The 57333-nt window shown below is 64.9% G+C and carries 50 protein-coding genes, 1 tRNA gene and 2 pseudogenes (2 of these 53 only partly in view); 25 read left to right on the top strand and 28 right to left on the bottom strand.

Features of this window, described 5'->3' with window-relative positions; genetic code table 11:
* From GGR17_RS09180 to GGR17_RS09135, 10 genes are all read right to left on the bottom strand, one after another.
* A protein-coding gene (locus tag GGR17_RS09180; RefSeq protein WP_054538737.1) for a DNA-packaging protein crosses the window boundary here: on the bottom strand, window positions 1-625 show its 5' portion. It extends 719 nt beyond the left edge of the window; the window shows 625 of its 1344 coding nt (coding positions 1-625); the start codon lies at window positions 623-625; its stop codon lies off the left edge, out of view.
* Window positions 552-899, bottom strand: a complete 348-nt coding sequence (locus tag GGR17_RS09175; RefSeq protein WP_037205298.1) for a hypothetical protein — start codon at window positions 897-899, stop codon at window positions 552-554. The genes GGR17_RS09180 and GGR17_RS09175 overlap by 74 nt, the downstream gene beginning before the upstream one ends.
* Window positions 900-1199: 300 nt before the next feature.
* The gene (mltG, locus tag GGR17_RS09170) at window positions 1200-2354 is read right to left on the bottom strand and encodes an endolytic transglycosylase MltG (RefSeq protein ID WP_054538736.1); all 1155 of its coding nucleotides are present in this window, start codon (window positions 2352-2354) and stop codon (window positions 1200-1202) included.
* Window positions 2355-2357: 3 nt separating this feature from the next.
* Complete coding sequence (fabF, locus tag GGR17_RS09165) at window positions 2358-3614, bottom strand: beta-ketoacyl-ACP synthase II (RefSeq protein WP_054538735.1); 1257 nt, start codon at window positions 3612-3614, stop codon at window positions 2358-2360.
* A gap of 244 nt (window positions 3615-3858) precedes the next feature.
* On the bottom strand, window positions 3859-4092 hold the full coding sequence (locus GGR17_RS09160; RefSeq protein ID WP_037205293.1) for an acyl carrier protein: 234 nt from the start codon (window positions 4090-4092) through the stop codon (window positions 3859-3861).
* 161 nt (window positions 4093-4253) lie between these two features.
* Complete coding sequence (fabG, locus tag GGR17_RS09155; RefSeq protein WP_054538734.1) at window positions 4254-4991, bottom strand: 3-oxoacyl-[acyl-carrier-protein] reductase; 738 nt, start codon at window positions 4989-4991, stop codon at window positions 4254-4256.
* Window positions 4992-5000: 9 nt separating this feature from the next.
* Complete coding sequence (gene fabD, locus GGR17_RS09150) at window positions 5001-5945, bottom strand: ACP S-malonyltransferase (RefSeq protein WP_054538733.1); 945 nt, start codon at window positions 5943-5945, stop codon at window positions 5001-5003.
* Window positions 5946-6051: 106 nt separating this feature from the next.
* Window positions 6052-6690 (bottom strand): hypothetical protein, encoded by a 639-nt coding sequence (locus GGR17_RS09145; RefSeq protein ID WP_157445552.1) that lies wholly within the window; start codon window positions 6688-6690, stop codon window positions 6052-6054.
* A 231-nt stretch (window positions 6691-6921) separates the two neighbouring features.
* Window positions 6922-7836: a glycosyltransferase family 2 protein gene (locus GGR17_RS09140; protein WP_054538731.1), complete on the bottom strand. Its 915-nt coding sequence runs from the start codon at window positions 7834-7836 to the stop codon at window positions 6922-6924.
* Between the two features lie 70 nt (window positions 7837-7906).
* Complete coding sequence (locus tag GGR17_RS09135; RefSeq protein WP_054538730.1) at window positions 7907-8533, bottom strand: hypothetical protein; 627 nt, start codon at window positions 8531-8533, stop codon at window positions 7907-7909.
* 272 nt (window positions 8534-8805) lie between these two features.
* Here GGR17_RS09135 and rpsF point away from each other — a divergent pair, with 272 nt between their 5' ends.
* From rpsF to rplI, 3 genes are read left to right on the top strand one after another with little or no spacing between them, the layout of a single operon-like run.
* Window positions 8806-9159, top strand: a complete 354-nt coding sequence (gene rpsF / locus GGR17_RS09130) for a 30S ribosomal protein S6 (RefSeq protein ID WP_054538729.1) — start codon at window positions 8806-8808, stop codon at window positions 9157-9159.
* A gap of 29 nt (window positions 9160-9188) precedes the next feature.
* Complete coding sequence (rpsR, locus tag GGR17_RS09125) at window positions 9189-9416, top strand: 30S ribosomal protein S18 (RefSeq protein ID WP_037205280.1); 228 nt, start codon at window positions 9189-9191, stop codon at window positions 9414-9416.
* Window positions 9417-9428: 12 nt separating this feature from the next.
* The gene (rplI, locus tag GGR17_RS09120) at window positions 9429-10037 is read left to right on the top strand and encodes a 50S ribosomal protein L9 (protein ID WP_054538728.1); all 609 of its coding nucleotides are present in this window, start codon (window positions 9429-9431) and stop codon (window positions 10035-10037) included.
* A gap of 161 nt (window positions 10038-10198) precedes the next feature.
* On the opposite strand, the gene tig is transcribed toward rplI, so the two are convergent.
* Together tig and GGR17_RS09110 are read right to left on the bottom strand one after the other, a co-directional pair.
* Window positions 10199-11530, bottom strand: coding sequence for a trigger factor (gene tig / locus GGR17_RS09115; RefSeq protein ID WP_054540374.1), 1332 nt, complete (start codon window positions 11528-11530; stop codon window positions 10199-10201).
* A 24-nt stretch (window positions 11531-11554) separates the two neighbouring features.
* A tRNA-Leu gene (locus tag GGR17_RS09110) sits at window positions 11555-11639 on the bottom strand.
* A gap of 176 nt (window positions 11640-11815) precedes the next feature.
* Here GGR17_RS09110 and GGR17_RS09105 point away from each other — a divergent pair.
* The gene (locus GGR17_RS09105; protein WP_082386578.1) at window positions 11816-12307 is read left to right on the top strand and encodes a Hint domain-containing protein; all 492 of its coding nucleotides are present in this window, start codon (window positions 11816-11818) and stop codon (window positions 12305-12307) included.
* A gap of 15 nt (window positions 12308-12322) precedes the next feature.
* On the opposite strand, the pseudogene GGR17_RS09100 reads toward GGR17_RS09105, so the two are convergent.
* A pseudogene (locus GGR17_RS09100) lies at window positions 12323-13870 on the bottom strand (NAD(P)H-hydrate dehydratase).
* Between the two features lie 178 nt (window positions 13871-14048).
* Between GGR17_RS09100 and GGR17_RS09095 the strand changes: the two are divergent.
* The 3 genes from GGR17_RS09095 (at window position 14049) to GGR17_RS09085 (ending at window position 17041) form a co-directional block, all read left to right on the top strand.
* A complete protein-coding gene (locus GGR17_RS09095) occupies window positions 14049-14387 on the top strand; it encodes a P-II family nitrogen regulator (RefSeq protein ID WP_037210016.1) in 339 nt (112 codons plus the stop codon).
* Between the two features lie 73 nt (window positions 14388-14460).
* Complete coding sequence (gene glnA / locus GGR17_RS09090; RefSeq protein WP_054538727.1) at window positions 14461-15867, top strand: type I glutamate--ammonia ligase; 1407 nt, start codon at window positions 14461-14463, stop codon at window positions 15865-15867.
* Window positions 15868-16051: 184 nt separating this feature from the next.
* Window positions 16052-17041, top strand: coding sequence for a hypothetical protein (locus GGR17_RS09085; RefSeq protein ID WP_054538726.1), 990 nt, complete (start codon window positions 16052-16054; stop codon window positions 17039-17041).
* Between the two features lie 50 nt (window positions 17042-17091).
* On the opposite strand, the gene GGR17_RS09080 is transcribed toward GGR17_RS09085, so the two are convergent.
* From GGR17_RS09080 to GGR17_RS09070, 3 genes are all read right to left on the bottom strand, one after another.
* Window positions 17092-18297 carry a class I SAM-dependent methyltransferase gene (locus GGR17_RS09080; protein WP_054538725.1) on the bottom strand — a complete coding sequence of 402 codons (1206 nt, stop codon included), beginning with the start codon at window positions 18295-18297 and terminating at the stop codon, window positions 17092-17094.
* Window positions 18294-19082, bottom strand: coding sequence for a heme-dependent oxidative N-demethylase family protein (locus tag GGR17_RS09075; protein WP_054538724.1), 789 nt, complete (start codon window positions 19080-19082; stop codon window positions 18294-18296). The genes GGR17_RS09080 and GGR17_RS09075 overlap by 4 nt, the downstream gene beginning before the upstream one ends.
* Window positions 19083-19163: 81 nt before the next feature.
* On the bottom strand, window positions 19164-20054 hold the full coding sequence (locus tag GGR17_RS09070) for an endonuclease/exonuclease/phosphatase family protein (protein ID WP_082386577.1): 891 nt from the start codon (window positions 20052-20054) through the stop codon (window positions 19164-19166).
* 95 nt (window positions 20055-20149) lie between these two features.
* On the opposite strand from GGR17_RS09070, the gene GGR17_RS09065 reads away from it, so the two are divergent.
* A complete protein-coding gene (locus GGR17_RS09065; RefSeq protein ID WP_054538722.1) occupies window positions 20150-21364 on the top strand; it encodes a bifunctional alpha/beta hydrolase/OsmC family protein in 1215 nt (404 codons plus the stop codon).
* Window positions 21365-21504: 140 nt separating this feature from the next.
* Here the strand turns inward: GGR17_RS09065 and GGR17_RS09060 are convergent, their stop codons facing one another.
* Together GGR17_RS09060 and GGR17_RS09055 are read right to left on the bottom strand one after the other, a co-directional pair.
* Window positions 21505-22104 (bottom strand): biotin transporter BioY, encoded by a 600-nt coding sequence (locus tag GGR17_RS09060; RefSeq protein ID WP_037210023.1) that lies wholly within the window; start codon window positions 22102-22104, stop codon window positions 21505-21507.
* Between the two features lie 64 nt (window positions 22105-22168).
* Entirely contained in the window at window positions 22169-22585 is a 417-nt protein-coding gene (locus GGR17_RS09055; RefSeq protein WP_054538721.1) for a DUF6314 family protein, read from the bottom strand.
* A gap of 75 nt (window positions 22586-22660) precedes the next feature.
* Here GGR17_RS09055 and purB point away from each other — a divergent pair, with 75 nt between their 5' ends.
* From purB to GGR17_RS09035, 4 genes are all read left to right on the top strand, one after another.
* Window positions 22661-23968, top strand: a complete 1308-nt coding sequence (gene purB / locus GGR17_RS09050; RefSeq protein ID WP_054538720.1) for an adenylosuccinate lyase — start codon at window positions 22661-22663, stop codon at window positions 23966-23968.
* Window positions 23969-24055: 87 nt separating this feature from the next.
* The gene (locus GGR17_RS09045) at window positions 24056-24217 is read left to right on the top strand and encodes a chitin-binding domain-containing protein (RefSeq protein WP_173585960.1); all 162 of its coding nucleotides are present in this window, start codon (window positions 24056-24058) and stop codon (window positions 24215-24217) included.
* A gap of 93 nt (window positions 24218-24310) precedes the next feature.
* Window positions 24311-25354 (top strand): FliG C-terminal domain-containing protein, encoded by a 1044-nt coding sequence (locus tag GGR17_RS09040; RefSeq protein WP_255353414.1) that lies wholly within the window; start codon window positions 24311-24313, stop codon window positions 25352-25354.
* Between the two features lie 113 nt (window positions 25355-25467).
* Entirely contained in the window at window positions 25468-26397 is a 930-nt protein-coding gene (locus GGR17_RS09035; protein WP_054538719.1) for a lysophospholipid acyltransferase family protein, read from the top strand.
* A 4-nt stretch (window positions 26398-26401) separates the two neighbouring features.
* Here GGR17_RS09035 and GGR17_RS09030 read toward each other — a convergent pair whose 3' ends face one another.
* Window positions 26402-27109: a DUF1223 domain-containing protein gene (locus GGR17_RS09030; protein WP_054538718.1), complete on the bottom strand. Its 708-nt coding sequence runs from the start codon at window positions 27107-27109 to the stop codon at window positions 26402-26404.
* 235 nt (window positions 27110-27344) lie between these two features.
* Here GGR17_RS09030 and acnA point away from each other — a divergent pair, with 235 nt between their 5' ends.
* Entirely contained in the window at window positions 27345-30098 is a 2754-nt protein-coding gene (gene acnA / locus GGR17_RS09025) for an aconitate hydratase AcnA (RefSeq protein WP_054538717.1), read from the top strand.
* Between the two features lie 887 nt (window positions 30099-30985).
* A pseudogene (locus GGR17_RS09020) lies at window positions 30986-31182 on the top strand (integrase core domain-containing protein); the annotation flags it as partial.
* Between the two features lie 70 nt (window positions 31183-31252).
* On the opposite strand, the gene GGR17_RS09015 reads toward GGR17_RS09020, so the two are convergent.
* The 7 genes from GGR17_RS09015 to GGR17_RS08985 form a co-directional block, all read right to left on the bottom strand.
* Window positions 31253-35857, bottom strand: a complete 4605-nt coding sequence (locus GGR17_RS09015) for a VCBS domain-containing protein (RefSeq protein ID WP_054538716.1) — start codon at window positions 35855-35857, stop codon at window positions 31253-31255.
* Window positions 35858-36074: 217 nt separating this feature from the next.
* Window positions 36075-36992: an N-carbamoyl-D-amino-acid hydrolase gene (locus tag GGR17_RS09010; protein ID WP_054538715.1), complete on the bottom strand. Its 918-nt coding sequence runs from the start codon at window positions 36990-36992 to the stop codon at window positions 36075-36077.
* A complete protein-coding gene (locus tag GGR17_RS09005) occupies window positions 36989-38218 on the bottom strand; it encodes a M20 family metallo-hydrolase (RefSeq protein WP_054538714.1) in 1230 nt (409 codons plus the stop codon). The genes GGR17_RS09010 and GGR17_RS09005 overlap by 4 nt, the downstream gene beginning before the upstream one ends.
* A complete protein-coding gene (locus GGR17_RS09000; RefSeq protein ID WP_054538713.1) occupies window positions 38215-39456 on the bottom strand; it encodes a diaminopropionate ammonia-lyase in 1242 nt (413 codons plus the stop codon). Before GGR17_RS09000 ends, GGR17_RS09005 begins: the two co-directional genes overlap by 4 nt.
* A gap of 72 nt (window positions 39457-39528) precedes the next feature.
* The gene (locus GGR17_RS08995; protein ID WP_054538712.1) at window positions 39529-40566 is read right to left on the bottom strand and encodes a DctP family TRAP transporter solute-binding subunit; all 1038 of its coding nucleotides are present in this window, start codon (window positions 40564-40566) and stop codon (window positions 39529-39531) included.
* Between the two features lie 35 nt (window positions 40567-40601).
* Window positions 40602-41885 carry a TRAP transporter large permease gene (locus tag GGR17_RS08990; RefSeq protein ID WP_235974469.1) on the bottom strand — a complete coding sequence of 428 codons (1284 nt, stop codon included), beginning with the start codon at window positions 41883-41885 and terminating at the stop codon, window positions 40602-40604.
* The gene (locus GGR17_RS08985) at window positions 41885-42388 is read right to left on the bottom strand and encodes a TRAP transporter small permease (RefSeq protein ID WP_235974468.1); all 504 of its coding nucleotides are present in this window, start codon (window positions 42386-42388) and stop codon (window positions 41885-41887) included. The genes GGR17_RS08990 and GGR17_RS08985 overlap by 1 nt, the downstream gene beginning before the upstream one ends.
* A 132-nt stretch (window positions 42389-42520) precedes the next feature.
* Between GGR17_RS08985 and GGR17_RS08980 the strand changes: the two genes are divergently transcribed.
* From GGR17_RS08980 to GGR17_RS08955, 6 genes are all read left to right on the top strand, one after another.
* Window positions 42521-43381 (top strand): MurR/RpiR family transcriptional regulator, encoded by an 861-nt coding sequence (locus GGR17_RS08980; RefSeq protein WP_054538710.1) that lies wholly within the window; start codon window positions 42521-42523, stop codon window positions 43379-43381.
* Between the two features lie 328 nt (window positions 43382-43709).
* Window positions 43710-45323: a peptide ABC transporter substrate-binding protein gene (locus GGR17_RS08975; protein ID WP_054538709.1), complete on the top strand. Its 1614-nt coding sequence runs from the start codon at window positions 43710-43712 to the stop codon at window positions 45321-45323.
* 66 nt (window positions 45324-45389) lie between these two features.
* On the top strand, window positions 45390-46313 hold the full coding sequence (gene oppB, locus GGR17_RS08970; RefSeq protein ID WP_054538708.1) for an oligopeptide ABC transporter permease OppB: 924 nt from the start codon (window positions 45390-45392) through the stop codon (window positions 46311-46313).
* A gap of 3 nt (window positions 46314-46316) precedes the next feature.
* Complete coding sequence (locus tag GGR17_RS08965; protein ID WP_369817381.1) at window positions 46317-47243, top strand: ABC transporter permease subunit; 927 nt, start codon at window positions 46317-46319, stop codon at window positions 47241-47243.
* 1 nt (window position 47244) lies between these two features.
* Complete coding sequence (locus tag GGR17_RS08960; RefSeq protein WP_054538707.1) at window positions 47245-48213, top strand: oligopeptide/dipeptide ABC transporter ATP-binding protein; 969 nt, start codon at window positions 47245-47247, stop codon at window positions 48211-48213.
* The gene (locus GGR17_RS08955) at window positions 48210-49196 is read left to right on the top strand and encodes an oligopeptide/dipeptide ABC transporter ATP-binding protein (RefSeq protein ID WP_054538706.1); all 987 of its coding nucleotides are present in this window, start codon (window positions 48210-48212) and stop codon (window positions 49194-49196) included. Before GGR17_RS08960 ends, GGR17_RS08955 begins: the two co-directional genes overlap by 4 nt.
* A 10-nt stretch (window positions 49197-49206) precedes the next feature.
* Here GGR17_RS08955 and GGR17_RS08950 read toward each other — a convergent pair whose 3' ends face one another.
* Window positions 49207-49881, bottom strand: coding sequence for a CerR family C-terminal domain-containing protein (locus GGR17_RS08950; protein WP_162231818.1), 675 nt, complete (start codon window positions 49879-49881; stop codon window positions 49207-49209).
* Between the two features lie 160 nt (window positions 49882-50041).
* On the opposite strand from GGR17_RS08950, the gene GGR17_RS08945 reads away from it, so the two are divergent.
* Genes GGR17_RS08945 through GGR17_RS08925 form a run of 5 tightly spaced genes read left to right on the top strand, consistent with a single transcriptional unit; the run spans window position 50042 to window position 56849 of the window.
* A complete protein-coding gene (locus tag GGR17_RS08945; RefSeq protein WP_054538704.1) occupies window positions 50042-51157 on the top strand; it encodes an efflux RND transporter periplasmic adaptor subunit in 1116 nt (371 codons plus the stop codon).
* Entirely contained in the window at window positions 51154-52212 is a 1059-nt protein-coding gene (locus GGR17_RS08940; RefSeq protein ID WP_054538703.1) for an efflux RND transporter periplasmic adaptor subunit, read from the top strand. The genes GGR17_RS08945 and GGR17_RS08940 overlap by 4 nt, the downstream gene beginning before the upstream one ends.
* On the top strand, window positions 52212-55259 hold the full coding sequence (locus tag GGR17_RS08935) for an efflux RND transporter permease subunit (RefSeq protein WP_054540369.1): 3048 nt from the start codon (window positions 52212-52214) through the stop codon (window positions 55257-55259). Before GGR17_RS08940 ends, GGR17_RS08935 begins: the two co-directional genes overlap by 1 nt.
* A gap of 54 nt (window positions 55260-55313) precedes the next feature.
* Window positions 55314-56213, top strand: a complete 900-nt coding sequence (locus GGR17_RS08930) for a patatin-like phospholipase family protein (protein ID WP_054538702.1) — start codon at window positions 55314-55316, stop codon at window positions 56211-56213.
* Window positions 56214-56255: 42 nt separating this feature from the next.
* Window positions 56256-56849: a hypothetical protein gene (locus tag GGR17_RS08925; protein ID WP_054538701.1), complete on the top strand. Its 594-nt coding sequence runs from the start codon at window positions 56256-56258 to the stop codon at window positions 56847-56849.
* A gap of 27 nt (window positions 56850-56876) precedes the next feature.
* Here the strand turns inward: GGR17_RS08925 and GGR17_RS08920 are convergent, their stop codons facing one another.
* Window positions 56877-57333: the 3' portion of a CheR family methyltransferase gene (locus GGR17_RS08920; protein WP_054538700.1), read on the bottom strand. 389 nt of this gene lie beyond the right edge of the window; the window shows 457 of its 846 coding nt (coding positions 390-846); its start codon lies beyond the right edge, outside the window — the gene reads right to left on this strand; its stop codon occupies window positions 56877-56879.

Genomic DNA, 57333 nt, shown 5'->3' with positions numbered 1-57333 from the left:
GCACTGTCGATGGGTTGGCCAGTATGGTCTTCAGCACCGGCACGTTCCTCGGCGTCGTCGTCACACATTGACGCGGCGCGGGGCCAAGCCGCAACCCGAACTGCAACATGTCCCAGGCCTCTTCGGCCCTCTTCCACTTGGCAAGCTCGTCCACCCAGGCCGCGTCGAATTGCGGGCCGCGCAGGCTTTCGGGCTCATGCGCCGAAAACACCTGCGCGACGGCACCGTTGGGCCAGACCAGCCGCTTGCGTGTGGCCTCCCATTTGGGCCGCCTGTCGGGGGGCGAACAGGCCAGGATGCCGCTCTCGCCGAACACCATCACCTCGCGCACCTGCTCGATGGTTTCGCCCACCAGCGCCACCCGCCGCGAGCGGCCGATATCCAGCGGCCGCGAGCCCTCTACCTCGGCGCGCACCCATTCGGCCCCGGCGCGGGTCTTGCCCGCGCCGCGCCCGCCCAGGATCACCCAGGTCCGCCATTCCCCTTCGGGTGGCAGCTGATGCGGCAGCGCCCAGAACTCGAACAGATAGGGCAGCGCCAGCAACGCCCCCTCACTCAGCCCGTTCAGGAACGCATCCTGTTCCGGCGGCGTCGCGCAGGCAAGCCAGTCTGCGCCCGATCTCATCTCGCGCGCTGGCGAAGTCGAGGGCATAGTCATGGGCAACGCCCGCTTCTGATCTGATGCGTTTCGCAACTCTGGACCTTTCGTCAAACGCCGTCTGGGCGGCGCGGCCAAGATCGCTCAGCGCCCCCTTCAGCTCTTTCGCACGGGCCGAACGGCCCGCGGTCACATCCTCGATGATCTCGTTGAGCGCCTGTACCGTACGCTCGTAATGCTGCTCCGCCGCCTCAAGCACCGCCTGAGCCGCGTCCACCCCGATTGGAGTAATCAAAGTCATATGATCTGCGCCTGCCTCTCATGCCGCTCCGCACGAGCGAAATGAAAAAGCGGCGCCGGGGTTGCCCCCGTGCCGCTTGCCCACTTCTTCCAGCTTGCCCAAAGGTATACTTCGGAGCGTTCGGAAAGTCAAGAAGTTTATTGTTAACAATAAGTTAACGAACGGAAACCACCAAAAGCCCGGCTCAGGCCTTCATCTTTCCAAGAAATATCCCCGCCGGAGGCAAACCCGCGCACCCGCCAGGGTGCGCGGTAAAGGCAATGGCCCGCAGGGCCGCAATCGAAAACAGCCGGCGCCGCCCTACTGCTTGGCCCGCTCCGCCTCGATCGCCCGCCAGCGCGCGACATTCTCGTTGTGCTCGGCCAGCGTTTCGGCAAAGGCATGCCCGCCGGTGCCATCCGCCACGAAATAAAGATAATCCGTCGCATCGGGGTTCAGCGCCGCCTCGATCGACGCGCGGCCCGGGTTGGCGATGGGCGTGGGCGGCAGCCCGTCGATGACATAGGTGTTATAGGGCGTCTCGCGACGCAGCTCGCTCTGCCGCAAACCGCGCCCCAGCGCGCCCTGCCCGTTCGTCACCCCATAGATCACCGTCGGATCCGTCTGCAGCCTGATCCCGCGCTCCAGGCGGTTGACGAAAACACTCGCCACCTGCCGGCGCTCCTCGGGCACGCCCGTTTCTTTCTCGACGATAGAGGCCAGAACCATCGCTTCTTCCGGCGTGTCAAACGGCAGCCCCTCGGCGCGCGCCTGCCACAGCTCGGCCAGTATCTGTGCCTGGCTCTCTTCCATGCGGCCGATCAGCACCGCACGCTCCAGCCCGCGGGCAACCTCATAGCTGTCGGGCGCCAAAGCGCCCTCGGCCGGCAGCGCGGCCACCTCTCCGCTCAGAAACTCCGCCTGTTTCAGCTCCTCGACCACCTGCCAGCTGGTCACACCCTCGGCCAGGGTCACGCGATAGCGCACATCGGGCTGGCCGGTGATCTCGGTATATTCCGCCGGAACCTCACCCTCGCCGGGGTCGAAGGCCACGATCTCGACATAGCGGTTGGTGGCCGGGTCCAGCTCGCGCACCTGCATCTCGGCGCTCAGAATGCCGATGCGGAAATTCACCTCGGTGCCGCAGGTGGAGCGGCCCCCACGGGTGATCTGATCCACGATATCGGCCATCGGCGCATACGGCTGTACCAGAAAGCTGCCGGCCTTCAGCTGATCGGCCTTGTCGGAGTAATCGGCACCCGCGCGAAAGATCGCGGCGCTGGAAATCGCGCCCTGCGCCGCCAGATCCTCGGACACGCGGCGCATGTTCGATCCGCTTTCGACGCGCAGGCAGATCGCCTCTTCCAGCGGACCGGGGCCGGTGTATTGCCCCTTGCCCCAGATCACCAGACCACCGGCGAGAAGCAGCAGCGCGATGAACAGCGTCAGCGCGTTCGAGGCCAGGTTGCGCCACATGGTTCAGACCTTGCCGAGCACGAGCGACGCGTTGGTGCCGCCGAACCCGAAGGAATTGCTGAGCGCCACACTGATCTCGCGCGGCTGCGCCTCGTGCGCGGCCAGGTTCAGCTTCGGCTCGACATCCGGATTGTCCAGGTTGATCGTCGGCGGCGCCACCTGATCGCGGATCGCCAGGATCGAGAATATCGCCTCGACCGCGCCCGCGGCCCCCAGCAGATGCCCGATCGAGGATTTGGTGGACGACATCGTGGCCTTGGCCGCGGCATTGCCCATCAACCGTTCCACCGCGCCCAGTTCGATCGTGTCGGCCATGGTCGAGGTGCCATGGGCGTTGATGTAATCCACATCCCCCGGCGCCAGCCCCGCGCGCTTCAGCGCCGCGCGCATCGACCGCTCACCGCCCTCGCCATCCTCGCTCGGGGCGGTGATGTGATAGGCATCGCCCGACAGGCCATAGCCCAGAATCTCGGCGTAGATCCGGGCGCCCCGCGCCTTGGCGTGCTCATATTCCTCGAGCACGACAACGCCGGCCCCTTCGCCCATCACAAAGCCGTCGCGATCGGCGTCATAGGGGCGGCTGGCCCGGGTCGGATCGTCCCCGCGCTTGGTCGACAGCGCCTTGCAGGCGTTGAACCCGGCGATCCCGATCTCGGAAATCGGGCTTTCCGCGCCCCCGGCCACCATCACATCGGCATCATCCCACTGGATCAGCCGTGCCGCGTCGCCGATGGCATGCGCGCCGGTCGAACAGGCCGTCACCACGGCGTGGTTTGGCCCCTTGAAACCGAAGCGGATCGAAACCTGACCGGAAATCAGATTGATCAGCGCGCCGGGAATGAAAAAGGGCGACACGCGCCGCGGGCCCCGCTCCTTGATCAGCACCGCCGTCTCGGCGATCGACGACAGCCCGCCGATGCCCGAGCCGATCATCACGCCGGTACGCTCGCGGCTTTGGGCATCCTCGGGCATCCAGCCCGCATCCCTGACCGCCTGTTCGGCGGCAGCCATGCCGTAGAGGATGAAATCATCGACCTTGCGCCGGTCTTTCGGCGCCATCCAGTCGTCGGGGTTGAAAGTGCCATTGGAGCCGTCGCCCAGCGGGATTTCGCAGGCATAGTTCGTCAGCACGTTGGAGGCATCGAAACGCGTGATCGGCCCGGCACCGGACTGCCCGGCCAGGAGCCGCTTCCAGGTTTCCTCTACCCCGCAGGCAAGCGGGGAAACCATCCCCAGCCCCGTGACCACCACTCGACGCATATCCTGCTCCTCCGACCTCGGCTTTCCGCCGCCCCTGATACCTTGGTTTCAGCAGAAGGAGCAAGTGGATGCACGGGCACCGTTCGTTTTTGCCGAAAACCGCCGGAAGCCATCTGCCGGACCGCCGTGAAGAGATTTCATGCCTCCGGCGGGGATATTTGCGGAAAGATGATGCAGGCGGGTGAAAACAAAAGCGGCGCCCCGGAAACGGGACGCCGCGATTGACTGTGTGCGAAACTGCCGCTCAGGAAGCTTCGGTGATGAACTTCACCGCATCGCCGAAGGTCTGGATGGTCTCGGCGGCGTCATCGGGGATCTCGATGCCGAACTCTTCCTCGAAGGCCATGACCAGTTCGACAGTGTCGAGGCTGTCGGCGCCCAGGTCGTCGATGAAAGACGCGTTTTCGATGACCTTGTCTTCTTCCACGCTCAGGTGTTCGACAACGATCTTTTTCACGCGATCTGCGATGTCGCTCATATCAATTCCTCATTGCTCGCGGGCCCGTTGCCCGTTTCTTGCTTTTGGTCCATCGGACCGTCCCAGTGCCAGGCGCGCCAGGCGCCGACGGCGAAATCTGCGCCGCTATAGCATATCGCACCCGTAAGGCAAACGCTTTCGGGCATTTCGCGAATGCCCCGTCAAAGCATCGCCATACCGCCGTTCACATGCAGCGTGGCGCCGGTGACATAGGCCGCCTCGGGGCTGGACAGATAGGTCACGGCCGCGCCGATCTCGGCGGGGGTTCCCATGCGGCCGGCGGGCACCTGCACCAGGATATTGCCCTTCTGTTCGTCGTTCAGCTTTTCGGTCATCGCGGTTTCGATGAAACCGGGCGCCACGCAGTTGACGGTGACGCCGCGGGTGGCGACCTCGGTGGCCAGCGATTTGGACATCCCCACCAGGCCGGCCTTGGCGGCGGCGTAGTTGCCCTGACCGGGATTGCCGGTGGATCCGACAATCGAGGTGATATTCACGATCCGCCCCCAACGGGCCTTCATCATGCCGCGCAGCACCCCCCGGCACAGCCGCATCGCGGCGGTCAGGTTGATCTCGAGCACGGTATCCCATTCCTCGTCGCTCATCCGCATGAACAGGTTGTCGCGGGTGATCCCGGCGTTGTTGACCAGAATATCTACGCTTCCCATCGCCTCCGCCGCCTGCTTCGGCAAGGCGTTCACCGCCGCGGCGTCGCTCAGATTGCAGGGCAACACATGCGCCTGCGCGCCCAGTTCCGCCGCCAGCGCGACCAGCGGCGCCTCGCGCGTGCCCGACAGGCCCACGGTTGCGCCCTGCCCGTGCAACGCCTTCGCGATCGCGCCGCCAATGCCGCCGGACGCGCCGGTGACCAGCGCGGTCTTTCCAGTCAGATCAAACATGCTTTTCCCTCAACCTATGCTTTGCGCCGCGGCCTTCACATCCTCCGGCGTGCCGATGGCGCGGGTCGTGGCCGAGCGCTCGATGCGGCGGATCATGCCCGAAAGCGCCTTGCCGGCGCCGATTTCCCAGAATTCGGTCACGCCCTGCTTCACCATCCAGCTGACCGATTCGCGCCAGCGGACAGAATCCGTCACCTGATCTACAAGAAGCGAACGGATGGTTTCGGGCTCGGTCACGTCATGGGCGAGCACATTCGCCACCAGCCGCACCTTCGGCTGCGCGATATCGACATCGTCCAGCGCCCCGGCCATCACCCTGGCCGCCGGCGCCATCAGCTTGCAGTGGAACGGGGCCGAGACCGGCAGCATCACCGCCCGTTTCGCCCCGGCCTCCTGCGCCAGTTCCACCGCGTGGCGGACCGCGGCGGCGTGGCCCGAGATCACCACCTGCGCCGGATCGTTGTCATTGGCGGCCTGGCACACCTTGCCGGTGTCATGCGCCGCTTTCCGCGCCAGCTTGCCGACCGTGGCGAAATCCAGCCCCAGCAGGGCCGCCATCGCGCCTTCGCCCACTGCCACGGCTTCTTGCATGGCCGCGCCGCGTATCCGCAGCAGGCGCGCCGTGTCGGCCACCGAAATCGCGCCCGCCGCGGCGAGAGCGGAATATTCGCCCAGCGAGTGGCCGGCGACAAAGGCTGCTGCCTCGACCGTCACGCCCTCGGCCTCGAGCGCGCGCATCGCGGCAAGCGAGGTGGCCATCAGCGCCGGCTGCGCGTTCCGGGTGAGCGTCAGGTCTTCCTGCGTGCCCTCCCAGATCAGCGCACTGAGCTTTTCGCCCAGGGCCTCGTCAACCTCGTCGAAGACCGCCTGCGCGGCCGGATAGGCCTCGGCCAGGGCCTTGCCCATGCCTATGGTCTGCGCCCCCTGGCCCGGAAATACGAATGCACGGGTCATGCTACCCTCCCCTCGGATCATTTCGCAGGGAGATACCCCGAGCCCAGCCTATGTGCAATTGACTTGTCGTAAGGGGCGTTTCGCGGCGATGGCCGATCAGGCCGCCTCAACCGCCCTTTCCGCTGGGATCCTCGCCCGCCTTGCCGACATCCTTGTCATTTCCCGGGTTGCCCAGATCAGACGTGTCATCCTTGTCCGACTTGTCCTTGTTCTTGTTGTTGTCGGATTTGCCGTTGTTGCCCTGCGACCCGTTTTCGCCGTTGTCGCCGCCACCGGAGCCGCCGTTGTCGCCGCCACCGGAGCCGCCGCTGTCGCCATCACCATCGCCCGAGCCGCCACCATCGCCATCCCCGCCGCCAGAGCCGCCACCATCGCCGCCCGCACCGCTTCCACCGCCGGTGTCACCGCCAGAGCCGCCGTCACCGCCGCCGGTATCACCGCTACTGCCGTCGTCGCCACTGTCGCCGCCGTCGTCGCCATTGTCACCGCCGCCGCTGTCGCCACCCCCACCCGAACCACCGCCGCCGCCGCTGTCACTGCTTCCATCTCCGCCAGTGGGTCCCGTTGACGTGCCATAGGCCGACACTTCGATCGAACTCAGAACATCTGAGGTGGAGCCTGAAAGATCCCCAACCCCGACCTCCACGGTACTGACCACCGCAAACCCGAGCGAAACCGCCGTTGCCGCAAGTATCGCGTACTCGGCTGTCACCGCACCGCCCTCGGCGCGCAGGAACGCCCTCAATTTCCGAAATCCAACTGTTCGTGCCGCGCGGTACATGAGGGTCCTTTCCCGCTATCCGCCAACGTTCAGAGCAACTTGAGTTGGAATTCTCAGTAAAAATTGAGGCGTTTTGATGCCGGAACAATGCCGGTAACGCGAACTATGCGGATGAAATTGCGGTGATTGGCCCCGAAACGCGAATGTTTCCGGGTGTTCCGGCCCGCGCGGCCGCGACCTGGGCCCTTGGCACGGTCAGCGATGACCGCCCGTTTCCGCCCCTGCGCGCGCCAGAAAATCAAGCGCGCAGCGGTCCTCGACCTCCTCGGCCTCGATATTTGCCACATTGCGCCGGACGCGGGCGGCATGGCGCGCGGCCTCGACGCTCTGGTTCGATCCGCGCGCGATCTTCGCCGCAAGTTCCTGTTCCGACCGGGTGTAATAGTGGTTGAGCTGGATATGGTCGGCCGAATAAAACGCGCGGCCCGCCCGGTCTTTCAGGGCAAACCGTGCCCCCCGGTCATTCCAGGTGACGGCCCGGCCATCCACCTCATAGCTGTGAACCTTTACCGCCGTTACATGCGCCGGGTCCACGATCACCTTGAAATTCGTCACCCCGCGCGCACCGCTCATCGGGTCGGCGGCGCGGCGGGTATAGTTCCGCAAAACCCCGCCGTCAGGCGGCGCGACATGGCCGTTGCGCCCGAAATTATGCCACGGCAGAGAGATCGACGCGCAGCCCTCCAGCGGGACAAGCGCGGCGGGAAGGTCTGCCGCCTGCTTTGGCACCAGAAACTCGTCGGCGTCGATACAGGCCATCCAGCGGAACCGGCCGCCGAAATTGCGGATCGCATGGGCATAGGCCAGCACCTGATTGTGCAGCTCGCGCCCCGTCACCGCATCGCGCAGCTTCTGGTTCCAGGGCATCACCGTCAGCCTGTCACCCAACACATCGCGCAGCACGCCGATGGTGCCATCGGTGCAGCCATTGTCATAGACGACAACATGCGCCACGCCGGCCTGTAGGTGAAACGCGGCCCATTCGCCGATATGCCGCGCCTCGTTGCGGACGATCAGAACAAGCGCGATCCCCGCCCGCCCCGGCTGTGGGTCGGGCGGTGTCAGGGCCAGCTTGGTGACCGGTTTTCGAGAAAGCAGCCCCCGGAACATCGCCCGCCTCCTGTTCACATGGCAGGCTCTTACCCGCACGGGACGCGATAATCCAGCGGCGGGCGCGGGTTCAGGGCATCGAAGGTTGCAGCTTGCGGCCCACGCGTTCCCAGCCCTGAAGCTGGGTCTGCACCGGACGCAGCTCGCGCGAAAGGCGTTCGTGCAGCCTGCGCAGGGTCGTCTCGCGCCCGCTGGCCACATGCACGACCTCGTTGGTATCAGCGTGGCGCACGAAAAGCTGTGACGCATCCCCCCGGTCGTTGCCGGGTTTGACATAGGCGCTGGCGATCTTGTCGAAGGGGATGATGCGATAGGCACGGCTCTTGCCGCGGCGGTTGCACAGGGTCAGTCGCAGCCTGCTCTTCACGATATCGACCTGCGCCTCCCGCGCCAGGCCGCGCTCGGACACCCATAGAAACGCAAGCGCCGGCGTGGCCAGCGCCACCGTCGAGATCAAGCGTCCCGCCGGGCCGGTATCCACCGCGGAAGGGACTTCGGGAAGGAACCAGCTGCCGCAGGCCACGGCCAGAACCGCCAGCCCGGCCATCGCCGCCACCCGCTCGATCAGGACGGCACGCCGGGCGAACTGCGTGTCCGACCGGATGATGAAACCCCATTTGGTGTCCACAATACTCAACAGGTGCTCGGCACCCGAACTCGTCACGCCGAAGGTCGTCAAACTGGTTGGCGCGTTCATGGCGCATTCTCCACAGGCATGGTTGTCTGCAAGCTGCCCGCCAATCATGGTCAGAATCGGACATGCGCGGAACCTTTTCGCGGCAAGGTTGCATGGCCCCCGCCGCCTGCCCCCCGCGGCCGGCCGCGCGGCGCTTGCATCACCCCGGCCCTTGTGTATAAGGGCGCTTCCTTCCGCAGATCATGCGAAACCGGTGCAGTCTCTCGTGGGCGGGATGCGGAAGGCTCTATACCGCCCTATGAAATGCACCCGAGAAAAGAACTGGAGCTTACATGCCGCTTTACGAGCATGTCTTTATTGCGCGTCAGGACCTGTCCAACACGCAGGCCGAAGGCCTTGTCGAACACTTCTCCTCCGTCCTTTCCGACAATGGCGGCAACGTCGTTGAAAGCGAGTACTGGGGCGTCAAGACGATGGCCTACAAGATCAACAAGAACCGCAAGGGCCACTATGCCTTCCTGAAGACCGACGCCCCGGCGACAGCGGTACAGGAAATGGAGCGCCTGATGCGCCTGCATGACGATGTGATGCGCGTGCTGACCATCAAGGTCGACGCACATCCCGAAGGCCCGTCCGTGCAGATGCAAAAGCGTGACGAGCGCAGCGAACGCCGCGAACGCCGCTGATCAGAAGCTTCAGGAAAAGGACATAACCGATGGCTAACAAACCGTTTTTCCGCCGCCGCAAGGTCTGCCCCTTCTCGGGCGACAACGCGCCGAAGATCGACTACAAAGACACCCGCCTGCTGCAGCGCTACATCTCTGAGCGCGGCAAGATCGTCCCGTCCCGCATCACCGCGGTTTCGGCCAAGAAGCAGCGTGAACTGGCCCGCGCCATCAAGCGCGCCCGCTTCCTCGCCCTGCTGCCCTACGCTGTGAAGTAAGGAGAAAGCACAATGCAAGTCATCCTTCTGGAACGTGTGGCCAAGCTTGGCCAGATGGGCGAGGTCGTCTCTGTAAAGGACGGCTACGCGCGCAACTTCCTGCTGCCGCAGGGCAAGGCCATGCGCGCCAGCGAAAGCAACATCGCCAGCTTCGAGACGCAGAAAGCCCAGCTTGAAGCGCGCAACCTTGAAACCCGTCGCGAAGCGGAATCCCTGGCCGAAAAGCTGGACGGGCAGAGCTTTATCGTGATTCGCTCCGCCTCCGATTCCGGCGCGCTTTACGGTTCGGTCACGCCGCGCGATGCGGCCGAGGCGGCCACCGCCGAAGGCTTCACGGTCGACCGCAAGCAGATCGTTCTGATCACGCCGATCAAGGATCTGGGCATCCATGACGTTTCCGTGCGCCTGCACCCCGAGGTCGAGGTGACGATTCACCTGAATGTCGCCCGTTCCCCGGAAGAAGCCGAGCTTCAGGCCTCCGGCAAGTCCATTCAGGAGCTTGCCGCCGAAGCCGAGGCCGAAGCCGATTTCGAGATCGCGGAGCTGTTTGACGATATCGGCGGCGCCGCCTCCGACGAGGAAGGCCCGACCGAAGCCGCCGCGGAAGAAGACGAAGCCTGAGCTTCGCCCTTCGGAAACAGACACAAAGCCGCGCGGGGAAACCTGCGCGGCTTTTTCGTTTTCGTCACGGCGATTGCACCGTCCCCGCCGCAGCCGGCGCGCAAAAGCAAACGGCCGCCCCAAAGGACGGCCGCCTGGCATTACGTGTCTGAAGGAAACGCTTATTCTTCGTCCAGCGCCTCGACCGCCTTCTGCAGATCGTCTTTCGACACTTCCTTTTCGGTGACTTCGGCCAGTTCGAACAGGTAATCGACAACCTTGTCTTCGAACAGCGGCGCGCGCAGTTGTTGCTGCATCTGCGGGTTCTGCTGCACGAACTCGAAGAACTGACGCTCCTGGCCCGGATATTGGCGTGCCTGGTTCATCATAGCCTGGGTCATCTCGGCATCCGACACTTCGACCTCGGCCTTGCGGCCCAGCTCGGCCAGAAGCAGGCCCAGACGCACCCGGCGCTCGGCCAGCTTGTTATGCTCGTCGGTCACCTCGATCTCGGGGTGATCATGCCCCTCGACCTCGGGGTTATCCTCGTGCCACAGCTGATGCGCGATCTGCTTGGCCTCGGCCTCCAGCAGGCTGGGCGGCAGCTCGAAGCTGACCTTTTCGTCCAGCACGTCCAGAAGCGCCCGCTTCATCACCGCGCGCGAGGCACCGGAATATTCCGCCTCCAGCCTCTCGGCGACCTGGGCTTTCAGCGCGTCCAGATCGTCGGCGCCGTATTGCTTGGCCAGCGCGTCGTCCAGCTCGGCCGCTTTCGGCGCTTTCACGGCCTTCACGGTGCATTCGAAAACTGCATCCTTGCCGGCCAGGTTCTCGGCCCCGTATTCGGCCGGGAAGCCCACCTTCACCTCGACCGCATCGCCGGCTTTCGCCCCGACAAGCTGATCCTCGAAACCGGGGATGAAGCTGTTGGAGCCCAGGATCAGCGGATAATCCTCGGCCGCGCCGCCTTCGAAGGCTTCGCCATCGACCTTGCCCAGGAAATCGATCACGACCTGATCGCCATCCTCGGCAGCGGCCCCCTCTTCGCGATCCTCGAAGGTCTGCGAGCTTTTGGCCAAGCTTTCCAGCGCTTCGGTGATGTCGGCCTCGGCGGCCTTCACGACCAGCTTTTCCAGCGTGACACCCGTCATGTCCAGATCGGGGATCTCGGGCAGCGCTTCGTAGGTCATCTCGACCACGACATCGTCGCCTTCCTTCCAGTCCTCATTCGTCATCTTGACGTCGGGCTGAAGCGCGGGGCGGTCGCCGGTCTCTTCGAAATGGGCGTTCATCGCGCCATCCACGGCTTCCTGCATGGCTTCGCCCAGCAGGCGCTGGCCGAACTGCTTTTTCAGCAGCGCCATCGGAACCTTGCCCTTGCGAAAGCCCTTCATTTCGACGTCGGGCTGCGCTTCGGTCAGCTTTTCGACCACCTTCGCGTCCAGCTCGGCCGCGCTTACGGTGATCTGATAGCCACGCTTCAGACCTTCGTTCAGGGTTTCGGTCACCTGCATATTATCGTCCTTCTCGTCCATCTCTGGTGCGGGTGGAGGGACTTGAACCCCCACGCCTTGCAGCGCCAGAACCTAAATCTGGTGCGTCTACCAATTCCGCCACACCCGCAAAACCACGAGGGCAGCCCCCACACATATCGGGGCCGCCCCTGAATTTCGCGCCCTTCTAGCAAAGGCTGGAATGGGATGCGAGCAGAAAACGCATCACAGAAATCACTCGCCGCTAACCCAATTTTGACATATTCTTGCCCAAAACAAAAACAGACGGATTGAGCAGGTATTATCATGTTTCATTCAACGGATGGCCGCGCACGGCGCGGCGGCACGGGCCGCGATCCTTTCGGATCCGTCGGCGGGCTGGCACAGGGCAGCATCGTTCTGACACTCGATGGCGCGCTGCCGGTGGAATTTCTGAACAAGGGCGATCGTATCATCACCCGCAGCGGTGCGCGTGTCTTGCGCGGGCTCGCGGCGCGCACGCTGGCCGGGGCGCCGTTCCGCATCCGCCCCGGCGCGCTGGGGCATGATCACCCGTGCGAGACGCTTCTGGTGGCCCCGGGCCAGCGCGTTCTCGTGCGCGATTGGCGCGCCCGGGCGCTCTATGACGCCGAACAGGCCCTTGTTCCGGTCGAACATCTGGCCGATGGCACGCATATCGCGACGGCGCGGGAGATGTGCGGCCTGCGCGTCTGGTCGCTGATCTTTGATGACGAACAGGTGTTCTATGCCGATGGCATAGAGGTTGGCAGCGCCGCCCGCGTGGCCGTACCGGCCTGATCCCGGCCCCGCCGGTCAGACCTCCAGCGCGCGGAAGACCTGCGGCAGCATGTCGGGCAGATCCTCGGCCACCAGCCCGGGTCCGAAGCGCAACGCGCATTCCACATGCAGCCAGGCCGCCGTTTCCGCCGCCTGCATCGGGGCAAAACCTCGCGCCAGCAGCCCGGTGATGAACCCCGCCAGCACATCGCCCGCGCCCGCTGTTGCCAGCCAGGGCGCGGACCTGTCATAAAGCGCCGAATTGACGGCGCAGCGCCCGCCCGGATCCGCGATCACGGTATGCGCGCCCTTCAGCAGCACGATGCAGCCCGCGCGCGCGGCCGCCGCGCGTGTGGCGCCCACCCTGGAAAGAGCCGGGCCTTCGGCCGGCGCCTCCGCGATATCCGGGAACAGCCGCGCGAATTCGCCCGCATGGGGGGTGAGCACGGTTTCGGGGTGCAGCATTTCGAACAGCGCCTCCGGCGCCTCGGCGAAGGAGGACAGCGCATCGGCATCCAGCACCGTCGCGCGCCCCGCCGCCAGCGCGGTTTCGACCAGCGCGCGGGTGTCCTTGCCCAGGCCCAGGGCGGGGCCGAGGCAGAGCGCGTTCAGGCGGGTATCTTCCAGAACCTCTTTCAGCGCCCGCGCGTCCTCGACCCGTTTGAGCATGATCGCCGTGAGCTGGGCCGCGTTTTCCTGCAGCGCCGCGGGCGGGCAGCCGAGTGTCACCAGCCCCGCCCCGATGCGCAGCGCGCCGCGTGCGGCCAGCCGGGCGGCGCCGCCCCGCCCTGCACCGCCCGACAGGATCAGGGCATGACCGTGATCATACTTGTGCTGCTGGGGCTTTTTGCGCAGCGCGTCGATCATCGCGGGGCCGCCGGTGATATGGCGCGGGTCTTTTGACATTCATGCCTCCGGCGGGGATATTTTCTGGAAAGATGAAAGGCCGATGTCCTTGACGACGATCCTGCCGCACAGGCGCGGCCCCTCCCCGAGCCGGTGGCCGCGCTTTTCCGAGTGGAAGGTAACGGTCAGTTCGGCCGGGAAGGCGGCGCCGAGCACGGCGCCGGTGTCGGCATTCAGCCCTGTCGGGATATCGACGGCGACAAGGTGCCAGGTGGCGGGACCCTCGGGCAGGCTCTGCGCCAGCTTTTGCAAGGCGCCCTCCAGCGGGCGGGTCAGCCCGGTGCCGAAGATCGCATCGACAACCAGATCCGGCGCGGGCGACAGCGGCTTTGCGCCGGCATCAAGCGGGTGCAGCGGCCCGAGCGCCCGCCACCGCGCGCAATTGGTTTTTGCATCCGCGGGCAGCTTTTCGGCATCACCGTAGAGGAACACCGCGATATCCCAGCCGCGTTGTTTCAGCATTCGCGCCACTACGAACCCGTCACCACCATTGTTTCCGGGACCGCATAAAATCACCGCCCTGTGCGGGGTCTGCGCCAGGCCCGGCCACTGTTGAAACACGGCCTCGACCACACCGCGCCCCGCGCGCTCCATCAGATCGAGCCCGGTAACGGCGCCGGCGCCGATTGCCGCCTGTTCGATGGCGCGCATTTGTGCAGATGTCAGCGGTTCAGCCATTCATTCCTCGGTCAACTTTCAATATTGCCTATTGTTTTTGCGTGACGCATAAATTTAGGGCTGGCGGGAGTGAATCCTTGGGGGCATCCTTCGCCGGCCAGTCTAGCCAATTGTTCCCGCCGGGCGAAAGTGTTCTCACACCTGTCAAAACGGCAATCCAAAAAGGGAGTTGAGACCTGTGAAAAAGATCGAGGCGATCATCAAGCCCTTCAAGCTCGACGAGGTCAAGGAAGCGCTCCAGGAGATCGGTGTGCAGGGCCTCAGCGTGATTGAGGTGAAAGGGTTTGGGCGCCAGAAAGGCCACACCGAACTCTATCGCGGGGCCGAATATGTGGTCGACTTTCTGCCAAAGGTAAAAATAGAGGTGGTGCTGGCTGACGATCAGGTCGAAAGCGCCGTCGAAGCGATCATCGCCGCGGCCAAGACCGACAAGATCGGCGATGGAAAGATTTTCGTCTCGCCCATAGAACAGGCCATCCGCATCCGGACCGGCGAATCCGGCGAAGACGCACTCTGAACACTGTTACACCGGCCGGGGCGCTGCGCGCGCCCGGTCACAGCGACCATCCAAAGAGGGGAAGAAGGTCATTATGAGCAAGGACGCAGTTCTGAAGACTATTGCGGACGAGGATGTCGAATATGTCGATATCCGTTTCACCGATCCGCGCGGCAAGTTGCAGCACGTGACGGTGATGGCAGACCAGGTGGATGAAGATTTTCTGGACGATGGCTTCATGTTCGACGGCTCGTCGATCGCCGGCTGGAAGTCGATCGAAGAGTCGGACATGAAGCTGATGCCCGACACCGACAGCGCCTACATGGATCCGTTCTATGCGGAGAAAACGCTGTGCATCCACTGCTCGATCGTCGAGCCTGACACCGGTGAACCCTATGCGCGCGATCCGCGCGGCACCGCCGAAAAGGCCGAGGCCTATCTGAAATCCTCTGGCATCGGCGATGTGTCCTACTGGGGCCCCGAGGCCGAATTCTTCCTGTTCGACGATGTGCGATTCTCGGTCGAGATGAACAAGGTCTCGTTCCAGGTGGATGCGCAGGACGCGGCCTGGAACTCGGACACCGAGTATGAAATGGGCAACATGGGACATCGCCCGGGCATCAAGGGCGGCTATTTCCCCGTGAACCCGACCGATGACGCACAGGATCTGCGCAGCGAAATGCTGTCGACCATGAAGCGCATGGGCATGAAGGTGGACAAGCATCACCACGAGGTCGCCTCGTGCCAGCATGAGCTGGGGCTCATCTTCGGCTCGCTGACCCATCAGGCCGACGAGCTGCAGAAGTACAAATACGTGATCCACAACGTCGCCGCCGCCTATGGCAAGACGGCGACCTTCATGCCCAAGCCGATCTCGGGCGACAACGGCACCGGCATGCATGTGAACATGTCGATCTGGAAAGACGGCAAGCCGCTGTTCGCGGGCGACAAATATGCCGATCTGTCGGACGAGGCACTGTGGTTCATCGGCGGCATCCTGAAGCACGCGAAAACGCTGAACGCCTTCACCAACCCCTCGACCAACAGCTACAAGCGTCTGATCCCGGGTTTCGAGGCCCCCGTTCTGCGCGCCTATTCCGCGCGCAACCGGTCGGGCTGTGTGCGTATCCCGTGGGCGGAATCGCCCAAGGCCAAGCGCGTCGAGGCCCGCTTCCCCGATCCGGCGGCCAACCCCTATCTGTGCTTCGCCGCGCTGCTGATGGCCGGTCTGGACGGCATCAAGAACAAGATCGATCCGGGCGAAGCCTCGGACAAGGATCTGTACGATCTGCCGCCCGAAGAGCTGGCCGGGATCCCGACCGTTTGTGCCTCGCTGCGCGAAGCGCTCGAATCACTGGCGGCTGATCACGACTTCCTTCTGGCCGGTGACGTGTTCACCAAAGACCAGATCGAAGGCTACATGGAGCTGAAGTGGGATGAGGTTTATGCCTTCGAGCACACGCCGCACCCGGTCGAGTACAAGATGTACTACAGCTGCTGATTACATCTTCAAGATGTAACCGGAAACAATGGGGGCGCCTTCGGGCGCCCCTGTACAATTGTGGCAACAATTAACCCATTGTGACCGAGATAAGGAGAATAAACTTTAAAACGGCCCTACTGTCTCCGCATTCGGGTGTCAGGTTGGTTTGCATCAGATGACTTCCGAGTGACGGAGAATGACAATGTTTGATCAAACGAGCAGCGTGGATGCAACGATCCTGTTCGACTGCCCGCTCGGCGTGGATTTTGTTAATCTGGTTAACGAGTTGGAACGCCCTTTCCGCAATATCGCGCTTGAGTTCGATGAAACCGCTGTTGCCGAAGACAGCCACGCCGTTTTCATCAATGAAAGCATCGTGCTGCGCATTGGTTACGGGCCGAACGAGAATTTCGCGCGTGATCTGAGCGGCGTCGCCCGCCCGACCCAGTCCCGCGTAAGCACCACCATGGTTGAAACCCTGCTGGAGAGCGTTCAGGCGTCGCTTGTCGTGTCGGTCGAGCGGGGCGCGGGCCGCGTGGTCCCCGACCGTATCCTGCTGGGCGCCTGTTTCCATGTGGTCCGGCATCTTCTGCGCAGCCAGAAGGCAAGCCTGGTGCACTGGAGCCATTCCAACACCCTGTTCACCGCAGAAGAGTTCGAATCGCCGACCCTGACGGGCTATGCGCCGCAACCGCGCCGACCCGAACGCAGCGCGGCGGCCGAGGCGACGCCGCGCCCGAAGATGGGCATGGCGATGGGCGCCGGCAAGTTTCAGGAAAGCCACATGCAGGTGTCGCGCAACCACGACCGGCTGGACGAAAGCTTTGCCAACGCGGTGCGCGGCGACATGCCCGGCGAGACCACGACCCGCCGCTATACCGGCGACAGCCGCGAGGAAGAGCGGCTGCGCCGCGCCCGCCGCCGCATTTTCGCAAGCGACATGATCGAGAGCGAAGATGTAAAGCGTTCGGCGCCGCCCGAAGAGATCGGCCTGCTGGAACAGCTTTCGGTCTATGTGATGACCATCACGTTGATGGTGCTGTCCTTCCCGGTGGGTTTTGCGATGCTGATCTACAACGTGCTGCGCGGTGAGAACCTGAAGATGACGGCGCGTGCCATGGCCCTGACCGGGGTCGGCGTCGGGCTGGCATCCACCCAGGCCACACAGACCCTGTTGTCGATGATGGTTTAACCCAGCCCTCTCAGGCAAAGGCGGGTTCCCGTTCGCGGGGGCCCGCCGGCTTATGCGGGCTGCGCGTAGAGCATCATGCCCCAGCCGCACAGCGCCCTGTCGATCACGCCCCAGCGCGCCGAAAAGGCGATCGGGTCCAGCCCGGCGCGCGCGCCGATGGCCGAAAGCGGGCGGCGCCCGTCGATCAGGCCGATCAGCGGCGCCGCGCTTTTCGGCACTGTCTCCACCCTTTTTTCGGCGCCGGCCGTCATCGTGATCTGCCCCTTGGCGGCCACCGCGCGGGCAAGCTGCGGGCCGGGAACGCCTTTCAGATGCGGCACCAGCGAACGGTCGCTTGCCCGTGCCTGCGCCACCGCGCCACGCCCTGCGGGCACCGCGTAGGCGATATGGGTCTTGATCGTTCCGCGCAGCTTTTCCGCCACATCCATCCGCGCGATCCGGCCCATGCTTTCGGGCGGCGCGATGCCGGGCGGCAGCAGGCGCGCCAGATCATAAAGCGCGGGCTGGTTGAAACTCACCAGATCCAGCCCGGCCCCCGACAGCGCCGCCGCAAGCTCGGCCACGGTGAACGGCCGATCCTGGCTGTGCAGCAGCAGATCATAGAACCCCGCGTCGCTTTGCTCGTGATCCACCAGGTGCGGGTTGCGGCGAAACGGGTGCCCCTCGGGCAGGCGTTCAAAGATCCGCCTGGCCCGCGCCAGCCGCTCTGCCGGCGGCAAGCCGGGCAGCACCGCGCCGAACGCCTCTTGCAACGGGTAGACCCCGCTGCGCCCGTAAGGCGCATAGACCATCAGCCCGATCCCGCCATCGGGCGCCAGCGCCGCCGCCAGCGCATCGAAACCGGCCTGCGGATCGGGCAGATGATGCAGCACGCCGCAACAGTCGATATAATCGAACGGGCCGTGATCTGCTGCGTCCAGCAGGCTGCCGGTGATGAAACGGATGCCGCTCAGTCCCCGTATCGCGGCGCGCGCCTCGGCCACCTTGCGCGCCGCGACGCTGAGATCGAGATAGGTGATCTCACACGGCCGCCCGGCCCGATCCATCAGCGCGGCAAGCTGGATCAGCCCGTCGCCCGTGCCGCCCCCCGCCACCAGCGCGCGCAACGGCTTGCGCCAGTCGCGCCGGCCGCCATAGATGAAATGATCGATCTCATGCGGATGCGAGGGCGAGCCGACGATCAGCCGCCGGCGTTCTTCCTCGGGATCACGTTCGGGATAGGGATAGGCCTCGTATTGCTCTTGAACGCCGTTCATCCCTGCGCCTCTCCGGCACCGGGCAGCGTGGCGCGCTGTTCCGGGCTCAGATCCTCGCGGCGCAGCACGTAGGTGTGGATGGAAAACACGATTGCCCCGGTTTCCGGCAGGCGCAGGATGCACTGCCGTTCCGACCGCACGAAGGGCGCGCTCCACTGCGCCCGCTGCCGCGGCGGCACCTCGGGGCGGGGCATGAACAGCGACGGGTCGTCATAGGGATGCGCATTTGCCCGCCACAGCACCCTGCCCGGCGGTACCGCGTCGAACATGCGCTGAACACGGGCGGCGATATTCGCGTCATAGGGCGCGACCGGCCGGTGGATGCGGCTGAGCGGGCGCATGAATTTCTCGGCCAGGGTCCATTCCGAGGGAAAACACAGGATCGCGCCGCTCAGGATATGTTCGCCTTCGCCGCCGGGCTGAAGGATACAGAAATCTTCCTGCACCAGCCGGCCGAGGGTCTGCATCGGCGCGGTACGGTCCAGCGGCACAAGCACGCCATCGGGCCGGGTGACGCCATCGGCCGCGATGCGGAACGCGGGCCGCGCGTCCAGATCGCCCAGCACCAGCTCCAGCAATTCCTCGCCCGCCTCCCGCGCCGATGGGTCAAGCGCGCAGACCGCCGCAGGCTGTTCCGCGATCAGCCTGTCGCGCTCGGCCATCTGGGCGGAATAGGCGTCATCCACCACCAGCCAGTCTTTGAAATCAAGCGGTTGCGTGCCCGGCAGCCGCGACAGGCGCGGGTCGGACCATGGGGTGTGCGGAAGGCTGCGCTGCAGGATCATCGGAACCGTCGTCTTTTGTGGATCGCGCCGATGCTAGGGAAGGCGGCGGCGAAGGGAAACCCCTCTCGCCCGGCGCCCCGGTCAGAGCGCGACATGCGCCACAAGGCCGCGATGATCAGACCCGAGCTTGCCGCGCAGCCGGTTCACCCCGCCGCCCGGCGCCAGCACATGGTCGATCGCGATGGGCATGAAATGAAACAGGTCATAAGAGCCGCGCACCGGCCCCGCGCGCGTGCCGTCCGTGGCCCGCGCCACCTGGCGCACCGTGTGCGACCACGGCACCATGTTGAAATCCCCCGCCACGATCACCGGCCCCTCCAGCCCGCGCAGCACCGGCAGCAGCCCGGCAAGCTGTTCGGCCTGCTCATGCGGCCAGGGCCAGTGAAGATGCATCGACACCAGCCAGACCGCTCCTTTCGGCGTGTTCAGCTGAAGGGCGGCCAGCCGCTGCGCACAGATCGCGCTGCCCGGAATCGCCGGAAAGCGCGATGCGAGCGCGACCCCGCTTTGGCCCGGTTCGGCGCAGTCAAGCTGTGTCGGCAACTGCTCCTTCAGCGAGGCCAGCACATGGCGGTTGCTGGGCACGGTTTCCTGCAGGGTCAGGAAATCCGGCGCCACGGCGGCGATATCCGCGATCTGGGCCTGACGGTCGGCGGGGCGGGCGTAAAGGTTCTTTTGATAAAGCGTGAAGTCATGGCCGGCCCCTGCGCGCAAATAGCTCTGAAGCACCGGCACCTCGGCCAGCGCCAGCAGCGCCAGCCCGGCCAGCGCCGCGCGGCGCAGGCCGCTCAGCCAGATCAGCGCGCACAGCAGCGCCGCCAGCCCGGCCAGCGGCAGCCGGAACACCGCCAGCGAATCCCCCAGCGGGTGCAGCGCCCCCGCGAAACTCAGCCCCAGCGTCACGAAAACCGCCGCCGCCAGCGCATAGATCATCACTCGCCCCATGCCGATAAGCCGCCTGTCCTGTCGCATTGCCTCACCTTGGCGTTATGGCATTGTCACAGCCCTTGCGACAGGGGGCATCGGGCCCCACTCTGCGCCGAAGCACAAACCGAAGGAGCGCCGTCATGCCGATGGAAAAGATCACGTTCGAAGGCCACAGCGGCGATGCGCTTGCGGCCCGGCTCGACCTGCCCGAGGGGCCGCACCTGGGCACCGCGCTCTTCGCCCATTGCTTCACCTGCGGCAAGGATATCCACGCCGCACGGCGAATCGCGCAGCGGCTGGCGGCGATGGGCATCGCCGTGCTGCGGTTCGATTTCACCGGGCTGGGCCACTCGGGCGGCGAGTTCGAAAATACCTCCTTCACCACCAATGTCGGCGATCTGATCGCCGCCGCCCGCTATCTGGAACGGCGCGGCATGGCGCCCGGCCTGCTGATCGGCCATTCGCTGGGCGGGGCGGCCGTGCTCCGGGCCGCCGGCAGCCTGGACAGCGTGAAAGCCGTGGCAACCCTGGGCGCCCCCTTCGATCCGGCCCATGTAACCCGCAATTTCGCCAGCGCCGACCCGCACCTGCACATCGACGGCTCGATCGAGATGCACCTGGGCGGGCGGCCGGTGCATATCGGCGCCGATTTCATCCGCGACGTGGCCGAAGCCCGGCTCGGCCCGGCCATCGCCGGGCTGAAACGGGCGCTTCTGGTGATGCACGCCCCGCGCGATCAGGTCGTGGGCATCGACAACGCCACCCAGATCTTCGCCACCGCCAAACATCCCAAAAGCTTCGTCACGCTCGACGATGCCGACCACCTGATATCGGCCCCCGACGATGCCGAATACGCGGCCGAGGTGATCGCCGCCTGGTCGCGCCGCTACCTGGCCCTGACCCCGCCGCCGCCGCCGCCCGGCGCGCCCGAAGGCATCGTGCGCGTCTCCGAATCCGATCCCGCCGGCTTCCTGCAGGATGTGCAGAACGGCCCCTTCCACCACATGCTGGCCGACGAGCCCAAGGCCTATGGCGGCACCAACAGGGGCATGTCGCCCTACGGCTTTCTGGCCGCCGGGCTGGGCGCCTGCACCTCGATGACGATCCGCATGTATGCCCGCCGCAAGGGCTGGCCGCTGACACATGTGCGCGTCGACGTGACCCACGACAAGGTCCACGCCCAGGACGCCGAGCATGGCGCCGACCACAAGATCGACCGTTTCACCCGCGAGATCGTCCTGGAAGGCACGCTGGACGACGCTCAGCGCGCACGCCTGCTGGAGATTGCCGACAAATGCCCGGTGCACCAGACGATGGAACGGCGCAGCATGGTCGAAACCCGGCTGATGGCCTGAGCGGCGGCAGGGCAAACCGGCGCCCTGTTTCTTTTCCGTCCCAATATCCCCGCCGGAGGCAAAACCGCCCGAAGGGCGCAAAAGAAACGAGGCGCAGCCATCGGCTGCGCCTCGCATTCAGATCAGATCCGGCAGTAGGATCAGCCGCGGGCCTTGCCCACCAGCTTCCACACGCCCGGCACGATCAGCGCCGCCAGAACCAGCTTCAGCCCGTCACCGATCAGGAAGGGCGTCAGACCCCACGCCAGGATCGGCTTGTCCCAGCCGTAAAGCTGGCCCAGCCACAGCAGGCCCGGCACGTAGATCAGCGCATTGCCGATCAGCAGCGCCAGCGCCATGCCCGAAACCGAACGGTCCATGCCGCGCCGCGCGGCGATGCCCAGGGCAACCGTGGCCAGCACATAGCCCAGCAGGTAGCCGCCGGTGCCGCCCATCATGTATTCCAGCCCGTTCTTCTCGGCTGTGGACGAGGCGAAAACGTCAAACCCCAGCGCGCCGATGGCCATGTAGCCCAGGATCGTCGCCAGACCCAGACGCGGGCCATAGGCCGCGCCCACGGTCAGAACCGCGAAGGTGCCCATGGTCACCGGTACCGGCCACATCGGCACCTTGATCTGGGCGCAGATCGTCAGCACCGCGATGCCCAGCACCACCAGAACCGCCTGTTTCACCCGCAGGGCCATGCCCTCGCTCGCGCCGATCGTCTCGACCAGCACCCTGTCCGTCGTTGCAGTCGTCATTTTCAAGTCGCCTCCTGTTCCCGTTTCGCGCGGTTTTGCCCCAGCGGCGGCACACGCGCAAGCCTCAATCACCAGGCCGCCGGTAGGTACTGCGCATGACATAGTCCTTGCGCGGGCCCGTCACCCGCCAGAGTGTGCGCCACCGCGGCCAGTCTGAAAAGTCATATCGCACCTGATAAAGATCGGGGCCGCAATGATGCGTCGCCTGCTCACTTCCTGTACTGCCGAAGCCGTGAAACGGGCGCCCGTCGTCGAAGAACACCGCGATCCCCGCCGCCTCGGCGCGCCACAGATAGCGCCGGGTGGCGGCCATGGGCGGCTGTCCCGGCAGATGCAGCACGCCCTCTTCGTCATAGATCAGCCCGTCGGCACCCGGCGCGAACCGGGCCCGCCCGTCGAACCGCCCCGCGGCACCGGCCAGCGCGTCGCTGATCTGCCGCTCCAGCAGCCAGTCACCTTCGAATGCCGCAAGCTCCGGCATGCCTTCCCTCCCTTGCCGCTTTGCCCGCCCGGGGTTATGACGGCCCCGATCCCGCAACACAAGCAAGGCCCGCCGATGATCCCCCGCTATTCCCGCCCCGAGATGGTCGCCATCTGGTCGCCCGAGACCAAGTTCCGCATCTGGTATGAGATCGAGGCCCATGCCTGCGACGCACTGGCCGCCCTCGGCACCATCCCCAAGGAAAACGCCGAAGCGGTGTGGAAGGCCAGGGACGTGGAATTCGACGTGGCCCGGATCGACGAGATCGAGGCCGTGACCAAGCATGACGTCATCGCCTTCCTGACCCATCTGGCCGAGATCATCGGCAATGACGAGGCCCGCTTCGTGCATCAGGGCATGACCAGCTCGGATGTGCTCGACACCTGTTTCAACGTCCAGCTCGTGCGCGCCGCCGACATCCTGATCGCCGATATGGACAAGCTGCTCGAGGCGCTGAAGCGCCGCGCCTATGAACATAAGGATACGGTGCGCATCGGCCGCAGCCACGGCATCCATGCCGAGCCCACCACCATGGGCCTGACCTTCGCCCGCTTCCATGCCGAGATGCAGCGCAACCGGAACCGGCTGGAAAAGGCGCGGTTCGAAATCGCCACCGGCGCGATCTCGGGCGCGGTCGGCACCTTCGCCAATATCGACCCTGCGGTCGAGGCGCATGTCTGCGAAAAGCTGGGCCTGGTGCCCGAACCGATCAGCACCCAGGTGATCCCGCGTGACCGCCACGCGGCCTTCTTCGCCGCCCTCGGCGTGGTCGCCAGCAGCATCGAGAATGTCGCGATCGAGATTCGCCACATGCAGCGCACCGAAGTGCTCGAGGCCGAGGAATTCTTTTCCGCCGGGCAAAAGGGCAGCTCGGCCATGCCGCACAAGCGCAACCCGGTGCTGACCGAAAACCTGACCGGCCTGGCCCGGCTGGTGCGCATGGCGGTGGTTCCGGCGATGGAGAACGTGGCGCTCTGGCACGAGCGTGACATTTCCCACAGCTCGGTCGAGCGCAACATCGGCCCCGACACCACGATCACGCTGGATTTCGCACTGGCCCGGCTGACCTCGGTGATCGACAAGCTGGTGGTCTATCCCGAGAACATGCTGGCCAACATGAACAAGTTCCGCGGGCTGGTGATGTCGCAGCGGGTGCTGCTGGCGCTGACCCAGGCCGGCGTCAGCCGCGAGGATGCCTACAAGCTGGTGCAGCGCAACGCGATGAAGGTCTGGGAGGAAGGCAAGGATTTCAAGACCGAACTGCTGGCCGACCCGGATGTCACCGCCGCCCTCAGCCCCGCCGAAATCGAGGAAAAATTCGATCTTGGCTATCATACCAAGCATGTCGACACGATCTTTGCCCGGGTTTTCGGCGAAAGCTGACCGGCGCGCGCCGGTTCTGCAATCGCCGTTTCGGGATTCGCGCGTGGCGTGATACCCTTTGGGCATTGCAGAACCGGGAGACGTGACATGACTCTCAAGACCCTTTTCGTAACCGCAATACTTGCCTTGGCGCCCGCCCTTGCTTCGGCGGAATGCCAGTGGAAACACGAAACCACCGCCAGCCAATGCGCCGAAGGCCAGGTGTTCGACGCCCAAACCGGCACCTGCGTCGCGCAGACCACAAGCTGACGTCCGGCATAATCTTCATGGGCCGCGCTGACGTATAAACCGCGCCTTAACTCCTTCGCGTCCAGTCTGCCCCGGACGTGAAGGAGAACCCGCGTGACACTCGCCCTGCCCCATGCCCCGGCACCGCCGGCGCCCCCGCCCGTGTTATTCAGCCGACGGCGCAAGGCCGCCATCATCGTGCGCCTGCTGCTCAGCGAAGGGGCGCGCCTGCCGCTCGATACGCTGCCCGACGATCTGCAAGCGGCGCTGACCGCCGAGATCGCCGCGATGCGCTATATCGACGGTGAAACCCTGCGTGCCGTCGTCGGCGAGTTCCTGACAGAGATGGAGCGGGTGGGCCTGACCTTTCCCGGCGGGGTTGACGGGGCGTTGTCGCTGCTCGACGGGCATATCAGCGAAACCGCCGCCGCTGGCCTGCGCGCGGCCAGCGGCGAACATCCCGCCGATCCGTGGAAAACCATCGCCGCGCTGGAGACCGAGACGCTGATCCCGATGGTTCAGGCCGAAAGCACCGAGGTGGCGGCGGTGCTGCTGTCGAAACTGGCGACGGTGAAGGCGGCCGAGATTCTGGGGAAACTGCCGGGCGCGCAGGCCCGGCGCATCGCCTGCGCGATTTCGCTGACCGGGCAGGTCGGGCCGGAAACGGTCGCACGCATCGGCCAGACGCTGGTGGAGCAGATCGCCAGCGCGCCGCCGCCAGCCTTCGACACGCCCGCGGCGGCGCGGATCGGGGCAATCCTCAATGTCTCGCCCGCCGCGACGCGCGATGATCTTCTGGCGGGCCTCGAGGAATCCGATGCCGCCTTCGCCGAAACCGTGCGCAAGGCGATTTTCACCTTTCAGGACATCCCCGCCCGGATCGCCCCGCGCGACATTCCGGCCGTCACGCGCAGCGTGCCGGAGGCCGCGCTTGTCACCGCACTGGCGGCGGCGCTGGCCACGGATGCGGAGGTGGCAGAGTTCATCCTCGGCAACATGTCCAAACGCCTGGCGGATCAGCTGCGCGAACGGGCCGGAGAGATCGGCCCGGTCCGCCCGAAAGAGGCCGACGCCGCGATGGGCGAGGTCGTCATGGCGATCCGCGCCCTGCAGGAGACCGGCGAGATCACGCTCATCATCCCCGATGAAGACCCGTGACAGCCCCCTGCCGCGCCCGGCTTTCGGGCCGCGCTTGCGATCGGCGCGCGTGGAATCTATGTCTGGCGCCGCAAGACCCGCGCGGCGGGGGAAACGGACAGCAAAGGGTTCCCATGGCAAAGACGCGCAAACCCGGCACCCGCTTCGGCGACTGGCTGAGCGACCGCATCCTGCGCGGGCTGATCGGCCTTGCCCTGGCCCTGCCCTATGCCACGCGGGTGCGGCTGATGGGCTGGATCACCGCGCGCATCATCGCGCCGCTGGCCGGATATGACGCGCGGGTGCGCGCCAATCTGGCCCATGTCATGCCCGACCTGCCCGAGGCCGAGGTGCGCCGCCTGGTGCGGCAGGTGCCCGACAATGTCGGGCGCACCGTCATCGAGATCTACTCGGGCCAGCAGTTCATCGACCGGATCAAGGATCTGCCGCTGAAGGGCGCGGGCGTCGCGGCGCTGGAACAGGCGCGCGCCGACAAACGGCCGGCGGTTCTGGTCAGCGGGCATTTCGGCAATTTCGACGTGCCGCGCGCCGCCCTGACCGGGCGGGGATACCCCATCGGCTCGCTCTACAACCCGATGAAGAACGTCTTTTTCAACGCCCATTACGAAAAGGCCATCGCCACCATGGGCGAGCCGCTGTTCCCGCGCGGGCGCAAGGGCTATGGCCAGATGCTGCGCTTTCTGAAGGGCGGCGGCATGATCGGCATCATGGTGGATCAGTTCATGGGCCACGGCGCACCGCTGAACTTTTTCGGCCAGCCCGCGCCCACCGCGCTTTCCGCCGCCGAGCTGGCGCTGAAATACGACGCGCTTCTGATACCGATCTACGGCGTGCGGCAGCCCGACGGGCTGAACTTCGAGATCGTGGTGGAATCCCCGATCCCGCATAGCGACGCGATGACCATGACCCAGGCGCTGAACGACAGCCTCGAGGCGCAGACGCGCAAGCATATGGAACAATGGTTCTGGGTCCACCGCCGCTGGAAACCCGCGCGCCAGGCCAGAATGGCCGAAGAGCGGAGCCGCGCGGGACGCGGCGAATAGGCCCTTAGCGCAGCCGCGCAGCCGCGATGATCGGGCCGGCGCCGGTTTCCTGCAGGATCGCCACCACCGGCGCGTCATCGGCCATTTCGAACCGCATCGCCAGCGGCGTGCGCCCGTCCCACCGGGCGACCGGCGTCAGGCTGGTGACGATATTGGAATAACGCACCGTCCGGCCCGCGTTTTCGCCGCGCGTGATCGCCACCGTCTTTTCGGGGATATAGCTGACAAGCTGCAGCACCACTTCCTTGTCCAGCGGCCGCTCGCTGGCCGCCTGGACGATCAGCCCGCCGCCGTCCCGCCGGAGCCGCAGCGTCACGGGCCGGGCCGCCGCGCGGTGGGCCTGGATCAGATCGGCCAGATCCATCGGGCGATAGCCCATCAGATGGTCTGCCCCGCCCACGATCATCTGCGGGGTATAGATGGTGCGGCTTCCCGCCGCCCGCGCATAGGCTTTCTGACGGTTGGTGAAGGCCGGAGAGGCGAACTTGTCTTTCCAGCCGATGTAATCCCAGTAATCCACATGCAGGGCCAGAGCGATGATATCTTCGCGTTTCGACAGTTCACCCAGCAGCGCATCCGCCGGCGGGCAGGACGAACAGCCCTGCGAGGTGAACAGCTCGATCACCACGGGCGCGTCTGACTCGGCCCTCAGCGGCCCGGCCAATATCAGACACAGCGCACAGGCTGCGCGAAAGATGCGGCTCATTCGCATGGTTCCCCTTGTTCCCGTCTTATTCCCGTCGTCCCGTCGCGGCCCTTCCTATGACACGGGCCGCTCGCATACCAATCAAGGTTTCGAGAGTGTCACGAAGGGCGGTTTTTACGCAACGCCGCATCTTTGTGTGCAATGGTATACAAAAAAATCGCGCAACCACTTGATTGCCGCTTCGGGATCAGGCAAGAGCAAGACAATCCAGAACCTCCGTATCACCTGAGGGAGCCAGACCATGCCCATTACCGTCGGACAAGACACATCCAAAACCCGCCGCACGCTCAGCGTCGGCGCGCAGAGCGTTGCCTATTACTCGATCCCCGCGGCCGAAGCCGCCGGGCTCGGCGATTTCTCCAAACTTCCGGCCGCGCTGAAAGTGGTGCTGGAAAACATGCTGCGCTTCGAGGATGGCGGCTTCACCGTTTCGGTGGACGACATCAAGGCGTTCTCGGACTGGGCCGCCAAGGGCGGCAAGAACCCGCGCGAGATCGCCTATCGCCCGGCCCGCGTGCTGATGCAGGATTTCACCGGCGTGCCGGCGGTGGTCGATCTGGCAGCGATGCGCGACGGGATTGTGGCGCTTGGCGGTGATGCCCAGCAGATCAACCCGCTGAACCCGGTGGATCTGGTCATCGACCACTCGGTGATGATCGACGAGTTCGGCAACCCGCGCGCCTTCCAGATGAACGTGGACCGCGAATATGAGCGCAACATGGAGCGGTACGTCTTTCTGAAATGGGGTCAGAAGGCGTTCAACAACTTCCGCGTGGTGCCGCCCGGTACCGGCATCTGCCATCAGGTGAACCTGGAATACCTGGCCCAGACCGTCTGGACCGATACCGATCAGGCCGGCGAGACCGTCGCCTATCCCGATACGCTGGTCGGCACCGACAGCCACACCACCATGGTCAACGGCCTGGCGGTTCTGGGCTGGGGTGTCGGCGGGATCGAGGCCGAGGCCGCGATGCTGGGCCAGCCGATCTCGATGCTGATCCCCGAGGTCGTCGGCTTCAAGCTCACCGGCGCGATGGTCGAGGGCACCACCGCCACCGACCTGGTGCTGAAGGTAGTCGAGATGCTGCGCGTCAAGGGCGTGGTCGGCAAGTTCGTCGAATTCTACGGCGAGGGGCTGGATCACCTGCCGCTGGCCGACCGGGCCACGATCGCCAACATGGCCCCCGAATACGGCGCCACCTGCGGCTTCTTCCCGATCGACAATGAAACCCTGCGCTATCTGCGCCAGACCGGCCGCGACGAAGACCGCATCGCGCTGGTCGAGGCCTATGCCAAGGAAAACGGGTTCTGGCGCGGCGCCGATTACGCGCCGGTCTATACCGATACGCTGGAGCTTGACATGGGCACCATCGTGCCCGCCATCTCGGGCCCGAAACGGCCGCAGGATTACACCCCGCTGGACAAGGCCGCCCAGGGCTTTTTCAAGGTCGTGTCGGAATACCGTGGCGAGGATGACAGCAACGACGCCCATGACATGCTGAACGAGGCCCCCGCCCCCGACACCATGGTGGACCCGCGCAAATCGGTAAAGGTGAAGGGCGAGGATTACGAGCTGCGCGACGGTTCCGTCGTGATCGCATCTATCACGTCGTGCACCAACACCTCTAACCCCTATGTGATGATCGGCGCCGGCCTTGTGGCACGCAAGGCGCGCGCACTTGGCCTGACGCGCAAGCCCTGGGTGAAAACCTCTCTCGCACCCGGTTCTCAGGTCGTCAGCGAATACCTGGAGGCCGCCGGCCTGCAGGAGGATCTGGACGCGCTCGGGTTCAACCTGGTGGGCTATGGCTGCACCACCTGCATCGGCAATTCCGGCCCGATCCAGAAGGAACTGTCGGAAGCGATCGCCGAGGGCGATCTGGTTGCCACCTCGGTGCTGTCGGGCAACCGCAACTTCGAAGGCCGGATCTCGCCCGACGTGCGCGCCAACTATCTGGCCTCGCCGCCGCTGGTCGTGGCCTATGCCATCGCCGGTGACATGAACATCGACCTGACCAACGACCATCTCGGCATCGACAAGGACGGCAACCCGGTGTTCCTGAAGGACATCTGGCCGACCAACGCCGAGATCGCCGAACTGGTCGAGAAGACCGTGACGCGCGAGGCGTTCATGTCGAAATATGCCGACGTGTTCAAAGGCGACGAGAAATGGCAGGCGGTGGAAACCACCGACAGCCAGACCTACGACTGGCCGCCGCAATCGACCTATGTGCAGAACCCGCCCTATTTCCGGGGCATGAGCGCCGAGGCCGGCACGATCTCCGACATCAGCGGCGCCAAGGTTCTGGCCATTCTGGGCGACATGGTCACCACCGATCACATCAGCCCGGCCGGGTCGTTCAAGGAAACCACGCCCGCCGGCAAATACCTGACCGAGCGCCAGGTCGCCCCGCGCGACTTCAACTCCTACGGCTCGCGCCGCGGCAACCACGAGGTGATGATGCGCGGCACCTTCGCCAACATCCGCATCCGGAACGAGATGCTGGACGGGGTCGAGGGCGGCTACACCAAAGGCCCCGATGGCGCCGAAACCTCTATCTTCGACGCTTCGATGGCCTATCAGGAGGCGGGCACGCCGCTGGTGATCTTCGCCGGCGAGCAATATGGCGCGGGCTCTTCGCGCGACTGGGCGGCCAAGGGCACGGCCCTGCTGGGCGTCAAGGCGGTGATCGCCGAATCGTTCGAACGTATCCACCGCTCCAACCTGGTTGGCATGGGCGTGATCCCGTTCGAGCTCACCGGCGGCGACACACGCAAATCGCTGGGCCTGAAGGGGGATGAAACCATCGCCATTTCCGGGCTGGCGGGTGATCTGAAGCCGCTGTCGGAGGTGCCCTGCACCATCACCTATGCCGACGGGACCGTGAAGGTGATCCAGCTCAAATGCCGGATCGATACCGAGGTCGAGATCGAATATGTCGAAAACGGCGGTGTGCTGCATTACGTGCTGCGCAATCTCGCCAAGGCCTCATAAGCGAAGCCGCCACCGACGCAGTGAAAAGCCCCGGCCATTGGTCCGGGGCTTTTTTGTGGCCGCAAGGGCGATGCTGCGCCTGCGAGATTCGCTGGCGCCGCCGCGTGAACAATGCGGATGCGAGCCCGCCACTGTCACGCACCGCCCCCCTCTCGGCCCCGCAATCCGGCCCAAAGGCGCGGTTTTCTTGTCGGGCAACGCGAACTATGGCCTATTCGCGGCACGAATGTGTTTACCGGCCAGGTTTCGGCCAGGGGGCTATCAGTTCATGAAGATATTTTTTCAGACGGCCGCAATTACGGCCGGCGCCACAGCTTTCATTTCCCCGAGCAGCGCGTCAGGCCGGGCCGTGAAACACGAGTAACGGGCCGTTCACCCTTGCGGTCTATACAGACACGCGGCTGTGCCCTTGGAAACCACCTGTTTCCGAAGGGCAGAGCCGAAACCGGATAGGAGCATCAGCATGCACACCACACGAATGAACAGCTTTCTGACCATGCCGATGTTCGAGTTTCTGGCCTTCACCGCCTTCATCCTGCTGCTGTCGGGCAGCTAGGGGGTTTACCCCCTGGTTTGTCACGAGGTGGCGCAAGCGGCCGACGATTGAGGATATGAAGACGGGTCCGAAGGAGCTGCGGCCACTGTACTGTAGAAAACCGAGGACGCGATTGCCCCCGCGTTCAGGCGCCATAGGCGTCTACCGCTGGACGATTGTCTCGGTGCCCTCGCACCGGCGATCCCTCAAAGGCTGACCCGCGTACGCCTCCCAGGTCCATACCAGTCTCACGGATAACGGCATCCAGTTTGTCGGGCGGCACCGGAACCGGAACACGATTTATTCTCAGCCCATGCGCTTTGATATGATCTGTGAAGCGAACGGGATCAAGCCCCGTCCAACAAAGCCCCCCTTTGATCCACGGCCAGGTCGAGCGCATGAGCCGAACGATCAAGAAGGCGGCCGTCAAGCGCTACCCCTACGACATGCATTCACAGCTTGAAATGCACCTGAGCGACTTCATCGCGGCTTACAACTACGCGCGACGTCTGAAGACGGTGCAGGGCCGCACGCCCTTCGAAGACATCCGCAAAATCCGGACAAACGAGCCAGATTGCGTCAACGTCAATCCAGCCGACCTCACATTGCGACCGAACACCTAGGCGAAGAGCTCAAACGGATCCAGCCCCAGGTATGACAGCGCGATCTGCCCGTCCGACACCCCGTCTGCGGCATCGAATTCCGCCAAAGATGCCGCCCCGCCATAGATCAGATAGCTTTCCCCTGCGGCAATCCCGCTGCTGATCGTTCCCCCATATGCACCGATGAGGATGTCACTGATGCCGTCGCCGTTCACATCGCCCGCCGAAGAAACCGAGCCGCCCGAATAGCCGACGGCGTCGCCGCCCTTGAAGATGAAACCATCTTTGCCGTCGAGATCGGCGACATCGACGACCCCGTTGAACCCGTCACCCGTTCCGAAGATCACGAAGGCCTCGCCCGCACGGGATACGCCATCGGGGCTGGCCGTGCTCGCGCTGATCAGAAGGTCGTCGATACCGTCGCCGTTCACATCCCCGGCAGACGCGACGGACTGGCCGAGGTCTGCGGTGCCCCTGTCGTTCCCGATCACGAAGCCGCTGCTTGCGTCGAGTCTGTTGAGATCGACTGTCGCGGCGAAGCCCTGCGCGCTGCCAAAGACCACATAGGCCAGGCCCCCCGGGCTCGTCCCCGACAGGCTGGTCCTGTCGTCGACGATGACGAGATCATCAATCCCGTCGCCATTCATATCCCCGGCGGAAGACACCGCGCTTCCCGATCGCGTCCAGGCGCCGGAACTGTGGGTGACGGCAAAACCATCGGTCCCGTCCAGGCTGGCGAGATCGAGGGTTGCACTGCGCGCCCCGTACGTTCCGAAAACGACATAGCTCTTTCCGACATAGCTGCGCCCATCCACATCGGTGTTGCTGGCGCCGATGATAAGATCATCGATCCCGTCGCCGTTCACATCGCCGGCGGAGGAAACGGAACCGCCCATGTTGTCTCCCGCGGCGGCGCCGGTCAGGGTAAAGCCGTCGGTGCCATCAAGCGCGCCGAGGTTGATGCCGGCCCCGAAATTCGTGTCTGATCCGAACACCACATAGGCGCCGCCGCCAGGCTGGACGCCTGGGGCACCGACAACGATATCATCTATCCCGTCGCCGTTTACATCCCCCGCCGCGGAAACGGAGATGCCCGATATGCCGCTGTAGCTGCTGCCGGTCAGGGCAACGCCGTCGGTCCCGTCAAGCGCCCCAAGGTCGATGCTGGCGCCGAAGCCTGACGTCGAGCCGAAAACAACATAGGTCTTTCCGGCATCGCTCTGGCGTCCAACATCGGCCCCCCAGGCGCCGATGAGAATATCGTTGATCCCGTCGCCGTTCACATCGCCGGCAGAGGCGACGGAATAGCCCGACCTGTCGCCGCTTTCCTCCCCCGTCAGGACAAAGCCGTTCGTCCCGTCAAGCGCGCCGAGATCGACCGACGCCCCATGGCCATCGCGTGTTCCGAAGACGACATAGCTCATCCCGGCCGTGCTTTTGCCATCGGGATCGGCGGAATAGGCGCCGATGACGATGTCGTCCATACCGTCGCCATTCACATCCCCGGCGGAAGAAACGGCGCTTCCTGTCGCGTCATCCACCCCGGCGCCTTCCAGGTTCGTACCGTAAACCGCGGGATCGACGATGTCGTTCGCGCCTTTGACGGTGAAGGTGATCGTATTCCGGGCCGCCCGGCCATGACCGTCCGTTGCATAGAGGCCGACTTGAACCTCACGGTTTTCACCATCGTGGAGATCCTGGAAGTCCAGCCCCGGGTCGAAGGTGAGCATGGTTCCATCAATCGAAATGCTGCCTTCGGACGGCCCGACCAGATTGGAATAGGTGAGCGTGCTGCCGTCATCGTCGGTGTCCACATCATCGGCCAGCGTGGCGAGGTCGAGCGTGACCGCGGCACCGTCTTCCATTGCGACAAGCGTGGCATCGGCGAAGGTCGGGGCATCGTTTGTCCCACTGATCTCGATGCTGAGCGTGGAGGTGGCCGCGCCGGTTTTGTCGGCGATGGTGTAGGGAACCGTTTGAATCACGGTTTCCCCCTCGGCCAACGCCTGCGTGGCGAGCAGCGTGTAATCCATGGTGTAGGTATAGCTGCCATCGGAGCCGACCCGGAAAACGCCGTATTGGTCGTGGATGGCGGTCCCGACCTTGCCGGATTCGCCCGCCACCGCCGTCAACGCCAGCGGATCGAGCGGATCGGCCGCGGTGTCATTGGCGAGCAGATTGCCCGAAACCGCATCACCCGCCAGCACCGAGACCCGATCGGTCGCCGCTGTCAGCCCGTCGGGTGCGACAACGAGATTGACTTCCTCCATCTCCGCAAGCGTCAGATCAAGGGTCTCGAAGGTGAAGGTCAGCGCGCCGCCATTGCGCTCCAGGTGAAATTCGTAGTTGGCATATTCCTGCTGAAAATCACTGTTCGCAGCCAGATCCGCATCGACGAAGAGGCGGACGGTATCATAGCCATCCCCGCCGCTGTAGCTGTCGCCGGACAGAAGGCTGTCGGCCGACGTCCAGATGAAGAGATCATCCCCCGCGCCGCCGTCAAGCATATCAGAGCCGCGCCCGCCGATGAGCCCGTCATTCCCGGCGCCGCCCAGAAGGATATCATCCCCCGCCCCGCCCAAAAGCCTGTCATCGCCGTCGCCGCCATCGATCGTATCGGCCCCGGCGCCGCCATCGGCCCGGTCCTTGCCGGCACCGCCAGACAAGGTATCGGTGCCTTTGCCACCCGAAAGCCTGTCGTTGCCGCCATCGCCGCTGAGCGTATCGCCGCCACCGCCGCCCTTGAGCGTATCGCCGCCCGCACCGCCCGCGAGATCGTCCTTGTTTGCGCCGCCGTCGAGCCTGTCTCTGCCGGCACCGCCGATGAGGGTATCGGCACCCGCGCCGCCAGCAAGGGTATCCGCCGACGTGCCGCCATCAAGATGATCGCCACCCGCGCCGCCGTTCAGCTTGTCGTTGCCGCCGCCGCCCAGCAGCCGATCCGCGCCGGCGCCGCCCGAAAGCGTATCGCCGCCTTTGCCGCCGTTGAGCATATCGGCGCCCCTACCGCCGTCGAGCTTGTCATTGCCGGCATCGCCAAACAACTGGTCGTCGCCGTCATTCCCGAGCAGCCGGTCGTTTCCCGACCCGCCCGAAAGCTTGTCATTGCCGCCGCCACCCTTGATCGTGTCTTTGCCGCCGTTGCCCGACACATCGTCCGCGCCGCCCTGGCCGAGCAAACTGTCCGCGCCGCCGCCCCCCGCGATCTCGTCATTGCCGCCGCGGCCCCTGACGGTGTCATCGCCCTTGCCCAGCTGCAGCAGGTCCTCTTTGGCCGAGCCTGAAATCGTCTTGTCGCGTGTGCCGTCGTAAATCCTGACCTTGCCGGAATATTGCACCAGCTCGATCTCGTAGGGCCCGTACTCGTTGCCGAAGGTCGCCTCGACCGCCACCAACATGGCTTCGGTCTGGTCGGCTTCGTAGATCAGGAAATCACGGCGGGGGGTAACGACAAGCCCGCCGGTATCGAGATACAGGCTCAGGTCGAGCGATGTGAGATCTTCTGACAGCGATTTCGACGTGATGACATAGGTATAGCCTTCGACAACCCCGCCTTCGATCGCGAACCAATCCTCTTCGCCGAATATGTTCGCCCAGGCCTCGGGGTCCGGTTCCTCGATATGTCCGCTCTGCTGACCGGGGCGCCCGATGGTGTCAGGCGTCAGCGCATTGCCGCCGTGATCATCCGCCGGCGTGACCCAGACGGTATAGGCGCCGGTATCGCGCTTGTCGGTAAGCCTGTTCACCGCCCCCTGCACGGTGATTGCCACGTCGACTTCCTCGCCCGGCGTCCAACTGTCCTGCCAGGACAGCGAAACCCCCGCCGTCGCGACACCGCCTTCGGTGGAATCGCCCAGCAATTCGTAGTGGCCGGAATTGAGCCAAAGCCCGCTGGCAAGATTTACGTCAACATCGATGAAACTGAGCGGATCGCTGATTTCGACCCCCTCGGCGGTGGCGACATGGATGTCATACACAAAGCCCGCGCGCAGGGCGATGTTGAAGACATCCTTGTCTTCGGAAGTTTCGATCACGCCCGAAAACACCTGATCGGGCGAGGTCAGCGAGGCGGTGAGTTCTTTGTCGAACTGCGCACCGGTCGCCACGTCATCGCCCCAGTCATCAACGATGAAATCCGTCCCGTCCCCTTCGACGACGGTGACCTGGTAGGTATAGGTCTTGTTCTCGTCAATCGTATGGGCCCCGTAATAGGGCTCGAACGCCCAGACGGGCGCGACATACCAGCCCGAGAGATCCGCAGGATCATACAGGAGGTTGAGCGGGCTGTCCGCATCCACGGTCTCGAGGGTGACGCGCGTGTAGTAATCCGCGTAGACCTGATCGTAAGCCGCGATCTGAACGGCCCCATCCCCGGCATGGGTATCCGCCCCCGCCGGCCAGCTGACCCCGATCGGCGCAAAGGCGGTGGACTCGACGTCCAGCGTACCCAGCGCCGTGGAAAGTGCCTCATCCGTTGTCGTCACGATGATCGTGTAGACGGAATTGTACTCCGCCCAGAAAGAGATCCAGCCGCCGAGATCCGCTCCTGTGGAGGTGACCGTGTAGGTCATGCCAACACTCAGAACGGTTGGGTTGGAATAGCTGTCCACCAAATCATACATCGCACGCGCGCCCTGTTGCATCCGTCTCGACCCGCTCAGGCACGCCGCCTCCGCCCATCAAGAAGAGTCCGGAAAACACGCACAAACGAACCTTTTCAATGCGTTATATGACAAGACACGCGTTCGTGAAACCCTCGAAATTCACAAGTCCGCGCAGCCTCGCAGCATGCCCGAACACAGCCCGACCGGCAGCCGGGCTGCGCGCGGCGAAACCAGTTCATCCCGTTGGCTTTGGCGCCGTGATGGCCGCATAATCCGAAGGCTCGCGATGCTGCGCGAAGTCAAAGACGTTGCTGCGGATTTCAGCGCAGCGGTCCAGGTCGATCTCTGCCGTGATCACCTCGTCGGCGCTGGTCGCGGCACGGGCCAGGATTTCGCCGGTCGGCGCCACGATGATGCTGCCCCCGATCAGCTCGCTCCCCTCTTCCACCCCGGCCTTCGCCACGGCCACCGCCCACAATCCGTTCTGGTAACAGCCCGCCTGGATCGACAGTTCGTTGTGGAAATACTGCAGATGATCGTGTTCCGGCGCGGGCGGGTAATGCGCCGGCGTGTTATAGCCCAGAACCACCAGTTCCGCCCCGCCCAGCCCCAGCACCCGCCATGTCTCTGGCCAGCGCCGATCGTTGCAGATGCACATGCCGAGCTTGCCGCCGAAGGCGTCAAACACAGGAAAGCCCAGGTCGCCCTTTTCGAAATACCGCTTTTCGAGATGCTGAAAAGGCCGCCAGTCTTCGTTTTCGCGGTGGCCCGGCAGGTGGATCTTGCGGTATTTCCCGACGATCTCGCCCGCGGCCGACACAATGATCGCGGTGTTGAAATGCCGCCCTTCCGGCGTCAACTCGCCGTAGCCAAGGTGGAAGCCGATCCCCAGTTCCCTGCCCAGATCGAACAGGGGCGCGACGTCGGCGTTCGGCATTTCGGTTTCGAACCACGCGTCGATCTCGGCGGGGTTTTCCATGAACCAGCGCGGGAAAAATGTCGTCAGTGCCAGTTCGGGAAAAACGACCAGCCCGGCCCCACGGGCATGGGCCGTGCGCATCAGCGCGCACATGCGCGCCACCGCAGCACTGCGCGGCTCGTCCCTGGCGATCGGCCCCATCTGCGCGCCCGCGACCACGATTTTTCTGCTCATGTCTTTGCTCCTGCCAGATCGCAAACGAGATCGAGGAGCACCTGTGCGCCCGCCACGATATCCCGCTTGTCGCTGTGTTCTTTTATGTTGTGGCTCAGCCCCTTTTCCGAGGGGATGAAGATCATCGCCGTCGGGCAATCGGGGGCGAACATCTGTGCGTCATGCCCCGCCCCGGACGGCATGCGCTTGACGCTCAACTGCCGCGCGGCGGCCGCCTGCGCGACCTTGCCCACCAGCGCTTCGTCGAAGACCACCGGCGCGAACCGGGCGAGCGCGCGGTGTTCCACCGTGCAGCCCGCCGCTTCGGCCGCGGCTCCGGCCTCGGCCAGCAGGCGCGCGGTTGCGGCGTCGAGCGCCGCGCCATCGGTGTTGCGCAGATCAACCGTCAGACGCGCCTGTTCGGGCACCACGTTGATCAGCCCCGGCGACAGTTCGAACACCCCCACAGTCGCCACCTGCGGCGGGCCAAGCTCGGCCGCGATCCGGTCGGCGGCCAGCGCGATCCGCATGGCCACCTGCCCCGCGTCGCGGCGCAGCGCCATCGGCGTCGTGCCGGCGTGGTTGCTTTGGCCATGCACCGTGAACTCGGTCCAGTGGATGCCCTGCACGCCGGTGACCGCGCCGATGCGTGTACCTTCCTGCTCCAGCACGGGCCCCTGTTCGATGTGCAGTTCGAGATAGGCCGCGGGCGTGATCGGCGCGTCCGTGCCGCGATAACCGATCCGGTCAAGCGCTTCGCCCACCACCCCGCCGCCATCGGTGGCCCGCGTGGCAAGCATGGCGTCAAGATCAAGCGCGCCCTGATAGACGCCCGAGCCCATCATGTCAGGGGCGAACCGTGCGCCTTCTTCGTTGGTGAAGGCGGCGACGGCAATCGGCATCGCGGTTTCGATCCCGGCCCCATCGAGCGCGGCCACAACCTCCAGCCCCGCCAGAACGCCCAGAGCCCCATCGTAGAGCCCGCCGGTGGCGACCGTGTCTATATGCGAGCCGATCATGACCGGCGCGCCTGCACCCCTGCCCGCGCGCAGCCCCCAGATATTACCAATCGCGTCGATGAAAACGGTCAGGCCCAGGGCCTCCATCTCGGCAACCAGCCAGTCGCGCCCGGCCTTGTCGGCATCGCTCAGCGCCAGGCGGCAGACGCCGCCGCCTTCAAGCGCGCCGATCCGGCCGAGGGCGGCAATCCGCGCCATCAGCCGCCCGGGGCTGATCTCGGCCTTCATCGCGCACCCTCGCGAACCGCATCTGCGGTCAGGCCGACAAGCTGCGTGTAAAGCGCGGGGTCTGTATCGCCTTCGGTGCCGAACAGCAGCACGCGCGAAGACGGATCAAGGCCAAGCATCGCGCGCGCCTCGGCATCGCGCAGCGCGGCGGCCAGCCCGGCCAGCCCCGCCACGGCGGATTCCCCGGCCACGATCGCCGCGTCGCCGCCGGCCGGCCGCGCCAGCCGGCGCATCGCCGCTACGGCGGCGTCATCGGTCAGCGCCAGGACCGCATCGGCGTGGTCGTGCAGGATTTCCCAGGCGAGCGCAGAGACCTCGCCGCAGGCCAGCCCGGCCATCAGCGTATCGAGATCGCCCGCGACCGCCGTGGGCCTGCCCGCGCGAAAGGAAGACAGAAAACAGGCGGAGCGGTCGGGATCGCACAGGATGATCCGTGGCCGGCGCGTGCCCCAGCGCCTTACCGCCAGGGCGGTAACCGCGGCGGCCATGCCGCCCACGCCGGTCTGCAGAAAGATGTGGGTCGGCGGTGTGTCGAGCGCGTCAAAAGCCTCCGCCGCCATGACCTCATAGCCCTGCATCACGTCTCGCGGCACGTCCATATAGCCTTCGTAGGAGGTGTCGGAGACCACGAACCATCCCTCTTTCGTGGCGGTTTCCTGCGCCACGCGCACGCTGTCGTCGTAATTCCCGTCACAGCGGCGGACCTCGGCGCCGTAAGCCTCGATCGCCGCCTTGCGCGCCTCGGAGACCGTGGCGTGGATGAAGATCACGCAGGCGCAGCCGAAGTTGCGCGCACCCCAGGCGACCGAACGCCCGTGGTTGCCATCGGTCGCGCAGCACACGGTGATCCGTGCGGCAAGATCGGGATAGGCCACGCGTGTCACCTCATCCATCGTGACTTCGCGCCCCAGCGCCTTTGACAGTTCCGCCTTGAGCAGCCGGGCCACGGCATAGGCCCCGCCAAGCGCCTTGAAACTGCCCAGGCCAAAGCGGCCGCCCTCATCCTTGTAGTGCAGCGTGGCGATGCCGAGCTCTGCCGCAAGCGCGGGCAGCGCCACCAGCGACGTGGGCGCATAGCCCGGCCAGCCGGAGATCGCATCGAAGGCCGCGTTCAGCCCCGCGTCGCTCAGAATCGCGTTCTGTGCCGCCGTCCAAGGATTGTCGCGTCTCGCCCCTTGGTTGAGACGCAGGGTAAAGCCCTCCGGCGTGCCTGGAGCGCGTGAGATTTCAGTGGTCATGGAATCCTCGGAATTATTGGCCCCGGTGGGCGGTGGCCCGGGCGGCACACCGCCGCCCGGGCCGGTCTGGGATCAGAAGCCGGCCTTTTCCTCGTCGATCGAGGTCAGCATGGCTTCGAGCATCGATGCGCCCTCGGTGCCGTATTTTTCCTCGATCAGAGTGCGCACGGCCGGCTGGGCGGCGGCGGCGAACTTGGCCTGCTCCTCGGGCGTCACGACGTTGACCTCCATTTTGGCGGCAAGTGCGGGAAGACCCTTGTCGGAGGCTTCGATCACGCGGCTCATGGCGCGGCCCGCATCGGTGGCCACATCAGAGGCCCAGTTGATCAGGTATTGATCCTCTTCGCTGAGCGAGGCCAGGAACTCGGCGTTCATCGTCCAGATATAGGGCGTGATCAGGTGGTTGGTGATCGAGAGGTATTTCTGCACCTCGTCGAACTTGGCGAAGGCGATGATCGGCACCGGGTTCATCTGGCCATCGGCGACACCCGTCTGCAGCGCGGTATAGACCTCGGCCCAGGGCAGCGCGGTCGGCTGGCCGCCCAGCGACGAGATGATCGTTTCATGCGTCGGCAAGGTCATGGTGCGGATGCGCTGGCCTTCCATGTCGGCCACCGAGGCGATCGGCGCCTTGCCCGAGGTGAAGGCGAAGAACCCGCCGGAATCCAGAAGGCCGAGCACTTCGAGGCCCGTTTTTTCCTCCAGATCGGCTACGAATTTTTCACCGAAGGAACTGTCTTCGTCAATCACCTTGGACGCGACACCGATGTTGGGAAACGCAAACGGGATGTCGAACACGCCGACCAGCGGATAGTGCTGCGCGATGCCGCCCGACGACGAGATCGTGCTTTCCACGAGGCCCGAACGCACTTGTTCGATCACCTCGTTATCCTTGCCAAGCTGGCCGTTGGGGAACAGTTGCACCTCGATACGGCCGTTCGAATTGGATTCCACCAGCGACTTGAACACCGCCGACATCGCGCCCGAATGGCTGGCGAACGGGTCTTCGGGATTGAGATGCGCCAGGCGGATGGTGATATCGGCGGCCTGCGCGCTTGCACCGAGGCAGAGCCCGACCAGCGCCAGGGAGGCGGATTTGAGGATCGACATGGATAGTTCCTTTCCTGTTGGGAATTGCACCGGGGTCAGAGCCCCAGCAGTCTTGGTATGAAAAGCGTGAGGCCGGGCCAGAAGGCGATCACCAGAAGGATACCGACCTCGGCGATGATGAAGGGCCAAAGCTCGCGCGTGATCGCCTCGACCTTCTCGCCGGTGACAGAGGCCAGCACAAAGAGGCAGGCCCCCACCGGTGGCGTCATCAGCGAGATATTGAGCGCGAGAATGATCATGATGCCCGCATGTACCGGCTCCATCCCGATCTGCACCGTCAGCGGTGCCAGCACCGGGGCAAGGATGATCAGCGTGGCGTTGATATCCATCACCAGCCCGATCAGCAGCAGCAAGATCAGCACCAGGGCGATAATGATCTGCGGGTTGTCGGACACCGCCAGCAGCCCTGTCGCGATGGCCTGCGGAATACGGTTGAACGTCATCCACCAGCCAAGGATCGAGGCGGAGGCGATGATCAGGAAGATCACCCCGGTGATGCGGGTGGTGCGCACGCCGATCTCATACAGATCGCGCCAGGAAAGCGCGCGGTAGATCACCCCGCCGACGAACAGCGCGTAGGCCACGGCGATGGCGGCCGCCTCGGTTGGCGTGGCGAACCCGCCCAGGATCGAGCCCAGGATGAAAACCGGCAGCAGCGCCGCCAGAAAGCCTTCGCGCAGGGCCTGCGCCACCGCACGGAAGCTCGGGCGCCCCGCGCCCTTGGGCAGGTTCTTGCGCCGCGCGGTCAGCGCGATGACGCCCATGCAGATCCCGCAGATCAGCAAGCCCGGCAGGATGCCCGCGGCAAACAGCCCCGCGATCGACACGCCCATGATCGAGCCATAGATGATCGCCAGCGTCGAGGGCGGGATGGTCGGCCCGATGATCGAGCCCGCGGCGGTGACCGCGGCCGCATAAGCGCGCGTGTAGCCCGCCTTCTGCATCGCCGGCACCATCGTGTTGCCAAAGGCCGCCGCATCGGCGGTGGCCGAGCCGGTGATGCCCGCGAACATCACGCTCGCCACCATGTTGGAATGCGCCATGCCCCCGCGCATCCAGCCCACCAGCGCATCGGCGAGCTTCACCAGCCCCTGCGTGATGCCCGAACGGTTCATGATCTCGCCCGCAAGGATGAAAAACGGCATGGCGAGAAAGGGAAAGAGATCCAGCCCGGCAAAGATCCGGTCGGGGGCCATCTGCATGAAGCGCGGCCCCATATCCAGAATGCCGATCATCCCCGCCACGCCGATGGAAAAGCCCACCGGCATTCCGATCGCCATCAACCCGAAGAACGCGATTGCCACCAACAAGGTACCCATCAGTTATCTCCCGTCGGAACAATGGTGGCACCGGTCGCCTCTGGCGCGCTTTCGGCGAAATAGTCGTGGATGCCGATCAGGGCCAACTGGATACAGGCAACAGCGGCCGCCAGCGGGACACCCATGAACGGATACCCCTTGGGCATGTCGTAAATCATGGTCAGGCGCGAAAACCCCTTGGCGGCGAAACCGATGCCATAGAAGAAAAGCGCGAAGAAAAAGACGAAGGCGATCACATCGAAAGAGACCGCCAGCCAGCGCCGCACCCGTGCCGGAAGACGCCCGAAGATGAACTCGACGCCGATATGCTCGCGATGCGCGATGCCCGACGACACCGCCAGAAGCGCCATCCAGATCATCAGGTAGCGCGCCAGTTCCTCGGTGAAGGTCAGCGGCAGGGGGATGACGTACCGCACCAGAATGCCCAGCCAGACGTCCAGAACCAGCACCGCCAGAAGCGCGACGCAGATACGCTCCACGCCCCAGTTGACTCTCAGGCTCAATCGCTTTGCTCTGATCGCTATGTGTGACACCGCGCGAATATCCCCAGATTGCGAGTCTTGACGACGTGACGAAAATATTTTTCCATCAGTCAGTAAATAATGAAATCTCATTTTCTCCACCGGAGTCAAAGCATGCCCAATAATCAAGCAAAAATCGGCAGCCAAACGATGGCGCGGCGTATTCATGAGGCATATTCGGGATTATCCGAGGGCGAACGGCGGATCGCGGAAACCATTCTCCAAAGCCCGGCCGAGCTCGCCGTGTTCACCGCCTCGGAACTGGCCGGTCAGGCCGGTGTATCCAATGCAACCGTCAGCCGGTTCTTCCGGCGCCTCGGCTACAGCAATTTCGAAGAGGCCCGGCAGGACGCACGCCGGATGCGGGCGCTGGGATCACCGCTCTACACCGGGCGCAAATCTACGGACAGGAGCGACCCCGTATCAGAGCTGATCCGCAGTGAGATCGCCCTGCTCGAGACAACCTTGACCCGGGTGAATCCGCTCACGATCAAGGAAATCGGCCAGGCCATCGCGACAGCGCCCCGCATCCGCACCCTGGGCTACCGCAACAGCCATTTCCTGGCACAATACGCCACGGCCCAGCTCGCACAGATGCGCCCCGGCGTGTCGCCGCTGCTCTTGCCGGGGCAGACCCAGGCCGAGGGCATCTCGATGCTTGGCAAGGGCGATCTCGCCATCATCGTGGGCCTTCGCAGGCGCCCATCGGGTTTCGTCCGCGCGGTCGAGGAGATCGCGGAGCGTGGCGCCAGCATCCTTTTGATCGCCGACCAAACCATCCGGGCCGCCCCGGCCTTCGCGACATGGACGCTCGAATGCGCCGTCGACACACCCCAGTTCGCGGATTCCTATGTTGGCGCGGTCTCGATGCTGCGGCTGCTGACCCTGGAAACACGCCGCGCGCTGGGAGAGGCGGGCCGGGTCTATCTCGAAGAGGTCGAGGAGCTTCGCGGGCGGCTGGGCGAGCTGGAATAGACCTGACGGCAAGATCCGCCGCAGCGCGCAGAATCGCTTCGGGGGCGCGAGGAAGGCCCGTTTCAGGAATGCGGCGCCCGTCCGATCACGGTCTGCCCGGAAAAACGTCAGCTTTCCGCCCCGCCAGACCGTATTCGCCAAAAAATGCGCAGCACTGATAAGCCCGATGCCCCTGGCCCTGCCTCATCTCTTCAAATCAGAATATTACTCGACGTAAGGGCTCGCCCGTCTTGAACTCTGCAATCGTTGGTGGTGCAGTAAGCCTATGCCCCGGCAACGGCATCGTTCGGGCGGCGCAGTTTTCAACCACACGGCAAAGAGGTCATCTATGAAACGGACACTGCTTTTTTCATTCCTGCTCGGCACGTCGCTGGCGACGGCGGCGCTCGCGGCCAGCCACATGAAAGATGGCGTGGCGCTCGCCGACGAACAGGTGTTCACCTACCGCGTTCTAGATGACATCAAATCCTTCGACCCGCAGATCAACACCGATGTCGACGGCTCCGGCGTGCTGCGCGACCTGTTCGAAGGGCTTTTCAACGATGATGCGATCGGCGATCAGGTGCCCGGCGCGGCCAAGGGCTATACGCTCAGCGAAGACAAGAAAACCTATACCTTCACCCTGCGCGATGCGAAATGGTCGAACGGCACGCCGGTGAAAGCGTCGGATTTCGTCTATGCGTGGCGCCGGCTGGTCGATCCGGCGACAGCTTCGGAATATGCGTGGTACATGGAGCTGATGGGCGTCACCAACGCCTCGGCGGTCACCAAGGGCGAACTGCCGCCCGAAGAGCTGGGTGTGACGGCACTCGACGACAAGACGCTGCAGGTGACGATCGACCAGCCCCTGCCCTATTTCATCTCGATGCTCACCCATTCCTCGACCTTCCCGGTGCCGCAGGCCGTTGTCGAGGAACTGGGCGATCAATGGACCAGGCCGGGCAATCTTGTCGGCAACGGCGCCTATGTGCTGACCGAATACCAGCCGGGTGAACGCGTGGTGCGCGAACGCAATCCCGAATACTGGAATAACGATGAAACGATCATCGACAAGACCGTCGCCCTGATCATCAATGACGAAAACCAGGCGCTGACCCGCTATCTGGCCGATGAGCTGGACAAGACCGATGTGCCCGCCGGCCAGTACCCGAGGCTCAAGGCCGAGTACCCCGAAGAGGCCTATTCCTTCCCCCGCTCCTGCTCCTACATCTATTTCTTCAACATGGGCGAGAACGGGCCGGAGTACTTGAAGGACGTGCGCGTGCGCAAGGCGCTGTCCTATGCCATCGACCGCGACATCATCGTCGAGCGTATCCTGCAGGGTGGCCAGTACCCGTCTTACAACTTCACCCATCAGGCGACCGCGGGCTTCAAGCTGCCGCCGATCGAATGGGCGGAATGGACTCAGGCCGAGCGCAATGAAAAGGCCAAGGCGCTGCTGGCCGAGGCCGGCTATGGCAAGGACAACCCGCTGAAGGTCACCATCAACTACAACACCGACGAGGGGCACAAGAAGATCGCCATCGCCGCGTCGCAGTTCTGGAAACAGACGCTGGGCGTCGAGACCGAGCTGGCGAATTACGAATGGAAGGTCCACACCGACAAGATGCAGAAGGGCGATTACGAAATCGGCCGCTATGCCTGGTGCGGCGACTATAACGAAGCTTCGACCTATCTGGATCTGATGACCAGCTATTCGGGCCACAACAACGCCAAATATTCGGATCCGGAATATGACCGCCTGATGGCCGAATCCAAGACCATGGCCGACCCGCAGCCGAACTATACCGCCGCCGAGGCGATGCTGGCCGAGGCGATGCCTTTCGCGCCGATCTATCAGTACACCGGCGTGATCATGCTCAAGCCCGAGGCCAAGGGCTGGCCCGTCGAGAACCTGATGCAGAACTGGTATTCGCGCGATCTATATATCACCGCCGAATAACCCGTTGCGCGGGGCGCCCCGTGTCGGGCGCCCCACCCCTTTGTGTCATCCGGCGGTTTGCTCCCCATGTTCAACTTCATACTGAAACGGCTGGCCGTGGCCGTGCCTACACTGCTTATCCTCATCATTCTGTCTTATGTGCTGATGCATGCGGCCCCCGGCGGCCCCTTCACCCAGGAACGCGCCGTCCCGCCCGAGATCATGGCCAATCTCGAGGCGAAATACGGGCTGAATCAGCCGCTGTGGAAACAGATCCTGACCTATGTGACGGATGTGACCACCCGGTTCGATTTCGGCCCCTCCTTCGTCTACAAGGACCGGAGTGTGAACGAGATCATTGCCCAGGGCTTTCCGATCACCCTGACCTACGGCACGATATCCTTCGTCGTCGCGGTGCTGGCGGGCTGTACGCTGGGCGTGCTGGCGGCGGTCTATCACAACAGCTGGCTGGATTACCTGGCCGTCGGCATCTCGGTCGGGGCGCAGGTGCTGCCCAATTTCGTGATGGCGCCCATCCTGGTTCTGGTCTTCACCCTGTGGCTGGGCTGGTTGCCCGGCGGCGGCTGGCAAGGGGGCGAATGGCAGTTCCTCGTGATGCCGGTGATCGCGCTTTCGACCAGTTTCATGGCCTCTATCGCGCGGATCACACGCTCTTCGATGCTCGAGGTGCTGAACGCCAATCACATCCGCACCGCCCGCGCCAAGGGTCTGCCGACCCGCCGGGTGATCCTGCGCCACGCGCTGAAACCCGCGCTGCTGCCGGTGATTTCCTATCTCGGCCCGGCCTTCGTGACCATGATCACCGGTTCAGTGGTGATTGACATGTTCTTTTCCACCGGCGGCATCGGCTTGTTCTTCGTCAACGCCGCGTTGAACCGGGACTATTCCGTGATGATGGGCATCACCATTCTGGTGGGCGGGCTGACCATCATCTTCAACCTTGTCGTCGATATCCTCTACGCCTGGATCGACCCGAAAATCCGGTACTGAGCCATGATCATCGAAAAAGAGAAAATGACCAGCCTGGCCGACCGGCTGGTCGAGCAGGAGGTGAAGGGCCGGTCGCCCTGGACCGATGCGCGCAAACGTTTCCTGAGGAACCGTGCCGCGATGGCCGGGCTCGTGGTCCTGGTACTGGTTCTGATCTTCGCCGCGACCGGGCCGTTTCTGGCGCGGTTTTCCATTGACGAGATCGACTTCATGATCATCGGCCAGGTGGCGGAACTGGGCGGCCCCTCGTTCGAGACGGGCCACTACTTCGGCACCGACGATCTGGGCCGCGACCTGTTCGCGCGGGTCGTTCAGGGCACGCAGGTATCGCTGATGGTGGGCATCGTGGGCGCGGGGATCGCGGTGATCGCGGGCACGCTTTACGGCGCGGTTGCGGGCTATGCCGGCGGCGCGCTCGACAACCTGATGATGCGCGCCGTCGATATCCTGATGGCCATCCCCTACATGTTCGTGCTGATCCTGCTGCTGGTGATCTTCGGCCGCTCGATCGGGATGCTGTTCGTGGGCATCGGCCTTCTGTCGTGGCTCGACATGTCACGCATCGTGCGCGGTCAGACCCTTTCGCTGAAGAACAAGGAATTCATCGAGGCCGCGCGCGCCACCGGCGTTTCCGGCTTTCGCATCATCATCCGGCATATCGTGCCCAACCTTCTGGGGGTGGTGGCCGTTTATGCCACGCTTCTGGTGCCGCTGATGATCCTGACCGAAAGCTTCATCAGCTTCCTGGGTCTCGGCGTGCAGGAGCCGCTGACCTCCTGGGGTGCGCTGATCTCCGAAGGCGCGGGGACGATGCAATACGGCACGCTCTGGCAGCTTGCCTTCCCGCTGTTCTTTTTCGTCATCACCCTGTTCGGCTTCTTCTTCGTGGGCGATGGCCTGCGCGATGCGCTTGACCCGAAGGACCGCTGACATGGCCCTGCTTGATATCCGCAATCTCTCGGTCGATTTCGACACGAATGACGGCACCGTCAGCGCGGTCAGCGACGTCAGCCTGTCGGTCGCGCCCGGCGCCACCCTTGCCATCGTCGGCGAAAGCGGCTCGGGCAAAAGCCAGACCGCCTTTGCCGCGCTCGGCCTGCTGGCCCGCAACGGCCGCGCCACCGGTTCCGTCATGTTCGACGGGCAGGAAATCCTGAACGCGCCGCTGTCGGTGCTGAACCGGATCCGTGCCGCCGAGATCGCCATGGTGTTTCAGGATCCGATGACATCGCTCAACCCCTATATGCGGGTGTCCGACCAGATGGCCGAGGTGCTGACCCAGCACAAGGGGATGAGCAAGCGCGATGCGGTGGCGGCCTCTGTCCGGATGCTCGACGCGGTGAAGATACCCGATGCCAAGGCCCGCGTGCGGCTTTATCCGCACGAGTTTTCCGGCGGGATGCGGCAGCGGGTGATGATCGCCATGTCGCTGCTGGCCCGGCCGCAGCTTCTGATCGCCGACGAGCCGACCACGGCGCTGGATGTGACGGTGCAGGCGCAGATCATGCATCTGTTCGCCGAGCTGCAACAGGAATTCGGCATGGCCGTGCTGCTGATCACCCATGATCTGGGCGTGGTCGCGGGCTTCTGCGAAGAGGTTCTGGTGATGTATGGCGGGCGGATCATGGAACAGGCCCCCACCGATCCGCTGTTCGAAACCCCGTCACACCCCTATACGCGCGGCCTGCTCAAGGCGATCCCGCGTGTGGATGTGGCCACCCATGCGCTCGACACCATCCCCGGCAGCCCGCCCAACATGCTGCACCCGCCCGCGGGCTGCCCGTTCGAACCGCGCTGCCGCTGGGCCGGCGAAGACTGCCGCGCCGCGGTGCCGCCGCTGGACCGCTTCGCCCCCGGCCGAAGCCGCGCCTGCATCCGCAAACCGGAGGAGCTGACATGACCGATCTGCTGAAAGTCGAGGATCTGCGCGTGAACTTCGACATCCACCGCGATGGCGACATGCCCTGGACCCCGCCGCGCCGGCTGCAGGCGGTGAGCGGCGTGGATTTCACCCTCAAACAGGGCGAAACGCTGGGCATCGTCGGCGAAAGCGGCTGCGGCAAGTCCACCCTCGCCCGCGCCCTGATCCGGCTGGTGCCCGGCGAGGGTCGCGCGCTGTGGCTGGGCTCGGAAAACCTGCTGGGGCTGTCGCGGTCGCGCATGATGAAATACCGCTCGCAGATCCAGATGGTGTTCCAGGATCCGCTCGCCTCGCTTGATCCGCGCATGACCGTGGGCCAGATCATCGCCGAGCCCTTGCGCACCCACCGGCGCGATCTTTCGGCGCCCCGGGTCAAGGCGCGGGTGAAGGAGATGATGGAGCGGGTCGGCCTGCTGCCCAACCAGATCAACCGCTATCCGCATGAGTTTTCCGGCGGCCAGTGTCAGCGCATCGGCATTGCCCGTGCCCTGATCGTCGAGCCCAAGCTGGTGATCTGCGACGAGCCTGTGTCGGCGCTCGACGTGTCGATTCAGGCCCAGGTGATCAACCTGCTGATGCGGCTGCAGCAGGAGATGGGGCTTTCGCTGATCTTCATCGCCCATGATCTGAGCGTCGTGCGCCACATCTCTAACCGGGTCATGGTGCTCTATCTGGGCAAGGTGATGGAGATCGCGACGCGCGACGCGCTTTTCGGCAAGCCGCTGCATCCCTACACGCAGGCGCTGATGTCGGCGGTGCCGATCCCGGACCCCAAGATCGAGCGCAACAAGACCACCATCCAGCTTGAGGGCGATCTGCCCTCGCCGATGGCGCCGCCCTCCGGCTGCGTTTTCCGGACGCGCTGCCCGAAGGCGCAGGCGCTTTGCGCGGACAATCCGCCAGTGCTGGAACGCAAGGCGGACGGCGAGGAAGATCAGAAAGTGGCCTGCCATTTCGCGTGAGCGGCCGCGCTCAGGGGTGTTGCGGGCCACCAATGGCATCGCGCACCCCGATCTGTCGGATGAACGCCTCCATCCGGGCGATCTCGGCCGCGCCGATCTCGTCCCAGCCCAGAACCGAAAGCGTCAGGTTCCGCTGGCTGCGCAGGCTGAAGATCATCATGATCATCGCCGCCACCCGCATCCGCAGATCGACCCCGCCGCCCGCGCCGTTCTCGACCGTCGCCAGAACCGAGGCCACCGCCTGCACCAGCCGGCTGACCCCCTGATCCTGAATAATGCCGAACGCCTCGTCATTCTCCCGTTCGCAGCGCGACATGAACTGGATCCAGGCGGGCGGAATCTGCGCCGAGACGACGATCCGGAACATGGCGGTCAGGGCCTGCTCGAGCCGCCGGACGGGGTCACGCTCCGGCCCGTGAACGAGCGCTTCGGCCACCGGATCGAACCGGTCGCGAATACCCCCCGCGATCACCCCTGCCGCGGCCAGGTAAAGCTCTTTCTTGCCGCCGAAATGATAGGATACCGCCGCCAGGCCCGCGCCGCTGCGACGGGCGAGATCGCGCAGACGGGTGGCGCCGTAGCCATGCGCCCCGAACGCCTCGATCGCGGCGGCGATCAGCTTTGCGCGGGTGGCGTCGCTGCGCGCGGCATGGCCGTTCGGGCTGAGGGATTCGTTAACCTTCATGCGGGCACAATCGCCCAGCCCGCGCCGCAACGCAAGAAGTTGGAACAGGCGTTCCAACTCACTTGACACTCGCTTGGCGCGGCTGTTACGGGCAAGATGGGGAAACCGGAAAAACCGCTGAAGCGGCATAACAGTGAACTGGTTATCGGAGACGCGGCACATGTGCAGGTATCCCAGAACGATCGCCCGGGGCCTGGCGGCTGTCACTGCCGGCATCCTGTCGGCCGCGCTCGCGGCAGCGGCGGCGGCGGCGCAGGACACGGCACAGGGCGACGCGCCGAAGGCCGCGCCCCTGCCCGTTACACTGGTGCAGGCCAAGTTCGCCTCGGTGATCTCCAGGGCAAGCCTGACCGGCGACATCGAGCCGCGCGAGAGCACGCAGATCGCCTTCCGTGACGGCGGACGCATCCTGTCGCTCGAGGTGACCGCCGGCGACCATGTGATCAAGAGCCAGGAGCTTGGCCAGGTCGACGCGACCCAGGCGTTGGAACGCCTGCGCGAGGCCGAGGCCGAAGGCGAGGCGATTCTGGCCGATCTGGAACGGGCCAAGCAGGATTTCGACCGTCAGGTCGCGCTGTTCGACCGGGGCGTGACCACGCGTGTGCTTCTGGATGAGGCAAGCGAAGCGTTGCAGACGCTGCAGGCCCGCCTGAAACAGGCCGACGCGCAGATCAGCCAGAGCAAGGCCGCGCTTGATGAAACCGTGTTGCGGGCGCCGTTCGACGGGTCGGTGATGGAGCGGATGGCCGAGCCGGGGCAGATCGTCGGCCCCGCCACCCCGGTCTTCGAACTTGCCGCGGATGACGGGCTGGATGCGGTTTTCGCGGTGCCCGACACATTCCTGGCGCATCCGATCGAAGGCACCGAGGTCGAGCTGCGCATGCTGGACCAGCCCGACCTGATGATGACAGGCACGGTGCGCGAGGTCTCTCCGATGCTCGACCCCCGCAACGGCAGCATCACGGTGCGCGTTTCGGTGAACAACCCCGATCCGTCGGTCCGGCTGGGCGCGCCGGTCGCGGGGGCGATCGGCTATTCCGCCGGCGCCGCTTTCGCCCTGCCCTGGACGGTTCTGACAGCCACCGCAAAGGGGCCGGCCGTCTGGGTCGTGAACCGGCCGGACATGACCGCCCATCTGCGCCAGGTCACGATCTCCCGGCATCTCACCGGGCGCGTGCTGATCTCGGAGGGGCTTGAAGAGGGTGAACTCGTGGTCGCCGACGGCTCTCATCAACTGTATCCAGGGCGCCCCGTCCGGGAAGGCAAGGCCGAATGATGCGCATGATCCTTCTGATCGCGATCGCCGGCCTGCTGGCCGGCTGCAAGGAAGATGACCCTGCCGCGCTGCCGCCACGGCCTGTGGTTTCCGAAATCGTCCGCACCAACCAGATCGAGGCGCGCGACCTGACCGGCACGGTCGCCGCGCGCGTCGAAACCGATCTGGGGTTTCAGGCCACGGGGCGGATCATTTCCCGCCCGGTGTCGATTGGCGATGTGGTTGCCCGTGGCTCCGTGCTGGCCGAGCTTGATCCGGACGATCTGGAAAGCGCCCGACAGGCTGCGGCCGCCGGCCTTTCCGCCGCAAAGGTGCGGCTGGAAACGGCCCGGCGCGCATCGGAACGCACGCGCGCGCTTGTGGCGCGCGGGGTGGCGACCGTGGCGCAGCAGGAAAGCGCCGACAGCGCGCTTTCCTCCGCCAAGGCAGAGCTGGAACGCGCGACCGCCGTACTGACCAAGGCGGAAGACGCGCTAGGCTTCGCTGTGCTGAGGGCCCCGCTGGACGGTGTCATCACCGATGTCCTCGCCGATGCCGGGGCGGTCGTGTCGGCCGGGCAGCCGGTGGTGCGCCTTGCCGGAACGCGCGATCGTGAAGCGGTTGTCGATCTTCCCGAAAGCGCGGTGGAGGCGCTTGGCGACGACGCCGTGTTCGAGGTCGGGCTTCGCGGCTTTCGCGACATCCGCACCACCGCACGCGTCACCGAGATCGAACCGGTTGCCGACAGCGCAACCCGCACGCGACAGGTGCATCTGGAACTGAAGGAGCCGCCGGCCTCCATGCGGCTGGGGGTGCTTGTCCACGTACATCTCATCGGCGGTGGCGGCGCGCTGATCGCGGTTCCCGAAAGCGCCATCCTGTCGGAGAACGGCGCGAGTTATGTCTGGCGGGTGAAGCGGCCCGAAGACAGGGTTGAACGTATCGCGGCCGAGGTTTCGCCGCTGGGCGATGGCCGGGTGCGCGTGCACTCGGGCGTCGATGTGGGGGACGAGATCGTGACCAGGGGTGTCCATAGTCTGGAGGCGGGCCAGCGCGTCGGGCCGCGGGTGCAATGATGCGGGGTTTCAACCTGTCGGACTGGGCGCTGCGCCATCGCTCGTTCGTCTGGTACATGATGATCGCCTCGCTGATCGCCGGCACCATTTCCTATATCGGCCTGGGGCGCGAAGAGGATCCCAGCTTCTCGATCAAGACGATGATCGTGGCGGCCGCCCTGCCCGGCGCCGATACCGACGAAACGCTCGGCCAGGTCACGGACCGGATCGAGAAGAAGCTGGAAGAGCTCAACGAGCTTGACGCCACCCGTTCGGTGACGGCGCCGGGTCAGGTCGTGGTGTATGTCGACCTGCTGCCCACCACGCCCGCGCGGGAGATTCCGCGCATCTGGCAGCAGGTGCGCAACATGATGACCGACATCCGCGCCGATTTCCCCGAGGAATTCGCCGGCTTCCAGTTCAACGACAGTTTCGGCGACGTGTACGGCAACATCTATGCCTTCACCTCCGACGGGTTCACCCCGCGCGAATTGCGCGATTACGTCGAGGCGGTGCGCACGGAGATAGAGGCGCTGCCCGACGCCGGCAAGATCGACCTTATCGGCGCCCAGGACGAGGCGATCTATCTGGAGTTCTCGACGCGGCGGCTGGCGGCGCTGGGGCTTGACCAGCGCGAGGTGGTGGCCACTCTGGCGGATCAGAATGCCATCGTGCCCTCCGGCGTGATCGACGCCGGCGACGAACAGGTGATCGTGCGTGTCGGCGGCCAGTTCACCGACGCCGACAGCCTGGCGGCGGTGAACCTGCGGGTCGGCGACCGCTTTTTCAACATCGGCGACATTGCCGAGATCACGCGCGGCTACAAAGACCCGCCCGACAACCTGTTTCGCTACAACGGCCAGCAGGGCATCGCCCTGGTCATCGGCATGCGCACGGGCGGCAACATCCTGGACTATGGCGACGATCTGGAACAGTTGATGACGCGGGTCGAGGCGAAACTGCCGGTCGGGATCCACATGAGCAGGGTGGCGGATCAGCCTGATCAGGTCCGGCACGCGGTCGGCCATTTCGTGCGCGCCCTGGCCGAGGCGATCGCGATCGTTCTTGCCGTCACCTTCGTCAGCCTGGGGCTGCGGGCGGGCCTCGTCGTGACGCTGACCATTCCCCTGGTTCTCGCGATCACCTTCGTGATCCTTGATCGCTACGGGATCACGCTGCAGCGGATTTCGCTGGGGGCGCTGATCATCGCGCTGGGGCTTTTGGTCGATGACGCGATGATCGCGATCGAAACCATGATCTCGCGGCTGGAACTGGGGGAAAGCCTGCCCAAGGCGGCCTCTTACGCCTGGACCTCGATCGCCTTTCCGATGCTGACGGGAACGCTTGTCACGGTCGCGGGCTTCGTCCCCATCGGGCTGAACGATTCGGCCGCGGGGGAATACACCTTCTCGCTGTTCGTCGTGATCGCCGTCTCGCTGATTGTCTCATGGCTGGTGGCCGTTCTTTTCGCGCCGCTTCTGGGGGTCACCCTGCTGCCGGCGAACATGCCCCACCATGACGGCACACCGGGCCGGATCCGCAAGGCCTTTCACACGATCCTGCGGGCGGCGATGCGGGCGCGCTGGCTGACCATCGCGCTGACGCTGGCGATCTTCGGGGCGTCGATCTGGGGCATGGGATTTGTCCAGATGCAGTTCTTTCCGAATTCGGACCGCACGGAACTGATTGTCGATTTCACGGCGCGCCAGAACGTCTCGATCACCGAAACCCGCCGCCAGATGGACCGGCTGGAGGCCGGTTTCGCCGATGACGAGGATATCGAATACTGGACATCCTATGTCGGTCGCGGCGCGCCGCGCTTCCTGCTCACCTTCGAAGCGCCGACACCCGGCCCCTATCTGGGCCAGATCGTTCTGAACACCACATCGGTCGAGGCGCGCGACCGGGTCCGGGCCCGGATCGAAGCGCGCGCGGCCGAGGAATTCGCCGGCTTCGACATCTACCCCAAGCTTCTCGAACTCGGCCCCCCCGTGGGCAAGCCGGTGCAGTACCGCATATCGGGCCCCGGGCCTTCGGCCTTGCGCGACCGTGCCCGCGACCTCGCCGCGATCCTTGCCGGGGATGAGCGTCTGGCCGGGATCGTACTGGACTGGAGCGAACCTGCACGGGTGGTGCGCGTGGATGTCGATCAGGACAAGGCGCGCCAGCTTGGCGTGTCGGCGCAGGACATTGCGCTGTCGCTGAACGCGGTCTTCAACGGCCAGTTGATCACCGAACTGCGCGACGAGACATATCTGGTGGACATCATCGTGCGCGGAGCCGACGAAGACCGCCGTTCGGTGGAATCGCTGTTTGACCTGCAGCTGACCACGCGCGACGGCCGTGCCATCCCGCTTTCGAGCCTGGCGACGCTGCGCTACGACACCGAACAACCGGTGATCATGCAGCGCAACCGTGTGCCCACGATCACCATCAAGGCCGCCGTGGCGACCCGCGACCAGCCGCTGACGGTTGTCCGGGCGCTTGAACCGCAGATCCGGGAATTCGAGCAAACCCTGCCCGCCGGATACCGGATCGAGGTTGGCGGAACACAGGAAACCACCAGCGACTCGGTCATGCCGATCGTGCAGGTCGTGCCGCTGATGCTGATCATCATGGTGACGCTGGTGATGATCCAGATGCAGAGCTTCCGGCTCAGCCTGATCGTTCTTTGCGCCGCCCCGCTGGGCCTGATCGGCGTCGTCGCGGCGCTGGTGCCCTCGGGCGCCCCGCTTGGCTTCGTGGCGATCCTCGGGGTGCTGGCGCTGGTCGGCATCCTGATCCGGAACTCGATCATTCTGGTCAACGAGATCGAAGAGCTGCGCAAGGCCGGCAAATCCCGCTGGGATGCGGTATTCGAGGCTAGCGACAGCCGCGCCCGCCCGATCCTGCTGACCGCGGCCGCCGCCAGCCTGGCGCTGATCCCGATCGCCCGGCAGGTGTTCTGGGGGCCGATGGCCTATGCGATGATCGGTGGCATCATCGTCGGAACGCTGGTCACGCTCCTGTTCATCCCGGCGCTGTATCTGCTTGTCTTCCGTGTCGCGGCGCCAGGCGAAACGGAATAGGATAACATCGCACGGCTCAGGCGTCGCGCGGGCGCCGGGCATGAGGGAGGCCCGATGGCAGTGAAGTTGGGATTGGCACTGGGAAGCGGCGGCGCGCGGGGCTGGTGCCATATCGGCGTGCTGCGCGCGCTCGAGGAAGAGAGCCTCGCCCCCGACATGATTTGCGGTGCCTCGATGGGCTCCCTTGTCGGCGCGGCCTATGTATCGGGCGTGCTGGACCCGCTCGAAGATTTCGCGCGCTCCATCTCGCAGGTCACGGTGGCCCGGATGCTCGATGTCAACATCGCTTCGGGCGGGCTGATCGAAGGCAAGTCCATCGACCGAAAGCTGCGCAGCCTCGGCTTCAAACCCTCGTTTTCCGATCTGGACAAACCTTTCCTCGCGGTGGCCAGCGATCTTTACGCCGGCTGCGAAGTCTGGCTGCGAGAGGGCGATCTGGTAAAGGCGGTGCGGGCCTCCATCGGCATTCCCGGCATTCTGTCCCCGGTCTGGCACCAGGAACGCTGGCTTCTTGACGGCGGGATGAGCAATCCGGTTCCGGTGTCGGGCTGCCGCGCGCTTGGCGCGCATATCACCATCGCGGTCAATCCGAACTCCCGCGTCTTCACCCCGACACGCGCCGCCGAAGAGATCGTCGACGGGCCGGAATTCGGGCTGGAAACCCTTATCGACGCTGCGCCCGTCGCGCTGAAACCGGCGCTGAAAAGCTATCTGGCCCCAAAGAAGAAAAGCCGCCGCAAACCGCCCGGTTATATGGATGTTCTCACCAATTCGATCAACTTCATGACCGATCAGATCCGGCGCAGCCGCTTGGCCGGTGACCCGCCCAACATCATGGTGGATCTCAACCTCGGCCACATGAGCATTCTGGATTTCGGCAACGCCGCCGAGGCCATCGATCAGGGCTATGCGGCGATGAAAGAGAAAATCCCCCTTCTGCGCAGCATGATCTAGCGCGCGCCATCCGCATTAGGCCGCCCTTTACCTCTTGTCCGCATGATTGCCAAGGATCAGGCGGGTGGCGAAGGGCGCGGCATCATGGTTTCGAACGGCAACTTCCCATCGGCCGGGTTCAGAGAGCCTGTGACCGACGAGGCGGCGCTGGTGCAGCTTGTGCAAGAGCTCCATGGGGGGATCCGCGCGGTCGCCCGGGGGGACCTGACCCATCGCCTGCCCGGCGGCGCTGGCCGGGCCGAACCTGTCCGTGATGATTTCAACGCGGCCCTCTCCCTGCTGAACGACACGGTCGCGGACCTGCTGGAAGCCGCCTTTGCCATCCACGGCGAAGCGCTGCACCTGGCGCGGGCGGCAGAGGCTGCGCCACGCGCCGCAGCCCGCCCGACCCCGGATGCGCAAGCCCCGCGTGGCGAAAGCGCGCCGCTGCTTCTTCACCCGCCGCTTCCGCCGGCACCGTCCGGCGCGGCGGCAACGGCGCGATCCATCGCGCGGCGCGCCGAATTCCTCATTCAACGCACCGCCCATTTCCGCGTCTCCCTGGCCGAGCCCGCCCCCGCCTGCTTGCCTGTCTTCACGTCCCGTCGCGCCGTGGCGGCAGATGCCCCTGCTCCGCAAGGCTGGGAAGATTTCTGAACCGGGGCCGGGGAACCGGCATCGGCCTCATCCCCGCCGGACAAAGGCCGCTGCGCCCGATGGCTGCAAAAGCCGGCTTGCCGCACCGCTCAGGCGCGCGCCCGGCCCAAGATAAAGCACCCCGTCCGGAACAAGGCGCAGCGCCAGACGCTCCAATACCTCCTCGCGCGTGGCCAGATCGAAATGACAGATCACGCCCCGGCAGAAGATGATGTCGAACCCGCCCCTGAACGGCCAGCCATCTCTCAGATCCAGCGCCCGAAAGGCGATGATCCGGCGCAATTCCTCCGGCATATGCAGCGCACCGTCCGGACCCGTGTTCAGGGGCCGCAGAGCCTCGGGCACGGCAAGGGCCGCGTCGCCGTCGTAAATACCCGCCTCCGCGTGGCACAGAATGACCGGATCGATATCGGTGGCCAGAATCCTCACATCCCGTTCGGGCAGATCCGCACCAAGCGACAGCAGGGCGAGACCAAGGCTGTAA

Origin of the sequence: Actibacterium naphthalenivorans (genome assembly GCF_014196965.1) — a bacterium.
GTDB classification, from domain to species: Bacteria; Pseudomonadota; Alphaproteobacteria; order Rhodobacterales; family Rhodobacteraceae; genus Actibacterium_A; species Actibacterium_A naphthalenivorans.
This window is presented reverse-complemented; position numbering and strand designations above follow the sequence as displayed.

Bases quoted from the DNA above. Each gene is read 5' to 3' on its own strand.
- GGR17_RS09105 (WP_082386578.1), top strand. From the start codon at position 11,816: ATGTTTCATTCAACGGATGGCCGCGCACGGCGCGGCGGCACGGGCCGC.
- rplI (WP_054538728.1), top strand. From the start codon at position 9,429: ATGCAAGTCATCCTTCTGGAACGTGTGGCCAAGCTTGGCCAGATGGGC.
- GGR17_RS08980 (WP_054538710.1), top strand. From the start codon at position 42,521: ATGCCCAATAATCAAGCAAAAATCGGCAGCCAAACGATGGCGCGGCGT.
- GGR17_RS09015 (WP_054538716.1), bottom strand. From the start codon at position 35,857: ATGTATGATTTGGTGGACAGCTATTCCAACCCAACCGTTCTGAGTGTT.
- tig (WP_054540374.1), bottom strand. From the start codon at position 11,530: ATGCAGGTGACCGAAACCCTGAACGAAGGTCTGAAGCGTGGCTATCAG.
- GGR17_RS09005 (WP_054538714.1), bottom strand. From the start codon at position 38,218: ATGAAGGCCGAGATCAGCCCCGGGCGGCTGATGGCGCGGATTGCCGCC.
- GGR17_RS08930 (WP_054538702.1), top strand. From the start codon at position 55,314: ATGGCAGTGAAGTTGGGATTGGCACTGGGAAGCGGCGGCGCGCGGGGC.
- GGR17_RS09000 (WP_054538713.1), bottom strand. From the start codon at position 39,456: ATGACCACTGAAATCTCACGCGCTCCAGGCACGCCGGAGGGCTTTACC.
- GGR17_RS08990 (WP_235974469.1), bottom strand. From the start codon at position 41,885: ATGGGTACCTTGTTGGTGGCAATCGCGTTCTTCGGGTTGATGGCGATC.
- acnA (WP_054538717.1), top strand. From the start codon at position 27,345: ATGCCCATTACCGTCGGACAAGACACATCCAAAACCCGCCGCACGCTC.
- GGR17_RS09085 (WP_054538726.1), top strand. From the start codon at position 16,052: ATGTTTGATCAAACGAGCAGCGTGGATGCAACGATCCTGTTCGACTGC.
- GGR17_RS09010 (WP_054538715.1), bottom strand. From the start codon at position 36,992: ATGAGCAGAAAAATCGTGGTCGCGGGCGCGCAGATGGGGCCGATCGCC.
- GGR17_RS09060 (WP_037210023.1), bottom strand. From the start codon at position 22,104: ATGACGACTGCAACGACGGACAGGGTGCTGGTCGAGACGATCGGCGCG.
- fabG (WP_054538734.1), bottom strand. From the start codon at position 4,991: ATGTTTGATCTGACTGGAAAGACCGCGCTGGTCACCGGCGCGTCCGGC.
- GGR17_RS09055 (WP_054538721.1), bottom strand. From the start codon at position 22,585: ATGCCGGAGCTTGCGGCATTCGAAGGTGACTGGCTGCTGGAGCGGCAG.
- GGR17_RS08935 (WP_054540369.1), top strand. From the start codon at position 52,212: ATGCGGGGTTTCAACCTGTCGGACTGGGCGCTGCGCCATCGCTCGTTC.
- GGR17_RS09070 (WP_082386577.1), bottom strand. From the start codon at position 20,054: ATGCGACAGGACAGGCGGCTTATCGGCATGGGGCGAGTGATGATCTAT.
- GGR17_RS09045 (WP_173585960.1), top strand. From the start codon at position 24,056: ATGACTCTCAAGACCCTTTTCGTAACCGCAATACTTGCCTTGGCGCCC.
- mltG (WP_054538736.1), bottom strand. From the start codon at position 2,354: ATGTGGCGCAACCTGGCCTCGAACGCGCTGACGCTGTTCATCGCGCTG.
- GGR17_RS08950 (WP_162231818.1), bottom strand. From the start codon at position 49,881: ATGAAGGTTAACGAATCCCTCAGCCCGAACGGCCATGCCGCGCGCAGC.
- fabF (WP_054538735.1), bottom strand. From the start codon at position 3,614: ATGCGTCGAGTGGTGGTCACGGGGCTGGGGATGGTTTCCCCGCTTGCC.
- GGR17_RS09140 (WP_054538731.1), bottom strand. From the start codon at position 7,836: ATGTTCCGGGGGCTGCTTTCTCGAAAACCGGTCACCAAGCTGGCCCTG.
- GGR17_RS08995 (WP_054538712.1), bottom strand. From the start codon at position 40,566: ATGTCGATCCTCAAATCCGCCTCCCTGGCGCTGGTCGGGCTCTGCCTC.
- GGR17_RS08945 (WP_054538704.1), top strand. From the start codon at position 50,042: ATGTGCAGGTATCCCAGAACGATCGCCCGGGGCCTGGCGGCTGTCACT.
- GGR17_RS08925 (WP_054538701.1), top strand. From the start codon at position 56,256: ATGATTGCCAAGGATCAGGCGGGTGGCGAAGGGCGCGGCATCATGGTT.
- GGR17_RS09075 (WP_054538724.1), bottom strand. From the start codon at position 19,082: ATGATCCTGCAGCGCAGCCTTCCGCACACCCCATGGTCCGACCCGCGC.
- GGR17_RS09065 (WP_054538722.1), top strand. From the start codon at position 20,150: ATGCCGATGGAAAAGATCACGTTCGAAGGCCACAGCGGCGATGCGCTT.
- fabD (WP_054538733.1), bottom strand. From the start codon at position 5,945: ATGACCCGTGCATTCGTATTTCCGGGCCAGGGGGCGCAGACCATAGGC.
- glnA (WP_054538727.1), top strand. From the start codon at position 14,461: ATGAGCAAGGACGCAGTTCTGAAGACTATTGCGGACGAGGATGTCGAA.
- GGR17_RS09035 (WP_054538719.1), top strand. From the start codon at position 25,468: ATGGCAAAGACGCGCAAACCCGGCACCCGCTTCGGCGACTGGCTGAGC.
- rpsF (WP_054538729.1), top strand. From the start codon at position 8,806: ATGCCGCTTTACGAGCATGTCTTTATTGCGCGTCAGGACCTGTCCAAC.
- GGR17_RS08940 (WP_054538703.1), top strand. From the start codon at position 51,154: ATGATGCGCATGATCCTTCTGATCGCGATCGCCGGCCTGCTGGCCGGC.
- GGR17_RS08975 (WP_054538709.1), top strand. From the start codon at position 43,710: ATGAAACGGACACTGCTTTTTTCATTCCTGCTCGGCACGTCGCTGGCG.
- GGR17_RS08955 (WP_054538706.1), top strand. From the start codon at position 48,210: ATGACCGATCTGCTGAAAGTCGAGGATCTGCGCGTGAACTTCGACATC.
- purB (WP_054538720.1), top strand. From the start codon at position 22,661: ATGATCCCCCGCTATTCCCGCCCCGAGATGGTCGCCATCTGGTCGCCC.
- GGR17_RS08960 (WP_054538707.1), top strand. From the start codon at position 47,245: ATGGCCCTGCTTGATATCCGCAATCTCTCGGTCGATTTCGACACGAAT.
- GGR17_RS09080 (WP_054538725.1), bottom strand. From the start codon at position 18,297: ATGAACGGCGTTCAAGAGCAATACGAGGCCTATCCCTATCCCGAACGT.
- rpsR (WP_037205280.1), top strand. From the start codon at position 9,189: ATGGCTAACAAACCGTTTTTCCGCCGCCGCAAGGTCTGCCCCTTCTCG.
- GGR17_RS09030 (WP_054538718.1), bottom strand. From the start codon at position 27,109: ATGCGAATGAGCCGCATCTTTCGCGCAGCCTGTGCGCTGTGTCTGATA.
- GGR17_RS08965 (WP_369817381.1), top strand. From the start codon at position 46,317: ATGATCATCGAAAAAGAGAAAATGACCAGCCTGGCCGACCGGCTGGTC.
- oppB (WP_054538708.1), top strand. From the start codon at position 45,390: ATGTTCAACTTCATACTGAAACGGCTGGCCGTGGCCGTGCCTACACTG.
- GGR17_RS09135 (WP_054538730.1), bottom strand. From the start codon at position 8,533: ATGAACGCGCCAACCAGTTTGACGACCTTCGGCGTGACGAGTTCGGGT.
- GGR17_RS09160 (WP_037205293.1), bottom strand. From the start codon at position 4,092: ATGAGCGACATCGCAGATCGCGTGAAAAAGATCGTTGTCGAACACCTG.
- GGR17_RS09175 (WP_037205298.1), bottom strand. From the start codon at position 899: ATGACTTTGATTACTCCAATCGGGGTGGACGCGGCTCAGGCGGTGCTT.